51 protein-coding genes and 3 pseudogenes (2 of these 54 only partly in view) are annotated in these 56361 nt (G+C 65.3%); 19 read left to right on the top strand and 35 right to left on the bottom strand.

Going from position 1 to position 56361, the window contains the following annotated elements; genetic code table 11:
* From ACYVGE_RS03970 to ACYVGE_RS03955, 4 genes are all read right to left on the bottom strand, one after another.
* Positions 1-94 carry the 5' end (the start) of a YfeK family protein gene (locus ACYVGE_RS03970; RefSeq protein ID WP_460727213.1) on the bottom strand. It extends 299 nt beyond the left edge of the window, so only the first 94 of its 393 coding nucleotides appear in the window; its start codon is at positions 92-94; its stop codon lies off the left edge, out of view.
* A gap of 44 nt (positions 95-138) precedes the next feature.
* Complete coding sequence (locus ACYVGE_RS03965) at positions 139-1224, bottom strand: class III poly(R)-hydroxyalkanoic acid synthase subunit PhaC (RefSeq protein ID WP_460727211.1); 1086 nt, start codon at positions 1222-1224, stop codon at positions 139-141.
* Positions 1221-2264 carry a class III poly(R)-hydroxyalkanoic acid synthase subunit PhaE gene (phaE, locus tag ACYVGE_RS03960; protein WP_460727209.1) on the bottom strand — a complete coding sequence of 348 codons (1044 nt, stop codon included), beginning with the start codon at positions 2262-2264 and terminating at the stop codon, positions 1221-1223. Before phaE ends, ACYVGE_RS03965 begins: the two co-directional genes overlap by 4 nt.
* 265 nt (positions 2265-2529) lie before the next feature.
* Positions 2530-3162 carry a CDP-alcohol phosphatidyltransferase family protein gene (locus ACYVGE_RS03955; protein WP_460727207.1) on the bottom strand — a complete coding sequence of 211 codons (633 nt, stop codon included), beginning with the start codon at positions 3160-3162 and terminating at the stop codon, positions 2530-2532.
* Positions 3163-3280: 118 nt separating this feature from the next.
* Between ACYVGE_RS03955 and dinB the strand changes: the two genes are divergently transcribed.
* On the top strand, positions 3281-4390 hold the full coding sequence (gene dinB, locus ACYVGE_RS03950; protein WP_460727310.1) for a DNA polymerase IV: 1110 nt from the start codon (positions 3281-3283) through the stop codon (positions 4388-4390).
* Between the two features lie 74 nt (positions 4391-4464).
* Here dinB and ACYVGE_RS03945 read toward each other — a convergent pair whose 3' ends face one another.
* The 7 genes from ACYVGE_RS03945 to ACYVGE_RS03915 form a co-directional block, all read right to left on the bottom strand.
* Complete coding sequence (locus tag ACYVGE_RS03945) at positions 4465-6561, bottom strand: M13 family metallopeptidase (protein ID WP_460727205.1); 2097 nt, start codon at positions 6559-6561, stop codon at positions 4465-4467.
* Between the two features lie 150 nt (positions 6562-6711).
* Positions 6712-7848, bottom strand: a complete 1137-nt coding sequence (locus ACYVGE_RS03940; RefSeq protein WP_460727203.1) for a glycerophosphodiester phosphodiesterase family protein — start codon at positions 7846-7848, stop codon at positions 6712-6714.
* Positions 7849-7927: 79 nt separating this feature from the next.
* Entirely contained in the window at positions 7928-9076 is a 1149-nt protein-coding gene (gene cfa, locus ACYVGE_RS03935) for a cyclopropane fatty acyl phospholipid synthase (protein WP_460727201.1), read from the bottom strand.
* Between the two features lie 30 nt (positions 9077-9106).
* Positions 9107-9949 carry a DUF3298 and DUF4163 domain-containing protein gene (locus ACYVGE_RS03930; protein ID WP_460727199.1) on the bottom strand — a complete coding sequence of 281 codons (843 nt, stop codon included), beginning with the start codon at positions 9947-9949 and terminating at the stop codon, positions 9107-9109.
* A 99-nt stretch (positions 9950-10048) separates the two neighbouring features.
* Positions 10049-10762: a pseudouridine synthase gene (locus tag ACYVGE_RS03925; RefSeq protein ID WP_460727198.1), complete on the bottom strand. Its 714-nt coding sequence runs from the start codon at positions 10760-10762 to the stop codon at positions 10049-10051.
* Between the two features lie 86 nt (positions 10763-10848).
* The gene (locus ACYVGE_RS03920; protein ID WP_460727196.1) at positions 10849-11127 is read right to left on the bottom strand and encodes a GNAT family N-acetyltransferase; all 279 of its coding nucleotides are present in this window, start codon (positions 11125-11127) and stop codon (positions 10849-10851) included.
* A gap of 45 nt (positions 11128-11172) precedes the next feature.
* On the bottom strand, positions 11173-11958 hold the full coding sequence (locus ACYVGE_RS03915; RefSeq protein ID WP_460727194.1) for a hypothetical protein: 786 nt from the start codon (positions 11956-11958) through the stop codon (positions 11173-11175).
* 195 nt (positions 11959-12153) lie between these two features.
* Between ACYVGE_RS03915 and ACYVGE_RS03910 the strand changes: the two genes are divergently transcribed.
* Positions 12154-12345, top strand: coding sequence for a hypothetical protein (locus ACYVGE_RS03910; protein ID WP_460727192.1), 192 nt, complete (start codon positions 12154-12156; stop codon positions 12343-12345).
* A 22-nt stretch (positions 12346-12367) separates the two neighbouring features.
* On the opposite strand, the gene ACYVGE_RS03905 is transcribed toward ACYVGE_RS03910, so the two are convergent.
* From ACYVGE_RS03905 to ACYVGE_RS03895, 3 genes are all read right to left on the bottom strand, one after another.
* Complete coding sequence (locus tag ACYVGE_RS03905) at positions 12368-12970, bottom strand: rhomboid family intramembrane serine protease (protein ID WP_460727190.1); 603 nt, start codon at positions 12968-12970, stop codon at positions 12368-12370.
* A 53-nt stretch (positions 12971-13023) separates the two neighbouring features.
* Positions 13024-14586: a POT-type proton-dependent oligopeptide transporter gene (locus ACYVGE_RS03900; RefSeq protein ID WP_460727188.1), complete on the bottom strand. Its 1563-nt coding sequence runs from the start codon at positions 14584-14586 to the stop codon at positions 13024-13026.
* A 143-nt stretch (positions 14587-14729) separates the two neighbouring features.
* Positions 14730-15362 (bottom strand): glutathione S-transferase family protein, encoded by a 633-nt coding sequence (locus ACYVGE_RS03895; protein ID WP_460727187.1) that lies wholly within the window; start codon positions 15360-15362, stop codon positions 14730-14732.
* Between the two features lie 185 nt (positions 15363-15547).
* Here ACYVGE_RS03895 and ACYVGE_RS03890 point away from each other — a divergent pair, with 185 nt between their 5' ends.
* Positions 15548-17323 (top strand): M14 family metallopeptidase, encoded by a 1776-nt coding sequence (locus tag ACYVGE_RS03890; protein ID WP_460727185.1) that lies wholly within the window; start codon positions 15548-15550, stop codon positions 17321-17323.
* A 116-nt stretch (positions 17324-17439) separates the two neighbouring features.
* On the top strand, positions 17440-17826 hold the full coding sequence (locus tag ACYVGE_RS03885; protein ID WP_460727183.1) for an MliC family protein: 387 nt from the start codon (positions 17440-17442) through the stop codon (positions 17824-17826).
* 5 nt (positions 17827-17831) lie between these two features.
* Here the strand turns inward: ACYVGE_RS03885 and ACYVGE_RS03880 are convergent, their stop codons facing one another.
* On the bottom strand, positions 17832-18557 hold the full coding sequence (locus tag ACYVGE_RS03880) for an FFLEELY motif protein (RefSeq protein WP_460727182.1): 726 nt from the start codon (positions 18555-18557) through the stop codon (positions 17832-17834).
* Between the two features lie 121 nt (positions 18558-18678).
* Here ACYVGE_RS03880 and ACYVGE_RS03875 point away from each other — a divergent pair, with 121 nt between their 5' ends.
* The 3 genes from ACYVGE_RS03875 to ACYVGE_RS03865 all read left to right on the top strand — a co-directional run bounded on the left by ACYVGE_RS03875 (position 18679) and on the right by ACYVGE_RS03865 (position 21730).
* Positions 18679-19926 (top strand): patatin-like phospholipase family protein, encoded by a 1248-nt coding sequence (locus tag ACYVGE_RS03875; protein ID WP_460727180.1) that lies wholly within the window; start codon positions 18679-18681, stop codon positions 19924-19926.
* 112 nt (positions 19927-20038) lie between these two features.
* Complete coding sequence (locus ACYVGE_RS03870; protein ID WP_460727178.1) at positions 20039-20560, top strand: phasin family protein; 522 nt, start codon at positions 20039-20041, stop codon at positions 20558-20560.
* Positions 20561-20758: 198 nt separating this feature from the next.
* The gene (locus ACYVGE_RS03865; RefSeq protein WP_460727176.1) at positions 20759-21730 is read left to right on the top strand and encodes a restriction endonuclease; all 972 of its coding nucleotides are present in this window, start codon (positions 20759-20761) and stop codon (positions 21728-21730) included.
* A gap of 141 nt (positions 21731-21871) precedes the next feature.
* On the opposite strand, the gene ACYVGE_RS03860 is transcribed toward ACYVGE_RS03865, so the two are convergent.
* Complete coding sequence (locus ACYVGE_RS03860) at positions 21872-23863, bottom strand: SDR family oxidoreductase (protein WP_460727174.1); 1992 nt, start codon at positions 23861-23863, stop codon at positions 21872-21874.
* A 416-nt stretch (positions 23864-24279) separates the two neighbouring features.
* Here ACYVGE_RS03860 and ACYVGE_RS03855 point away from each other — a divergent pair, with 416 nt between their 5' ends.
* The 3 genes from ACYVGE_RS03855 to ACYVGE_RS03845 all read left to right on the top strand — a co-directional run bounded on the left by ACYVGE_RS03855 (position 24280) and on the right by ACYVGE_RS03845 (position 26100).
* Entirely contained in the window at positions 24280-24537 is a 258-nt protein-coding gene (locus ACYVGE_RS03855) for an acyl-CoA-binding protein (protein ID WP_310052106.1), read from the top strand.
* A 13-nt stretch (positions 24538-24550) separates the two neighbouring features.
* Positions 24551-25177, top strand: coding sequence for a TetR/AcrR family transcriptional regulator (locus ACYVGE_RS03850; protein ID WP_310052103.1), 627 nt, complete (start codon positions 24551-24553; stop codon positions 25175-25177).
* Positions 25178-25254: 77 nt separating this feature from the next.
* On the top strand, positions 25255-26100 hold the full coding sequence (locus ACYVGE_RS03845) for a hypothetical protein (protein WP_460727171.1): 846 nt from the start codon (positions 25255-25257) through the stop codon (positions 26098-26100).
* 149 nt (positions 26101-26249) lie between these two features.
* Here ACYVGE_RS03845 and ACYVGE_RS03840 read toward each other — a convergent pair whose 3' ends face one another.
* A complete protein-coding gene (locus ACYVGE_RS03840; RefSeq protein ID WP_460727169.1) occupies positions 26250-27899 on the bottom strand; it encodes an ABC transporter ATP-binding protein in 1650 nt (549 codons plus the stop codon).
* A gap of 150 nt (positions 27900-28049) precedes the next feature.
* Between ACYVGE_RS03840 and ACYVGE_RS03835 the strand changes: the two genes are divergently transcribed.
* Both ACYVGE_RS03835 and ACYVGE_RS03830 read left to right on the top strand, forming a co-directional pair.
* Positions 28050-28280, top strand: a complete 231-nt coding sequence (locus ACYVGE_RS03835; protein WP_460727167.1) for a PqqD family protein — start codon at positions 28050-28052, stop codon at positions 28278-28280.
* Positions 28255-28710, top strand: a complete 456-nt coding sequence (locus tag ACYVGE_RS03830) for a lasso peptide biosynthesis B2 protein (RefSeq protein WP_460727165.1) — start codon at positions 28255-28257, stop codon at positions 28708-28710. Before ACYVGE_RS03835 ends, ACYVGE_RS03830 begins: the two co-directional genes overlap by 26 nt.
* Before the next feature lie 32 nt (positions 28711-28742).
* Here the strand turns inward: ACYVGE_RS03830 and ACYVGE_RS03825 are convergent, their stop codons facing one another.
* The gene (locus ACYVGE_RS03825; RefSeq protein WP_460727163.1) at positions 28743-29843 is read right to left on the bottom strand and encodes a nucleotidyltransferase family protein; all 1101 of its coding nucleotides are present in this window, start codon (positions 29841-29843) and stop codon (positions 28743-28745) included.
* Between the two features lie 37 nt (positions 29844-29880).
* On the opposite strand from ACYVGE_RS03825, the gene ACYVGE_RS03820 reads away from it, so the two are divergent.
* From ACYVGE_RS03820 to ACYVGE_RS03805, 4 genes are all read left to right on the top strand, one after another.
* Positions 29881-31776, top strand: coding sequence for an asparagine synthase-related protein (locus ACYVGE_RS03820; RefSeq protein ID WP_460727161.1), 1896 nt, complete (start codon positions 29881-29883; stop codon positions 31774-31776).
* A gap of 113 nt (positions 31777-31889) precedes the next feature.
* Positions 31890-32054, top strand: coding sequence for a lasso RiPP family leader peptide-containing protein (locus tag ACYVGE_RS03815; RefSeq protein ID WP_460727159.1), 165 nt, complete (start codon positions 31890-31892; stop codon positions 32052-32054).
* A 269-nt stretch (positions 32055-32323) separates the two neighbouring features.
* The gene (locus ACYVGE_RS03810) at positions 32324-32479 is read left to right on the top strand and encodes a lasso RiPP family leader peptide-containing protein (RefSeq protein ID WP_460727157.1); all 156 of its coding nucleotides are present in this window, start codon (positions 32324-32326) and stop codon (positions 32477-32479) included.
* Positions 32480-32512: 33 nt separating this feature from the next.
* Positions 32513-33469, top strand: coding sequence for a hypothetical protein (locus ACYVGE_RS03805; RefSeq protein WP_460727155.1), 957 nt, complete (start codon positions 32513-32515; stop codon positions 33467-33469).
* Positions 33470-33520: 51 nt separating this feature from the next.
* Here ACYVGE_RS03805 and ACYVGE_RS03800 read toward each other — a convergent pair whose 3' ends face one another.
* Together ACYVGE_RS03800 and ACYVGE_RS03795 are read right to left on the bottom strand one after the other, a co-directional pair.
* Positions 33521-34933, bottom strand: coding sequence for a mannose-1-phosphate guanylyltransferase/mannose-6-phosphate isomerase (locus tag ACYVGE_RS03800; protein WP_460727153.1), 1413 nt, complete (start codon positions 34931-34933; stop codon positions 33521-33523).
* 468 nt (positions 34934-35401) lie between these two features.
* Positions 35402-35731, bottom strand: a pseudogene (locus ACYVGE_RS03795) (endonuclease domain-containing protein); the annotation flags it as partial.
* Positions 35732-36116: 385 nt separating this feature from the next.
* Between ACYVGE_RS03795 and fcl the strand changes: the two are divergent.
* From fcl to ACYVGE_RS03780, 3 genes are all read left to right on the top strand, one after another.
* Positions 36117-37061, top strand: a complete 945-nt coding sequence (fcl, locus tag ACYVGE_RS03790) for a GDP-L-fucose synthase (protein ID WP_460727151.1) — start codon at positions 36117-36119, stop codon at positions 37059-37061.
* Positions 37062-37071: 10 nt separating this feature from the next.
* Positions 37072-37764, top strand: a complete 693-nt coding sequence (locus tag ACYVGE_RS03785) for a phosphatase PAP2 family protein (protein WP_460727149.1) — start codon at positions 37072-37074, stop codon at positions 37762-37764.
* Between the two features lie 243 nt (positions 37765-38007).
* Positions 38008-38829, top strand: a complete 822-nt coding sequence (locus ACYVGE_RS03780) for a GDSL-type esterase/lipase family protein (RefSeq protein ID WP_460727147.1) — start codon at positions 38008-38010, stop codon at positions 38827-38829.
* A gap of 524 nt (positions 38830-39353) precedes the next feature.
* Here the strand turns inward: ACYVGE_RS03780 and galE are convergent.
* The 15 genes and pseudogenes from galE to ACYVGE_RS03705 form a co-directional block, all read right to left on the bottom strand.
* Positions 39354-40358, bottom strand: coding sequence for a UDP-glucose 4-epimerase GalE (gene galE / locus ACYVGE_RS03775; RefSeq protein WP_460727145.1), 1005 nt, complete (start codon positions 40356-40358; stop codon positions 39354-39356).
* A gap of 134 nt (positions 40359-40492) precedes the next feature.
* The gene (locus tag ACYVGE_RS03770) at positions 40493-40771 is read right to left on the bottom strand and encodes an LbetaH domain-containing protein (protein ID WP_460727308.1); all 279 of its coding nucleotides are present in this window, start codon (positions 40769-40771) and stop codon (positions 40493-40495) included.
* A 277-nt stretch (positions 40772-41048) separates the two neighbouring features.
* Positions 41049-41843, bottom strand: a complete 795-nt coding sequence (locus tag ACYVGE_RS03765) for a glycosyltransferase (protein ID WP_460727143.1) — start codon at positions 41841-41843, stop codon at positions 41049-41051.
* Positions 41844-42310: 467 nt separating this feature from the next.
* Positions 42311-42916: a glycosyltransferase gene (locus ACYVGE_RS03760; RefSeq protein WP_460727141.1), complete on the bottom strand. Its 606-nt coding sequence runs from the start codon at positions 42914-42916 to the stop codon at positions 42311-42313.
* Between the two features lie 647 nt (positions 42917-43563).
* Complete coding sequence (locus tag ACYVGE_RS03755) at positions 43564-44889, bottom strand: lipopolysaccharide biosynthesis protein (RefSeq protein WP_460727138.1); 1326 nt, start codon at positions 44887-44889, stop codon at positions 43564-43566.
* Complete coding sequence (locus ACYVGE_RS03750) at positions 44886-45875, bottom strand: glycosyltransferase family 2 protein (protein ID WP_460727136.1); 990 nt, start codon at positions 45873-45875, stop codon at positions 44886-44888. The genes ACYVGE_RS03755 and ACYVGE_RS03750 overlap by 4 nt, the downstream gene beginning before the upstream one ends.
* Positions 45872-47143, bottom strand: coding sequence for an O-antigen ligase family protein (locus tag ACYVGE_RS03745; protein ID WP_460727134.1), 1272 nt, complete (start codon positions 47141-47143; stop codon positions 45872-45874). The genes ACYVGE_RS03750 and ACYVGE_RS03745 overlap by 4 nt, the downstream gene beginning before the upstream one ends.
* Positions 47144-47165: 22 nt before the next feature.
* A complete protein-coding gene (gene gmd / locus ACYVGE_RS03740; protein ID WP_460727132.1) occupies positions 47166-48263 on the bottom strand; it encodes a GDP-mannose 4,6-dehydratase in 1098 nt (365 codons plus the stop codon).
* Positions 48264-48311: 48 nt separating this feature from the next.
* Positions 48312-49700 carry a WcaI family glycosyltransferase gene (locus ACYVGE_RS03735; RefSeq protein WP_460727130.1) on the bottom strand — a complete coding sequence of 463 codons (1389 nt, stop codon included), beginning with the start codon at positions 49698-49700 and terminating at the stop codon, positions 48312-48314.
* 4 nt (positions 49701-49704) lie between these two features.
* Positions 49705-51090, bottom strand: coding sequence for an undecaprenyl-phosphate glucose phosphotransferase (locus ACYVGE_RS03730; protein ID WP_460727128.1), 1386 nt, complete (start codon positions 51088-51090; stop codon positions 49705-49707).
* Between the two features lie 64 nt (positions 51091-51154).
* Positions 51155-52501, bottom strand: coding sequence for an O-antigen ligase family protein (locus tag ACYVGE_RS03725; RefSeq protein ID WP_460727126.1), 1347 nt, complete (start codon positions 52499-52501; stop codon positions 51155-51157).
* A gap of 305 nt (positions 52502-52806) precedes the next feature.
* Positions 52807-53220 carry a hypothetical protein gene (locus tag ACYVGE_RS03720; protein ID WP_460727124.1) on the bottom strand — a complete coding sequence of 138 codons (414 nt, stop codon included), beginning with the start codon at positions 53218-53220 and terminating at the stop codon, positions 52807-52809.
* 68 nt (positions 53221-53288) lie between these two features.
* Complete coding sequence (locus ACYVGE_RS03715; RefSeq protein WP_460727122.1) at positions 53289-54482, bottom strand: hypothetical protein; 1194 nt, start codon at positions 54480-54482, stop codon at positions 53289-53291.
* A 29-nt stretch (positions 54483-54511) separates the two neighbouring features.
* A pseudogene (locus tag ACYVGE_RS03710) lies at positions 54512-55141 on the bottom strand (CpsD/CapB family tyrosine-protein kinase); the annotation flags it as partial.
* 141 nt (positions 55142-55282) lie between these two features.
* A pseudogene (locus tag ACYVGE_RS03705) lies at positions 55283-56361 on the bottom strand (GumC family protein); its annotated part runs 268 nt beyond the window's last position; the annotation flags it as partial.

The raw sequence follows: 56361 nt of genomic DNA, 5'->3' as shown, positions 1-56361 counted from the left end.
GCGCCGCGGTGGGCGGCGGTGCGGAAAAAGCCGGCAGCGACAGCAGCAAGCCGGCAAGCAAGGCGAACGAACGGTTTGTGCGGGGACGATTCATGCGCCAAGCCTGTGAGCCGCGAGCTGAACCCACTATCAAGACGCCTACCGCGACCGCTGCGCGAGCCAGTCGTGGATCGCCGACGGCACTTCGCGCTGGGCACGGCTCGAGACGTAGATGCCGATGTGCCCACCCTTGAAGGAGAGTTCGCTGTAGTCGTCGCTGCCAACGAGGCCTTTCAACGCGCGGGAGGCACCAGGCGGCACCAGGTGGTCCTGCTCGGCAAAGATGTTGAGCACCGGCATGTCGACGTAGTGCAGGTCCACGGCGCGGCCGCCGATCTCGATGCCGCCATTGACGAAGCCATTGCGCTGGTAGAACTGGGTGACGAACTGGCGGAACGCCTCGCCCGCCTGGTCGGGTGAATCGAAGATCCACTTTTCCATGCGCAGGAAATCTTCCATCGCCTGCTTGTTGTCGAGGATGTCGACCATGCCGACGTACTTCTGCACGAACAGGCGCCATGGCTTGAGCGTGAGGTAGGTCCAGTTCATCAGGTCGGCCGGGACATTGCCGAGCGTGTCGACGAAGGCATCGACGTCGAGGCAACGCACCCAGTTCGACAGCATGTTGTCGTCGCCGTGGAAGTCCACCGGCGTGACCATGGTGATGAGGTTGCGCACTTTTTTCGGATTCAGCGCGGCGTAGCACAACGAAAACGCACCGCCCTGGCAGATGCCCAGCAGGTTGATCGAATCCATGCGGTATTCGCGGCGCAGGTGGTCCACCGCACCGCCGAGGAAGCGCTGGATGTAGTCCTCGAGTTCCAGGTAGCGGTCCGAACGGTCCGGGTAGCCCCAATCGATCACATACACATCCTCGCCACGCTCGAGCAGGCCGCGCACGATGGATTTGTCGCTCTGCAGGTCGACCATGTAGGGACGATTCACCAGCGCGTAGCTGATCAGCAGCGGCACACTGGCGGTCGGCGCGCGGTCGCCCTTGAAGCGGTACAGCACGACCTTGCCGTCGCGCCACACTTCCTCGCGCGCAGTGGCGCCGTAATTCACTTCGTCGACGTCATGCAGCGTGTCCAGGCCGGCACGCAGCTTGGCCTGCATCTGCATCGCTTCCTGCGCCAGGGTTTCGGGCGTGAAGCCGAAGGGGCCGTGGAGATCGAAGCCGTTCATGCGCGTGTTCCCTTCGTCTTCGACGGGGTCTTGTTGGACGGGGTCTTGTTCGGCGAGCTCTTGCTCGACGGGCTCTGGGCGGGCTTGGCCTTCGTTGCCTTGGCCTCGCCGGCCTCGGCCGTTCCGGGTGAAGCAGCAGCCGGGACGGCAGCACGGTCCTGCATCGCGTCCCGCAGCCGGCGCAGTTCGCGTTCGAGCTGCACGATCTTGCGGTGGGCGGCATCCATCTCGGTGCGGGACGGTATGCCGACCTGCTCGCAGTACTGCTCGACCTCACGCTGCAGGGCGGCCCGGACCTTCATCTGCGCATTGACGTAATCGCCGTAGGTCTCGCGGAAACGTGGCGACAGCGCGATCTCCGCGTAGGCGTCCTCGGCGGCGTCGATCCACAGGTCGAACAATGCACGCGCGGAGGCGAGTTGGCGGCCCGGCTCGCTGCGTTCGGCGAGCTTGTCCTCGAAACGGCGGAACGCCAGCTGGGTGGCTTCGGCCATCAGCGCGTTATAGGCGCTGCTCTTTTCCTGGTAGTCGACCTGGGCCTGCGCCAGCGCCTGCCAGCGCTCCTGGTGTTCGCGGGCGAAGCCGAACGCCGGCATTCCCAGCCAGCTGCGGCCGTCGCGCTGCATCGATTGCAGCATCGGCCCCATCTGCTCCATCCACTGCTCGACGCCATGCTGCCCCGGTCCGGACATGCCCTTGAACATGTCGGCGAAGGCATTGGCGCCGTTCGCGCCGAGCATGCGCTGCCAGGCTGTGGCGATATCCGCTGGCTGCGCATTGCGTCCGGCGAACTGCGCGGCCAGCTGCTGCATCTGGCCCATCCACTGCTGCGCCTGGGAATTGAAACGGTTGATCGCGTCGTCCGCGCCGCTGGCCGGGTTCGCCGCGGCGCCCTTCGCCAACTGCGACCACCAGCCCAGGGCGTCATTCCAGTTCGGCATCGTGGGTTGGGCCGGCGCGGCATTCGTCCGCATCGCATCACCCCAGGCGCCCCAGTACTGGCGCGCGAGCCGTTCAAACTCATCGAATCCGCTGGCCATCCGCATTCCTCCGTCAAGGCGACGGATGATAACGCCCTGGTTGTTACCGGGATTGATCAAAGCGGCGCGCGATCCTGTCCTTTTCCCCGCCTGCGGGGAGAAGGTGGCGCGCAGCGCCGGATGAGGGGGCCAGCGCAGCGAGCTGCATTTGGCCCGGCATGACATAGCAGGAGCACGAGCAACAGCAACTCGCTGGCGCTCGCTCCCCCTCAGCTGCCCCTTCGGGGCATCTTCTCCCCGCAGGCGGGGAGAAAGGAGAAGTTCCCTAGGGCTTGGGGATGTGCAGGGTCTTGCTGATCATCAGCGAGCCGGACAGCGCGAACATCAGCACCAGCGGATGGAACTGCCACGGGCCCAGCTGCAGCATGCCCAGCCATACGTTTTCGCCGATCGCCCCCTGCCACGCGGCGGCCGCGAGCACGACGACCAGCACCAGGCTGGTGGGAATGGGGGTTCCCTCGAAGTACTTCACCTTGTCGCCGCCGCCCGACAACGATTCCGCCGTGACGTTGTAGCGCGCCAGGCGGCTCACGCCGCAGCCGACGAAATAGCTCAGCACCGCCCAGTCCCAGCCGCCCTGCAGGCCGCAGGCGTAGGCCAGCGCGGCCGGGGCGACGCCGAAGGAGATCACATCCGCGAGCGAGTCCAACTCGCGCCCCAGCGTCGAGGAAGACTGCCGCCAGCGCGCCACGCGTCCGTCGACCGCGTCGAAGATGAAGGCCGCTGGAATCAACGCCATGCCGACCAGCAGGTCGCTCACCACGCCGTCCTGCAGGAACCGCATCGCCGCGAAGATCGCGCCCGTGCCGCAGAAGGCATTGGCCAGCGTGAACCAGTCCGCCAGGTGGAAGCCGCGGATCATGGAGAAGTGGCGCCGGTTGGGGGATGGCTTGTTCATGCCCGCGATGCTGCCAAGCGCAGGGGCCCACGGCAAGCTCGGCTGTCGTGCGGCCAGGAAAACCGGGCGCAGCCGCTACACTTTCCGGGTGCCTTCCCCGCCTGCCACCACGCCGCCCCTGACCGCCGCACCACGGAAAATCGTCCACGTGGACATGGACGCGTTCTATGCATCCGTCGAGCAGCGCGACGATCCCGACCTGCGGGGCAAGCCCGTGGTCGTGGCCTGGCGCGGGGCACGCTCGGTGGTATGCGCGGCCAGCTACGAGGCGCGAAAGTTCGGCGTGCGCTCGGCGATGCCAGCGGTGCGGGCCGAGCGGTTGTGTCCGCAAGCCGTCTTCGTGCCGCCGGATTTCACCCGCTACAAGGCGGTGTCGCGACAGGTGCGCGAGATCTTCGCGCGCCACACCGACCTGATCGAACCGCTGTCGCTGGACGAGGCCTATCTCGACGTCACCGTCACCAAGACCGGCTTGCCGACCGCGACGGAGACGGCCGAAGCGATCCGCGCCGCGATCCGCGAGGAGACGCAACTGACCGCGTCCGCCGGCGTGGCCCCGAACAAGTTCCTCGCCAAGATCGCCAGCGATTGGCGCAAGCCCGATGGCCTGTTCGTGGTCCGGCCGCACCAGGTGCTCGCCTTCCTCGAACCCCTGCCGGTCGGCCGCCTGCCCGGCGTGGGCAAGGTGATGGAGGGCAAGCTCGCACAATTCGGCATCACCACGGTCGGCGACCTGCGGGCGTTGCGCCTGGAGGAACTGGAACAGCGTTTTGGCCGTTGGGGCCAGCGCCTGCACGAGCTCTCGCTGGGCATCGACGACCATCCGGTCCAGAGCGAACGCCCGACGATGCAGATCTCGGCCGAGGACACCTTCGAGACCGATCTGCTGCTGGAAGAACTGGAGCCGCACATCCGGCGGTTGGCGGAAAAGGCGTGGGCCGGCTATGAACGTGAGCGCGAGTCGGAGGACGGGCGCCTGGCGCGCACCGTGGTCTTGAAGTTGAAGACCGCCGACTTCCGCACGCTGACGCGCAGCCTGACGCCGCTGGCGCGTCCCGAGTCGTTGCGGCAGGTCGCCGACATCGCCTGCGAGTTGCGCGCGCGCGTGGAGTTGCCGAGCCGCACGCGTTATCGCCTGGTGGGCGTGGGGCTGTCGGGGTTCGTCGATCCCGACAGCGCTGCCGCGCAGGACGACCTGTTTTCAGCGACGGACGAACCGCAGCCCTGAAAGCGCCGCCCGTGAAAGCGCCGCTTTGAAGCGGGCCGGGGCAGACGCCAATGGCGCCTGCCCTGCCCGTTCGATCACCAGATCACGACCCGCTTGTCGCCGCTGCGCACCATCGGATCGCCGTCCTTGCACTGGAACGCCGCGGCGTACTGCGGCATGTTCGAGGGCGGCGCGATGGCACGGAAATTCGCCGGTGCGTGCTCATTGGCGGCCACCAGCACCTTCAGCGACTCGGGCGTCATCGTGCTGCGCCAGCTCAGCGCGTAGCTGGCGAAGAAGCGCTGGTCGCGGCTCATGCCCTCGACCATCGGGTCGGGCGTGTTGCCCGCCGCCTTCTTCATCGCGTCGTAGGCCACCTCGATGCCGCCGAGGTCGGCGATGTTCTCGCCCAGGGTCAGGCGGCCGTTGACCTTCATGCCCGGCAACGCCTCATAACCGTTGAACTGCTGCACCAGCTTCTCGCTGCGCGCGGCGAAGCCCTTGGCGTCGGCCGGCGTCCACCAGTTCTCGAAGTTGCCGCTCGGCCCGAAGCGGCTGCCCTGGTCGTCGTAACCGTGCATCAGTTCGTGGCCGATGGTCGCGCCGGTGTTGCCGTAATTCAGCGCGTCATCCGATTTCGGATCGAACAGCGGCGGCTGCAGGATCGCTGCCGGGAACACCACTTCGTTGAGCTGCGGGTTGTAGTACGCATTCACCGTCTGCGGGCTCATGCCCCACTCGGTGCGGTCGACCGGCTTGCCGATCTTGCCGAGGTTCCACCGGTAGTTGAATTCGTTCGCGGCCAGCACGTTGCCGATGTAGCTGTCGCGGCTGGTCTGCAGGCCCGCCCAGTCGCGCCACTTGTCGGGATAGCCGATCTTGGGCGTGAAGGTCTCCCACTTCGCGACCGCCTTCTGCCGCGTCGCGTCGCCCATCCACTCGAGTTTCTCCAGGCGCGTCTTCAGCACTTCGCGCATGTTCTGGACCATCTCCAGCACCTTCGCCTTGGATTCGGCCGGGAAGGCCGCCTTGACGTACAGCTGGCCCATCGCCTCGCCGGTCTCGCGGTTGATGGTGCCGAGTACCCGCTTCCAGCGATCCTTGATCTCCTTCTGGCCGTTGAGCGCCTTGTTGTGGAATTCGAAGTACTGCTGCGCGTAAGCGTCGCTGAGGTACGGCGCGGCATCGTCGACGGTGTGGAAGCGCAGGTAGCTCTTCCACGTCGCCGCCGGCACGTCGCCGAGCATGCGCGCGAATTCCTGCTGGAACTCGGGCATGGCGAGCGAGAACATCTTCGGCGCTTCGAGTCCCTGCGCGGCAAAAAACTTGCTCCACGGGAAAGCCGGGGTGAGCTTGTCGGCATCGGCCGCCGACACCGGGTGGTAGTAGAGCTCGGTGTCGCGCGAGAGCTGCTCGTTCGACTTCGACACCTTGGCCAGGCGCGTCTCGAACGCCAGCACATCCTTCGCCTGCGTGGCTGCATCGGCGGCCGGGATGCCGGACATTTCCAGCAGCTTGGCGATGTGCGCCTGGTAGGCGTCACGCGCCTCCTTCTTGTCGGCGTCGAAGTAGTAGCCCCGGTCCGGCAGGCCGAGGCCATCCTGGGTGACGTAGGCGATGTTGGTGTTGGAATCCTTGAAATCGGGGCTGGGCCCGAAATCGAAGACGAAGCCCTCCCCCTTGGCGAACGACTGGCGCAGGAACTCGGCGACCGAGGCGCCGTCGCTCAGCGCGTCGATCGCTTCCAGGCGCGACTGCAGCGGCTTGATGCCCTGCGCGTTGAGCTTGGCGGTATCCATGCCGGTGGCCCAGATGTCGCCAACGATCTTTTCCACGCCCGTGCCCTTGTCGGACGCCGCATGCTCCGCGAGCTGGTGCTGTACCGCGAGCGAGCGTTCACTGATCGCTTCGTACAGACCCCAATCGGTGCGGTCGGCCGGGATGGGATTGGCCGCCTTCCACTTGCCGTTGACGTAGGCGTCGAGGTCGGTGCAGGCACCTTTGCCTGGATCCAGGTCGCTCGCCATGAACCCGGCCACCTGCGGCAGCTTGCTTTCGTCCAGCTTGAATCCGGGTGCGGTCGTGGATGCCTGGGCCTGCGGCGCCGCTTGCTTGTCGGCATTGCAACCAGCGAGTGCAAGTACGCCGAGGATGCAGCCGGCGGCCAGTGGTTTGATCGAGGGAACGGACATGGAAGTCTCCGTGGAAGGTCTGGTGCCGCCTGGTCTGCAAGGCCCGTCACAGCCGGCGGTGCGCGCCGACCCTAGCAGCAGCGCAGCGGCGGATGCATGTGACGTTTGGACTAGACGCCGGAACGGCCGCGCACGCGCGGCTTCGCTGGGTCATGAGACCTTGGTGGCGCCGAGGAAGAGGTCGCGAGCCGCCACGCCGAGATCGGGCTGGTCGATGAAGAAGCCCTGCACGCCCAGGCCAAGCAGGTACAGGGCCTCGGCGACGACCGGCGGCTCGAGGCGCGGCGTCCGGGCCGGGGGAGCTTCCTCGGCGCGCAGCGTGTAGGGATGCACGACCAGTCCCGCCTTCAGCGCGTGGGCCAGCATTGCGGGTACCGGATCGGAGTCGACGTGCGGGGCGTGCGACAGCAGGTCCCGCTTCGATGGCCCGAGGCCACTGGCGTAGTTCGCCTTCATCCAGAGCAGGGCGGCCTCGGTGGCCAGCGCCTCATATCGCGTCATGGCATCGATGCCGCCGACCGCAGCCGACAGTCCCCCATAGATCGCGGCGAGATCGGCACGTTGCGCGACGTTCCAGTGGAAGTCGTAGGGCCCGCTCGAATGGATGTCGCCGAACAACTGCACCAGCGGAAAGTCCAACCCCGCCGCCGGCATGATCGACTGCTTCAACTCGATCAGGTTGGCGACCTCGAAACTCTGGATGTAGACGCGGCGCGGATCGGTGAAGCCCTCGGCAACCAGCATCTCCACCAGCTTGCGTCCCAGCGGAATCCCGATCGGGCTGCCATCGAGATGGCGACCCTCGCTGGCGAAGTAGGTCGGGTGCTTGGTTTCCGGATACACGCCGACCACGCGGCCGTCGCGGCTCTCCGACTTCGCCAGGCGTATGACTTCGGTGAAGGTCGGGATCTCGAACATGCCGTCGAAGCGTGCGTTCGCGGGTCGCAGATAGGGAATGCGTTCCTTCGCGCGCAGGACCTTGAGTTCGGCCAGGGTGAAATCCTCCGTGAACCAGCCGGTCTTCGTAGTTCCATCCACGGTCTTGGTGACGCGGCGATCGGCGAATTCGGGGCGGCTGGCGACGTCGGTGGTGGCGGAAATATCGTTCTCGTGACGGGCCACCAGCACACCGTCCCGGGTCGCGACGAGATCGGGCTCGATGAAGTCGGCGCCCTGGCGGATCGCGAGCCGGTACGACTCCAGTGTGTGCTCCGGCCTGTAACCGCAGGCGCCGCGGTGGCCGATGACGATCAGGCCCTGGTGGTTCGCGCGCTCGGTCGGGCTCACGGCATTGGGGTCCTTCTCGGCTGCCGGCGGAATGAACTGACGCCGATGATGAACCTGTTTCAGCCGCGGGCGCAGCTTGCTAGCGCGGTGCGTCGTAACCACCGCGCACGCCGTGCGGCGACAACACCAGTTGCCACAACTGGATCCGCCGGGCGCGGAAGCTCGCCATCGAACCGGCAAGGTAGAAACGCCACATCCGGCGGAATCTCTCGTCATACGCCGGGAGGCTTTCCCAGGCGGCTTCGACATTGTCGCGCCAGGCCTGCAGGGTGCGGTCGTAGTCGGGACCGAAGCCGTGCCAGTCCTCGATCACGAACAGGTCCTCGACGGCCTGCGCGATCTGTGCCGCCGAAGGCAGCATGGAGTTCGGGAAGATATACCTCGCGATCCATGGATCGGTGCGGTACTGCGAGACGTTGTTGCCGATGCTGTGCAGCAGGAACAGACCGTCGCCCGCGAGGCAGGCGCGCGCGACATCGAAATAGCGGCGGTAATTCTTCACGCCGACATGCTCGAACATGCCGATGGAGAAGATCCGGTCGAATTTTTCGCCGAGTTCTCGATAGTCCTGCACGCGGATCTCGATCGGAAGCCCCGCGCATAGCCGGCGTGCGAATTCGGCCTGCTCGCGCGACACCGTGACCCCCACGCCGCTCACGCCGTACCGCTGCGCGGCGAACTTCAATGCCTCTCCCCAACCGCAGCCGATGTCCAGCACGTGCATGCCCGGCTGCATGCCCAGCTTGCGGCACACCAGGTCGAGCTTGGCTTCCTGCGCCTCGTCCAGCGACCGCGCCTGTCGCCAGTAGCCGCAGCTGTACACCAGGCGCGCGCCCAGCATCGCCGCGTAGAGGTCGTTGCCCAGGTCGTAGTGGCGCTCGCCGATCAGGAAGCTGCGACTGCGCGACTGCAGGTTCTGCAGCTGCGCGCGGATGGCGTCGAGCACATCGGCTATCCCGCGCACGCGCTCGTCGATGCGCGCATCCAGCAGGTGGTACAGCAGGCCGTCCAGGGAGCGCGCATCCCACCAGCCATCCATGTACGACTCGCCCAGCCCCAGCGACCCCTGTGCCAGCAACCGCGTGGGCAGCCGCGGGTCGTGCATCTGCAGGTCCCAGTCGCGGTCGCCATCGATGCGGACGTCGGCAGGCGCGAGCAGGCGTTCCAGCCGCCGCCGGAAGGGTTGCGGCCGCGTCGCCGCGAGATGGGTAGGCTGCGTCGCAGACATGGTGGTCAGCTCACAGAGGGGCGCACGGGATCAGCCTCCTTCGAACAGGCTCCTGTACGCGGGCGCGATATGGGGAAGCAGGGATGCCGCCGGCACCTCCACCGTCTGCGTCCCGTCGGAATAGGGGCCGACCTGGTAAGGCGCAAACACGAAGCGCAGCCCACGGATGCGGCCATTGGCACCGACCAGCGGTTCGAACTGGCTGAAGTGCTCCGGGTCGGGTGACGTGCCGTCGTCGATCATCTTGTTGGCGCCTTTGAGCACTTCCACGCGCTCGGCAGGCGGGAGCTCGTCGGCATCGACACGTTGCGACAACGCGGTGTGCAGTTGCTCGCGAACGAGACCCGAAATGGCTTCCAGGCCACCGGCATCGGTGACGAGATCGCCGATCCGCAGTTGCTTGCCCTGCTGCGGCAGCCATACCCAGCGCGCGATCAGCGGCGCTCCATGGGCGCCGCCGGTGTAGCTGCTGCCGTCGACGCCCACGGCCACCAGCGTCGGCGAGGCATAGAGTTCGGAGAACGGCAGCACCAGTTCGTACGGTGCCGAGCTGCCGGCCTTTTCGCGCCCTTTCGCCGCTTCCAGCAGCTCCGCACGCGCGGCCTCCGCGTAGCGCTTGAGCTCCGTGGCCAGCGCGGGATACCGGCTCGCCACCGCTGGATAGCTGATGCCGATGACATAGTCGGGGGTGTTCTCGGTGACGTCCCTGAGGTCGGCGGCGACGGTCGCAGCCGTTGTCGCAGGCGCTGTCGTAGCCGCCGGAGCCTTCGCGGGCATGGCCGGCTGTTCCGCGGATTCGCGCTTGCAGCCAGGAACCGACGCTGTCGCAAGCAACGCCAGGAACAACGAAGCGCGCAGTGGGGGTCGGCGCATGGGCAAGTCCTTGTATTCCCGGCGACAGTATCGCGCAGGAACGTGATTTCCGTATTCACATTTGAACGCGAATCGCCGCTCGAAGCGGCACTCCGCAGGTCACCAGTCGGTGCGTTGCGGCAGCAGGCCCCGCAGCTCGGCATCGGTGAGATTGCGCCATTGGCCGATCTTGAGATGGCCCAGCTTGACGTTGCCGATGCGCACCCGCACCAGCTGCTTCACCCGATAGCCGAAATGCGCCGCCATCAGGCGGATCTGCCGGTTGAGCCCCTGCACCAGGGTGATGCGGAACCCCACCTTGCCCAGCCTGCCGGTCCGGCAAGGCAGCGTGGTCTGCCCGTGCAGGGGCACGCCACGGCTCATGCCGCGCAGGAATTCGTCGGTGACGCCGTGGTTTACCGCGACCAGGTATTCCTTCTCCAGCTTGTTCTCGGCGCGCAGGATCTCGTTGACGATGTCGCCGTTGCTGGTGAGCAGGATCAGCCCTTCGGAATCCTTGTCGAGGCGACCGATGGGGAAGATGCGTTTTTCGTGGCCAACGAAGTCGACGATGTTGTCCTTGACCGTCGACTCCGTGGTGCAGGTGATGCCGACCGGCTTGTTCAAGGCGATATAGACGTGTTTGCGCTGGCCCTTGCCCGCGGTGCGGACCTGCAGCTTCTGGCCGTCGACGAGGACGGTATCGCCCTCGCCCACTTCGGCGCCCACGCGTGCGCGCAGGCCGTTGATGGTGACCCGGCCTTCGGCGACGAGGCGGTCGGCCTCGCGGCGCGAGCAGTAGCCGGTGTCGCTGATGTGCTTGTTGAGGCGCATGAAGTGACGCGGGGTCCTGGGGGTCCTGGAGCGGCCGGGAATGATACGCCCCTTCGCCCTCCGCCTTGCCGCGGGCGAGCCTGCGGCTACGCCAGCAGGTCGCCGTACTGCTTGTGCTTCTGCACCCACAACGCAGCGTAGGAACACGCCGGCCGCACCCGGAGGCCGGCACCCCGCGCGAATTCAAAGGCCGCGCGCACCAGCTCGGAGGCGATGCCGCGGCCCTCGACCAGTCGCGGCACGCCGGTGTGGTTGATCACGAGGATGTCGCCGTCGTAGTGGTAGGTCACCTCGGCTTCCTGGCCATCGACGACGGTGGTGAAACGGTGGGCGACCGGGTCGTGGTGGACTTCATAGCGCTGCATGACGTTCAGGCGGGGACTCCGGGACGGAATGACGGGAGAGCGAGTCTAGTGCTTCGCATCCTGGCGTCCCTGGCGATGGCGATCCCGTTCACTGATGCTGCCCTGGGTGGCGTCCATCCGGCTCTCTGCCCGATGCAGGTCCTCGGCGTGGGCATGGGCCGCGGCTTCCTGTTCCGCATTCCGGATCGGTGCGGCATGGGGCGCAGGATGGCCATGGTCGGGGTCGAGCTGCCGCCAGGGCGGCGTCTCGCGGTCCCGGGCATGCTTGGCTTCCAGCAACTCACGGGTGTTCGCCAGGGCTTGTTCGGGCGTGATGTGGTGCGGCGGCTTGCGGGCGCGCGAGGTCGCCTTGCGCGGCGGCGCAGCGCGGCCTGCGGTGGCCTGGGTCGGTGGCGCGCCGGTGGCGGCAACCGGGCGAACGGGCATGGAACTGCTTCGTGCCGGCCGCAGCGGCGCCTTTTTCGCGACCTTGGTTGCAGCCTTCTTCACCACTTTCGCTGATGTCGCCGCCTTCGCGGCTTTTGCCACCTTGCGTGCCGGGGCTTTGCCCGGCTTCGCCACAACGGCCTTGCCTGCCGGCTTCGCGGCGGATTTGCGCGCGGCCGCGGTCTTGCGCGCCACCTTCTTGGCGGCTGTCCGCTTGGCGACCTTGCGGACGGCCTTCTTTGCGACGGACTTCTTCGCGACGGCCTTCTTCACCGCCTTTTTGGCCGCCGTTTTCGCCACTTTCCTGGCGGGCGCCCTGCGTGCCGCGGCCTTGCGGGGTGCGGCCTTCTTCGCCGCCTTCTTCGCCGTCTTGCGGGCCGTCCCGGTGGTCTTGCGCGTTGCCATGCTGCCTCCGTGGTCAGCGCGAGTGCGCGCCTCTGCGGCTGCGACGGATAGCATGCGCGGCATTCACGCGGGGTGAGCGGAGGTGCTGACCGCCCGCGTCACCCGAATACGTTGATGTGCTTGCAGCGGGCGCCGGATGCCCCCTAGCCAAGTACCGGCAGCTGTCTTCACTCCGCAACCCGCGAAGAACCAGCCATGGCTAATCCGCACACCTATGAGCAGTCCAGCGACGAAGTCCTGATGAGCCGCTACTTCGAGCTGTCCGACCATCCGGACGAAAACGCGGACGAACTGGCCGCGATAGATGCTGTCATCCAGGCAAGGTTGTTTGCCGCCTACGGCGCATCCGAGCCGGGCTCGTCGCCCAGGGTGCGCTACGCCGCTTGAACTGCGCGCGGCTCCGCCGCTCCTACAGGAACCGCGGATTCATCATCTGCACCAGGAATGACTGCAGCACGCTCGGCTCCATCAGCAGCATGAACATCACGCCGTACGCCGCGCCCGACAAGTGCGCGCTGTGGTTGACGTTGCCGCCGCCCTGGCGGTCCTTCCAGAACGAATAGGCGACATAGCCGATCGCGTACAGGAACCCGGGCACCGGCAACGGCACCATGATCCACATCCACGGATCGAGCAGGATCGAGGCGAACAGCACCGCCGACACGCCACCCGAAGCACCGAGGCTGCTGTAGCGGGGATCGTGCCGGTGCTGCATGTAGGTCGGCAGGATCGCCACGACTATCGCCGACAGGTAGAACAGCACGAAGCCGATGGGGCCGATGAAATGGGTCATCTCGTGTTCGACCACGCGGCCGAAGAAGTACAGCGTGATCATGTTGAACAGCAGGTGCGACCAGTCCGCGTGGATGAAGCCATGCGTGAGCAGGCGGTCGAACTGCTTGTTCTTGTCGATCGCCGGCGGCCACAGAATGAGGCGCTGCAGGACGGCGGGCCGTTCGAAGGCCAGCCACGACACCGCTGCGGTCACCGCGATCAGGATGATGGTCAGCATTGCTCAGAAGATCCTCGTTCCAGTTTCAGTCGCGCGCATGAAATCAGCGCACCTCAGGCCCGGTAGTGGTCCTGCATCGGATAACGTCGCGCATACAACGCGAACGCCAGCGCCGCCAGCATCGCGAACCCGGCAAAGAAAAACATCAGGAAAGCGGTTTCGCTCAGGCCCGTCTGCGCGATGTTCGAGGTCACGCCCTCGTTGCGTACCGCGGCGTTGCTCAGCAACACCCACAGGTTGCCGACGGTCACCGAAAGCATCCAGAAGCTCATGATCGTTCCCTTCATCGACGTCGGCGCCTGGCTGTAGGCGAATTCCAGTCCCGTCGCGGAGACCAGTACCTCGCCCATCGTCAGCAGCGCGTAGGGCAGCACCTGCCACACGATCGACACGGGATCGCCACCGTCGATGGCCAACTGCAGGCAGCCGGCGACGATCCATGCAACGGCCGAGAACGCGATGCCCGTGCCCATGCGGCGCAGTGCCGTCGGCTCGATGCCCATCCGGCGCAGCAGCGGATACAGCACGAGGTTGTTGAAGGGAATGATCAACATCACCAGCGCCGGGTTCAGCGCCTGCATCTGCGCGGCCTGGAACCACTCCGGCTTGGTCATGAGTTCGCCCTGGATCACCCAGGTGGACGCCTTCTGGTCGAACAGCGACCAGAACGGGGTGACCAGTGCGAATACGATCAGGATGCGCAGCACCGCGCGCACGCCATCGACCGCCTCATCGGGATGCGCGCCGCGTGCGCGCTCGAGCTGCATCGACGCGCCAAGGCCGCCGAAGGCCATCACCAGCACCAGGGCGAGGCAGAACGCCGGTACGAATTCCAGCGAACCGGCCAGCCACATTCCGAACGCGCCCAGCGCGAGCACCGCGCCCAGCACCGCCATCGCCAGCCCCATGCGCCCCTGCCCGGCCTTCCGCGCCGTCAGCGCCGTGCGCACGACGTTGAGGAAGGAATGCGGGTTCGGCGGCGAGGCCGGCACGTGGGTGTACTTGTTGCGTCCGGCCCAGAAGATCACCACGGCCAGGAACATCAGCGCGCCGGGAATGCCGAACGCCACCGCCGGACCGAAGCCGCGCAGGAAGATCGGCATCAGCAGGGAGGCGAAGAAGCTGCCGAAATTGATCGTCCAGTAGAACGCGTCGTAGACGACCTTGGCCTTGCTCTTGTTGCTCTGGTCGAACTGGTCGCCGACGAAGGCCGAAACCAGTGGCTTGATGCCACCCGACCCCAGCGCGATCAGCAGCATGCCGGTGTAGAAGCCGGTGGGGTTGTCGACGAACAGGGACAGGCAGACGAAGCCCAGCACGTACACCAGCGACAGCCACAGGATGGTGTTGTACTTGCCGAAGAAGCGGTCGGAGATCCAGCCGCCCAGCAGCGGGAAGAAGTACACGCCGATCACGAAGGTGTGGAACACGTCCTTCGCCATGTGTTCGCGCTCGCCCTGCGAGGCGATGTACATCAGCAGCGTCGAAACAAGGAACGGGGTGAGGATGTTGCGCATCCCGTAGAAGCCGAAGCGCTCGCAGGCCTCGTTGCCGATGATGTAGGGGATCTGCCGGGGTAGCTTCCCGGCGCTGGCGGTTTCGATGGCTGCAGTCATGTGATCGCGCGGGTCCAAGCCGGCCCCAGGGGCCGGCAGTTTCGAAGGTCAGGAAAACGGCGTGGCAAGCCCGCCGGCCCGCGGCAGGTTAACACCGCCGTGGTGGCCGGCATCCGGCGAACGCCACCGCCTGTTTCAGGCGTTCAGGCCCATTCGGTCAGGCCTTCTCGTTCATACAACGTCGCGAACGAGGGCCGCGTCTTCATCCGCTGCGCGAGTGCGGCCAGGTGCGGCCACGTCGTTGCGGGCTGCGGCATGTTGCGCGACCAGCGCATCAGCATCGTGAGATAGAAATCGGCGGGGCTGACCCGGTCGCCAAGCAGGTACGGACCGTGCGCACCCAGGTGCGCATCGAGCCGGTCCCATGCGGCCTCGATGCGGGGGCGGACGTATTCGCGTGCGGCGTCCTCGTTCTCGGCGCCTGCCACCTCATGCGGATACCACCATATCCGGAACAGCGGTTGCACTGCATTGGCAAGATGGAACATCCATTGCAGGTACTGCGCGCGCAACGGACTGTCCACTTCGGGCACCAGCCCGGGCTGCCCATGACGCTCGGCGAGCATCATCACCAGCGCGGCGCATTCGAAGCGCGGCGTGCCGTTGTCGATCAGCGTCGGGACCACGCCGTTGGGGTTGAGCGCAAGGTACTCGGGCGACTTCTGCTGTCCCGACTTGGTGTCGACCAGGCGCAATTCGTGCGGCACGCCAAGTTCGATCAGGAGCCAATGGACCAACATGCTGGCGGCACCGGGGGCGTAGTAGAGCGAATACATGCGACAACTCCGAAGGACTGTGCGCTGATGATCGCATGCAGCGGCCGTGGCGGCTGCTGACAGCATGGCGGCAACAGCAAACGCCGGGCGCCGCCCTTCCCCATGCCGCACCCCGCTAAGATCGCGCCGCTGCCGCCTCCACCAAATCCGCGCACCTCCTCCCAATCTCGACTGCGAACCTGACCATGCTCCGCACCCTCGTGCTCGCCGCCGGCCTCGCCGCCGCCATGAATGCCCATGCCCAAGCCGCGCCCGCGCCCCCCGGACTCACCACCGTCTCGGAACGCAGCGGCTTCATCAAGACCGGGCGTTATGAAGAAGTGCTCGCGCTGTGCGCGGCCTTCCAGCAGCGCTATCCCGAAGCGGTGCGCTGCTTCGACTTCGGCACCACGCCGGAAGGCCGGCCGATGAAGGCGCTCGCGGTCAGCACCACCGGCAAGCTGGACGCATCGGCGGCACGCGATGCCGGCCTGCCCGTGCTGCTGGTGCAAGGCGGCATCCACGCCGGCGAGATCGACGGCAAGGACGCGGGTTTCCTGCTGCTGCGCGAGCTGCTGGCCGGCAACGTCAAGGACAGTCCCCTGGACCGGCTCGTGCTGCTGTTCGTGCCCGTGTTCAACGTCGACGGCCACGAACGCTTCGCCGCCTGGAACCGTCCGAACCAGCGCGGCCCCGAGGAAATGGGGTGGCGTACCACGGCGCAGAACTACAACCTCAACCGCGACTACATGAAGGCCGACGCGCCCGAGATGCAGGCGATGCTGCGGCTGGTGAACGAGTGGGACCCGCTGGCGATGATGGACCTGCACGTCACCGATGGCGCGAAGTTCCAGCACGACGTCTCGATCAATGTCGAGCCCACCGAAGGCGCCGACGAGCCCCTGCGCAAAGTCGGCAAGGCGTGGCGCGACGGTGTGCTCGCGCAACTCAAAAAGCAGGGCTCGATGCCCCTGCCGTTCTATCCCTCGTTCGTGGAGAGCGACAACCCCGCGTCGGGCTTCGAGCACGGAGTCGCCCAACCCCGCTTCTCGCAAAGCTACTTCTCCCAGCGCAACCGGCTCGGAATGCTGGTCGAAACGCATTCGTGGAAGGATTACCCGACCCGTGTGCGCGTCACCCGCAACACGGTGCTTGCCGCCGCCGGGCTGGTCGCGGCGCACGGCAAGGACTGGCTGCAGCAGGAACGCGCGGCGGATGAGCGCGCCGCGAAGCTCGGCGGCCAACCGGTCGCACTGGACTACAAGGCCACCGCCAAGGCACGCACGATCGCCTTCCAGGGGTACGCCTACACGCGCACCCCGTCGGAGGTTTCCGGCGCGCTGATGACGCGCTACGACGAGACCAGGCCACAGGCCTGGAACATTCCGCTGCGCGACGAGATCGTGCCCGACCACGTCGTGGACGCGCCGCGCGCGGGCTACCTCGTTCCGGCCGCGCACGCGGCCTGGGTGGGCGCGAAACTGCAGCAACACGGCATCGAATTCCGCCGCCTCGAGGCGCCGGTGCCCGGTGCGGCCGTCGAGGCCTTCCATGCGGACAAGGCGAAATTCGCCGCGCAATCCTTCGAAGGCCACCAGAGGCTCGATGCGACGGGCGCGTGGACTCCGGAACAGCGCGACCTGGCCGCTGGTGCGTTGTTCGTACCGATCGCGCAAGCCAAGGCGCGACTGCTGATGGCACTGCTCGAACCCCAGGCACCGGACGCGCTGCTGGCCTGGGGCGAGTTCAATACCGCCTTCGAGCGCAAGGAATACATGGAGGATTACGTTGCCGAGGAAGTCGCGCGCGAGATGCTGGCGAAGGATCCGGCGCTGAAGGCGCGCTTCGAACAGCGCCTGAGGGACGAGCCCGATTTCGCCAAGGACCCCGCGGCGCGGCTGGAGTTCTTCGCCCGCCTGCATCCGTCCTGGGACCGGTCCTACAACGTCTATCCGGTGCTGCGCCTGAACAGCTCACCATGAACAAACGCGTCATCGCTGCAATGTGACTGTGCTCACGCACCGCGGGCACGATCGCTATCGACGTGGGTGTAGCCTGCGCCGGTCGCCTCCTGCACTCATTCCATTCGAGCTACACCATGGCCGCCTTCCGCCCGCAACTGTTGTTCGCCGCTTCCGTGCTCGCCGTTTCGCTGAGTGCGTGCAAGCCGGCGAGCGAAAAGGCCGCGACGCCCGCGGAAGCCGATACGACCGCGGCCATGCCGGCATCGACGCACAAGACGGCATCGGTCGTGACTCGCTGGCATTGCGAAGGCATCAGCGTCGCCACCCACTTCGATGACGACTCGCTGGAATCCATCACGCTCGAAACCCCGGAACGCACCCTGACGCTCAAGTCGATGGCCAACGAGGACGGCGCGCGTTTCGCCGATGCCGCAGGCAACGAATTCTGGAGCCGCCCCGGCAAGGTGAGCCTGGCGCTCGTCGGCCAGTCCCCGCTGGAGTGCCGCAAGGACCGCGGCTAGCGTCCTTACGCCATGCGTCCCCGGAAGGGATCCGGGACGCCAGCGAACAGACGGCGCGCTACGTCGCGTTCGTCCGCTTCGATCTCGTCGATGAAGCCGCGCGCATCGCCCAACCCTGCGAAAGCCTCGAAGCCACGTTCGAGGAAGCCCTGCAATTCCGCCACCCCCGCCGCGCGTGCCGGACCGCGCGAGAGCTTGAGCAGCAGGGCCACCCCGGGCATCCGCAGGGCGCCGGCCAAGCCGATGCCCACGCGGGAAATCAGGTCGATCTGGTGCGTGCGCAGGCGCGGCAGTCCGGCGTCGCGATAGACCTGCGCGTACAACGCGGCATCCAGCGTGCGTCGCCGTCCCCCGGAATCTTCCAGCGCGCGGGCGAGCCGCAGGTCGAAGGCGTGCGTGAGCAGGCCCAGTTCGATCGCGTCGGACAGGGTCCCCAGCAGCGCGCCCGGCAGCAGTCTCTGCATCATCGGCAGGACCCTGGCGATATCGGCGTCGCGCCGGCTGAAGTCGCGGTCGTTGTAGACGTCATTGAGGAAGAACTGCGCCGCGGGACGCCGGCGCGGGTCGCGCAGGAACCGGTCGAAGCTCACCTCCAGGCGCTCGGCCTGCCAGCGCCGGACTTCGGGCACCCAGCGCAGGCCATTGCGCGGCTCGCGGAGCGGATCGTGCAGGGCCTGGTGGCGGGCCAGCAGGCAACCCAGACGCTTGGGGAGATCGTTCGTGCGTGACATCCAGCCGGATGATCCGGGGCGGACGCGCGGGTGGCAACCGCCCGGCGCAAACCCGGCGCCCATCGCGGTTCGGGTCGGGAGGGTCGGCTACACTCGGCCGACCTGGTCCATACCCGCGCGAATGCTGTCCTTCCACACTGCCCGTCAACGGTCGCGCAAGGCTTCCGACAAGACCCCGCCCCGCATCGGCCTGGCCGTCGCCGGCGGCGGTCCGATTGGCGGCATGTACGAGCTCGGTGCGTTGCGCGCACTGGATGAAGCCATCGAAGGCCTCGACCTGTCCCGCCTGGATTGCTACGTCGGCGTCAGCAGCGGCGCGTTCCTCGCCGCGGCCCTGGCCAACCGGATCGGCACCGAGGAGATGTGCCGCATCTTCCTCACCGGCGACAGCGACGACGTGGAGTTCCGGTCGGAAGCCTTCATGCGTCCGGCCTTCCTCGAATACATGCGCCGCGCCTCCAGCCTGCCGCGCCTTGCCGCCGACTGGTGGCGCGAGCTGCTGTTCTCGCCGGGCCAGCTGCGCTGGCCGGACTTCGTCACCCGCTTCGGCGGGCTGGTACCCACTGGCCTGTTCGACAATGCCGAGGTCGAGCGCTTCCTGCGCGATGTCTTCACCCGCCGCGGCCGCACCAACGACTTCCGCCAGCTCGAGTCGCGCCTGTTCGTCATCGCTGTCGACCTCGACAGCGGCGAGGCCGTGCGTTTCGGCGATGACCTGTGGAACGACGTGCCGATCTCGCAGGCCATCCAGGCCAGTGCCGCGCTGCCGGGCCTGTACCCGCCAGTGGAAGTGCGCGGCCGCCACTTCGTCGATGGCGCCCTGCGCCGCACCATGCATGCCTCGGTGGTGCTGGAACGCGGCATCGACCTGATGCTCGGCGTGAACCCGCTGGTGGCATTCAATTCCGGCGCCGATGCGGGACTGCCGACGGCCCATGCCGGTCGCCTCGCCGCCGGCGGCCTGCCCGCCGTGCTGTCGCAGACCTTCCGTACCCTGCTGCAGTCGCGCATGCAGATCGGCCTGGTCAAGCACCGGCAGCAGTTCCCGGACATCGACCAGCTGATCTTCGAACCCAACGCCCAGGACGGGGAGCTGTTCTTCAGCAACGCCTTCAGCTTCGCCAATCGCCAGCGCATCGCAGAGATCGCCTACCGCAACGTGATGGCCGACCTGCGCAATCGCGCCGATACGCTGGCGCCGTTGCTCGCCGCCCATGGGCTGAGCGTGCGCGCGGACATCGCCGCCGACACGCAGCGGTCCATCCTCGACGGGCTCGACCGGCGCCCGCGCAAGACCGAAACGACGGCACGCCTGCACCGCGCCCTGGACGACATCGACGCGATCGTCGCCTCGCGGCGGACGCACTGATCGGCGCAAGCACCTGATGGTTGTCCGGGCCATGCAGGCGGACGCTTTCTTGGTGTGAAAACTCTAGACAACGCCGCGATCTTGGCGCCATCACCCACCCTCAGGGATCGTCATGGCGAAGTTCAAGAAGACCGCAAAGAAGACCGCCCGCGCCACCAAGGCAACCAAGGCGACCAGCAAGCAGGCCGATCAGCTGTCGAAGACCCTGAGCGAATCCGCCCAGCAGGTGTGGCTTGCCGGCGTCGGCGCTTTCAGCCGCGCACAGACGGAAGGGACCAAGCTGTTCGAGGCCCTGATCAAGGAAGGCCTGAAGCTGGAGAACAACGCGCTCAAGTTCGCCGGCGGCCAGGCCGATGCGGTGCGCGGCGCCGTCGAGAGCAAGGTGGGCCAGGCGCGCGAACGCGCGACCGATACCTGGGACCGCCTCGAGAAAGTCTTCGAAGACCGCGTGCAGCGCGCGCTGACCAAGCTCGGCGTGCCGGGCCGCGATGACCTGGCCGACCTCACCCGCAAGGTCGACACCCTCACCGCCGAACTGCGCAAGCAGGGCGGTAAGCCCGCCGCGAAGAAGGCGGCCAAGGTCGCCAAGAAGAAGCCGGCCGTCCGCAAGACCCGCACCACGCCAGCGGCGTAACGCACCGACTCAACCGCACCGATCAAACCGATCAGGACGCCTTCGGGCATCCCGCCGTCCTCCTGCCCGCCAGTCCCGCCACGCAGCTCCCCTCCCCCTGCGATTTGGACTGGCGGGCTTTTTTTGTCGACGCCCTTCACGTTCTCGCCCGCGGCACCCTGACGTATAGTTCCGGCCTCGGCACTACGGAAGGACACCATGACGGTTTCAGCGCTGTTGCTCGCACTCGCCGTGACCGCAGTAATCGGTGGCGTCGCCACCGCCTGGTTGTGGCTGGTGCAACAGCCCCGCACGGAACGCGAGGAAGGCCTGAGGCTGCTGTCGGCCATGCGCTGGCGTGAATTTTCCCGCCTCGTTGTCGCGGCCCTGCGCAGTCGCGGTTTCGAGCCGGAGACCATCGAGGACGCCGCCGAACGTGGCCAGGACTCCGTCATCCACCTCAGGCGCGACGGCAAGGAATGGCTCCTCGCCTGCAAGCAGGGCCTGAACTACCGCATTACCCCGGCCAACGTCAGCGACATGACCGACGCAGTGCGCTTCCATGGCGCTGCCGGTGGCGTGGTGGCCACCCCCGGCGTGACCGAACCGGCCGCGCGCAAGGTTGCTGCCCGCGTCGACCTCTTCGATGGCGACACGCTCTGGCCAATGATGCAGGCGCAATTGGCACCGGGCGTACGGGACGAACTCGCCGGCAAGGCCCGGCAGGCAGCCACGCGCCACGTTGCGATCGCCTGGGCAGGCGCCCTGGCCCTGGGACTGGCGAGTGCCGTGGTGATGCCGAAAGGCGACACCGCAGACGACGCTCCCGCGGTCGCCGCCACTACCAGTACCGTCGCCCCTACCGCCGCCCCGGGCCCGGCTGCCAATGCCGCACCTGCAACAGCGGCGACGCCCACTCCTACGCCGGTCCACGCCGCCGCCCCCATCAGCGAGGGCGAGCAGCGCGACGAGGTGATCCGCATGGTCTCGACCCTGCCCGGCGTCGAGCGCGCCATGTGGAGCACGCGTTCGACCCTGCTGGTCTATCTCATCGACGAAAACGCCAATCCGGTCCGTGGCATCTGCGATGTCATGCAGAAATACGAGACCCTGCGCACCTCGCGCCTGCATCTCCAGCCGCCAGCGGGTGCCGCGCGGCCGTCGCGGTTCCTGCAGTGCACGACGTACTGACGTTGTAGCGACCGATGCAGACAAGAACGCGGCGCATGCGCCGCGTTTTTCATTCGTCGCCTTGGGATCGCTGCCCTACGGCATCCATGCCGCGCCGGAAAGCCTGCACGAGCCCCCGACAGGCGGCTCGTGACCGCGGGTTCACCAGTGCACGCCCCGCATCAGCGCCGCGAAGGCGATCTGTTCGTTGCTCGGCTGCGATTCACCGCGCAGCGCGGCCTTGTCGCCCTTGGCGGCGGCCGAGTCCGGGAACAGCTCGAACGCCGTGCTCATCACCACTTCGTAGGCCTTCGGCGCCACTGCGTTGACCACCGAGGCGAAGATACCCAGGCGCGTGGCAATCCGGCTGGGGCGTTCAATAATGCCCTTGACCACCAGGTCGGCCGCTTCTTCCGGGGATAGTGTCGGCACGCTCTCGTACATCTTGGTCGGCGCGATCATCGGCGTCTTCACCAACGGCATGTTGATCGTGGTGAAGGAGATGCCCTTGCCCGACAACTCGCCCTGCGCGCAGCGGCTCCACGCGTCCAGCGCCGCCTTCGACGCGACATACGCCGAGAAGCGCGGCGAATTGGCCAGCACGCCGATCGAGGAGATGTTGATGATGTGGCCGCGACGGCGATGGGTCATGCCGGGCATGAAGCCCATGATCAGGCGCAGGCTGCCGAAATAGTTCAGCTGCATGGTGCGCTCGAAATCGTGGAAGCGGTCGTAGCTGAGCTCGATCGAACGGCGGATCGAACGGCCGGCGTTGTTGATCAGCACGTCGACGTGGCCGTGCGCCTCCAGCACCTGCTTCACCAGCCGGTCGCAATCGGCCATGTCGGACAGGTCGGCGGTGTAGGCGAAGACCTTGCCGCCTGCCTTCTTCATCTCGTCGCGCGCCTTGAACAGCTCTGCCTCGCCGCGCGCGATGATCACCGTGATCGCGCCCGCCTCGGCCACGCGCTGCGCCGTGGACAGGCCGATGCCGGAGGAGCCACCCGTGATCACCACGACCTTGCCCTTGACCTTGCCCTTCAGCGAACGGTCGACGAACAGGTCCGGATCCAGGTTGCGTTCCCAGTGATCCCACAGGCGCCAGGCGTAGTCGTCCAGCCTCGGCACGGCGATGCCACTGCCGCGCAATGCGCGCTCGGCCTCGCGGTTGTCGAAGCGGGTCGGATAGGTGATGAACTTCAACACCTCCTTCGGGATCTTGAAGTCGCGCAGCAGCATGCCGATGAAGCGTTTCACCGGCGGCAGGTTGCCCACCGCGGAACGGATGCCACTGGGCACGAAGGCGAACATGCGCGCGTCGATGCGCATGGTCATTTCCGGCGCGTGGCCGGCGCGGCAGAAGGTGTTGAGCACCTCGCCGACGCGCATCGGCTCCGGATCGGTCAGGTGGAAGCAGTGGCCGTCCAGCTTGGGCTTGTGCGCGATGTGATCCATCGCATCGACCACGTAGTCGACCGGCACGATGTTGATGCGGCCACCCTCGATGCCGAGCGTCGGCATCCACTGCGGCAGCATCTCGCGCAGCTTCTTGATCAGGGGGAAGAAGTAGTACGGGCCGTCGATCTTGTCGATCTGGCCGGTCTGGGAATGGCCGACGACCATGCCCGGGCGGTAGATGCGCCACTTGATGCGCTTTTCGTTGCGCACCAGGCCTTCGGATTCGTGCTTGGTGGCCAGGTACGGATCGTCCAGGCCCTCGGCTTCGTCGAACATGTCCTCGCGGAACACGCCCTGGTACAAGCCTGCCGCCGCGATCGAACTGGTGTGGTGGAAACAGCCCGCGCCGATGGCCGCGGCCAGGTCCAGCGCGTTGCGCGTCCCGTCGATGTTCGCCGCGCGCTGGGATGCCGCATCGGCGGTCAGGTCATAGATCGCCGCCAGGTGGAAGAAGTGCTTGACCTTCCCCGTCAGCGCCCTGGCCTGCGCCGCACTGACCCCGCACTTCGCCGCGGTCATGTCGCCGTTGACGACGACAACGCGTTTCATGTCCCAGCCCGCCTGCTTGGCGATGGCATCGAACTTCTTCTGCGAGTCCTTGCGCACCAGCACGTGCACGGTGCCTTTGCGCTCCAGCAGCTTGCTGACCAGATAGCGCCCGATGAAACCGGTGGCACCGGTAACGAAGTAGCTCATGCCCTGCTCTCCCGAGAACGCCGGCACAACGGGGGTTGCCGACCTTGGGCTACGTTGCCAGAGCCTGCGACAGCCGACAATGCCCATGGGACTGCTGGTGCGCACGCGATGGCTCGCGCCATGCCTGGGGGCGTGTGGGGCAAGGAAGAGTGAAGGAGCGTATGTCGATACGCGACCGAGCGATGACGCTGCCCCGCGCGTCCCCAGGCTTGGCCCTCCGGGTTGCTTCTCCATGGCCGCCGCCATGCGGCGTCGCGCGACTTGACCTTGCAGGCAGCAAGGCGCTGCGTCGCGCAACACCACCTGACGGCCATGGAGAAGCAACGCGAGCCATTGCGTGCGCACCAGCAGCCCCAGTATTGACCGTGCAATAGGCCCATGCTGTGATGCCGCCTCACCAGCACGGAGCCGCCGCCATGGCCGATCTGAAGTCCCAATTCGAACAGGCCGCGAAGGACGTCCACGCGCTGTCCGAGCGTCCCGACAACGACACGCTGCTGCGCCTGTACGCATTGTTCAAGCAGGGCTCCGAGGGCGACGTGTCCGGCGCGAAGCCGGGATTCTTCGATTTCGTCGGCACCGCCAAGTACGAGGCGTGGGCGAAGCTCAAGGGCACCAGCCAGGACGACGCCATGAAGAAGTACGTCGACCTGGTCAAGAAACTGCGCGCCTGAGGCGCTGCGACCGATGGCCAGGCAGACCCGCCAACGCATCCTCGATGCCAGCCTGGCCATGTTCAACGCGCAGGGCGAACCCAACGTCACCACGAACCACATCGCCGATGAGCTGGAGATCAGCCCCGGCAACCTGTACTACCACTTCCGCAACAAGGACGACATCATCGAGCAGCTGTTCGCGCGCTTCGAGGAGCGCATGGACGCCGCGCTGGCCGCCCCCGAGGGCCGCCTGCCGGGGCTCGAGGACATCTGGCTGCAGCTGCACCTGGTGTTCGAGTCGATCTGGGACTACCGCTTCCTCTACCGCGACCTGGTCGAGATCCTCAGCCGCAACCGTCGCCTGCGCCTGCGTTTCGCGCGCATCCTCAGGCGCGCCGACGAGCAGGCGCATTCGGTCATGCGCGGGCTTTCGCAGGCCGGCGTGATGCGCGCTTCCGGCGACGAACTGGCCGCGACCGCAACCAACGTGCTGGTGATCGCGACGTTCTGGCTCAACTACGCCTCGGCGCGCGGCGACAAGGACGAACACGAAGCGATCCGCGCCGGCATCGTGCAGGTGATGATGCTGCTGGCGCCGTTCCTGCGCGACGCCGAACGCCTGCACCTCAACCACCTGACCCGCGCCTACATCGACTGATGCAGGAAGGGTCTTGACCATCCGCTGACCACCACTGCGGCGGGCCAGGACCCGCCCTACAGGCTGAAGGAGTTCGCATGGCCGCCAAATGGACTGCATTTCCGCACGACGCCAAGGGTTTTGCCTACGCCGGCGACGCATTGAAGAAAGCATGGCCCCAGCTCCATGCCGGTGACTGCGAGCCCTTCCCGGACGCGAAGCACGCCGCCATCCTGCTCAAGGCGGCCGGAAAGGCCGCGCCCAAGCTCGACGCCGGCGCGCTGTCGGAAGCCCTGCAGGAAGCGTGGCGTGCTTTTCACCACGGCGACTTCAAGGCCGCTTTCGACGCGGGCGAGAAGCTCGGCCCCATCGGCGCCTCGGTCGCGGTGAAGGCGATCGGCATCCACGCCACCTACCTCGTCGGCAGCGATGCCGAAAAACTCAAGCGCTTCGAACAGGCGGCCCAACTCGCCGAAGCGGCGGCCAAGGCATTGCCGGCCGAAGCCAACAGCCATTACCGCCTCGCCTTCGCCCTGGGCCGCTACAGCCAGGGTCTGTCGATCGTGCAGGCGCTCAAGGAAGGCATCGCGAGCAAGGTCCGCACCGCGCTGGACACCACCCTGGAACTCGCACCCAAGCATGCCGAAGCGCACACCGCGATGGCGGTGTATCACGCCGAGATCGTCAACAAGATCGGCGCGCTGATCGGTGGCATGACCTATGGCGCCAAGCCCGCCGAGGCCGAGAAGCACATCAAGACCGCGCTGAAGCTGACCCCCAATTCCCCCATCGCCCACATCGAGCACGGCAACGTGCTGATGCTGTTGTACGGCGACAAGAAGGAAGACGACGCAGCCGCGGCCTATGAGAAGGCCGCGAAGGTCAAGCCGGTCGATGCGATGGAAGCACTGGATGCCGCGTACGCGCGGGAGCAGATCGAGTAGGGCGCGCCCCCATCCCAACCTTCCCCCGCAAGCGGGGGAAGGGGCAGAGTAGCCCCTATCCCAACCTTCCCCCGCAAGCGGGGGAAGGAGCAGCTCCTCGCTCCGCTCCCTCCCCCGCTTGCGGGGGAGGGTTGGGGTGGGGGCAGCAGCTAGCGCACCGCCACCAGCACCCCATCCTGCAAGCGCAGCACGCGATCGGCCAGCGCCAGGCTGGCCGGGCGGTGCGTGATCAGCATTACCGTGCGCTGGCGCAGCAACTCGTGGCACTCGGCGATGAATTCCTGCTCGCCTTCCGGATCGAACATCGCCGTCGCTTCATCGAGGATGAGCACGGCCGGGTCCTTGAGCAGCGCGCGCGCCAGCGCGATGCGCTGGCGCTGGCCACCCGACAGGCGCACGCCCTGGTCGCCGACGACGGTGTCGTAGCCCTGCGGCAGGCCCACGATGAAGTCATGCGCGCGCGCGGCCTGCGCGGCGCGCTCGATGTCGGCACGACCGGCGTCGGCATTGCCATAACCGATGTTGTCGGCCACCGAGGCGTTGAACAGCAGCACGTTCTGCGCGACCAGCCCGACGTGGTCGCGCAGGCTGCGCAGGCTCAGTTCGCGCAGGTCCACGCCATCGAGGGTGATCCGGCCGGACTGCGGATCGGCCAGGCGCAGCAGCAGGTGCGCCAGCGTGGTCTTGCCTGCGCCGTTCGGACCGGTGAGCGCTACCGTTTCGCCCGCGCGCACATGCAGGTCGAGGTCGCGCAGGACCGGTTCGCGTCCCGGGTGCGCGAAGCCAACGCCTTCGAAAACCACCTCACCGCGCACCTGCGCCAGCGACTGGCGGCCGTCATCGGGCTCGCGCGCCTGCGCGAACAGTTCGACCAGGCGTCGCGTGGCACCACGCGCGCTCTGCAGTTGTCCGTACACATTGGCCAACTGGCCCAACGGCTGGGTCAACAGCAATCCATACAGCAGCAAGGTGACGAGGTCGGCGGCGTACAGGGCGCCACCGGCCAGGCGACGGCTCGCGAACCAAAGCAACACCAGCACCGCCGCCGCCACGACCACCCGGACCACCGGTGCGATCAGGTTCTCCAGTCGATTCTGGCGCAGCTCCAGCGCATGCAGCCGCTGCGCCTGCTCGGCAAAACGTTGCGACTCCGCGCCCTCCCCGGAGAATGCCTTGACGATCGGCAGCATCACCAGGTTCTGCTCGGCCAGGGCCGAGCGCTGCGCGTAGGCCTCGACCTCCGCCTCAGCCAGCGGCCGCAGACGCCGGCCGACGAGCTTCAGGCCAATGAACAGCAGGGGTACCAGCAACGCAATCGCGATGCCGATGCCCGGATCGATCCGCACCATCATCACGAACGCACCCGCGCACGTCAGCAGCAATGGCGCCAGCGAGATCAGCGTGCCAGTCAGGAAGTTCCCAAGCCGTGCGACATCCTGCGTCAGCAGCGCCAGAACCGCGCCACGCTGGCGGCCGGCATGCCAGTGCAGTGGCAGCGACTGCAGATGGTCGAACACCCGCATCGAGGCGTCGGCGATCAGGTGCGAGGCCACCGCCTGCGAACGCACCGCCACGATATAGCCCAGCACCGCCTGCACCACGACCACTACGAACCAGCCTGCCAGCAGCATTCCCACCGGCTGCGCCTCCAGCACCGCCGCGGAGAACCGACCCGCCAGCCAGGGCGTGGCGAGCGCCGCGCCGCTTTGCAGGCACATCAGCAGCAGCACGCCCAGCAACGCGCCCGAGTACGGTCGCGCCAAACCCAGAAGGAAGGCATAGTCCTCGCGCTGCTTCACTTCATCCCCCTCCCCTGCGTCGCCGGCTTTACTCGCGCGCGCGCGCGGCCGTACGCTGCTCCCGTTGCTTCCGAATCCACGAACCGCCGCCAAGTGCCCAATCCAGTCCCAACGCTAGCATGCCGCGCGCGGCCGTCGCCGCAGATGCGCATGCAACAGACCGGCGACGAAGCCGTGATCCTCGACCTCGCCAGCGAGCAGTACTTCGGCCTGAATGCCGTGGGCACTCGAATGATGCAGCTGCTGCAGCGCGACCCCGACGTGCAGGCGGCCTACCGCACGCTGCTGGACGAATACGACGTGGCGCCCGCGCAACTGGAGCACGACCTGCTCGCCCTGCTCACCCAACTTGCCGATGCCGGACTCGTCAGCATCGAATGACGGCCGCTGGTCGCGCTGGTGGCGCCTGTCGTGGACGGATCGCACGCGGCTGCTCGGGCTGGTGGTGCTGGTGCCGCTCGTCGACATCGCCCTGCGCACGTTGGGCCTGCGCCGCACGCAATCGCTGCTCGGCGTGACCCATGCCCCTGCTGCGCCGGCGCCATGCACGGATGATGTGATGGCGGATGCCCAGCGCATCGCCGAACTCGCCAACATTGCCGGGCGCCATGGCGCCTGGCAGAACACCTGCCTGCGCCAGGCGCTGGCCGTGCAATGGTGGCTGTGCCGGCGCGGCCTGCCCGCGCAACTGCGCATCGGCGCGCGGCGCGCCGGCGACCAGCTGGATGCGCACGCGTGGGTGGAACTGGAAGGCGTCCCACTCGCACAGTCGCGGGAACTGCCGCCGGTGTTGTACATGCAGGGGAACTGACCCCGTGCGCGCCACGCCAACTCCAGTCGGCATCACTCCAGCCGCTGTCCCAGGCGCCGTACCCGCTCCAGCAACAGCGCTCCGCGTCCGGCATCGGCTTCGCCGTAGATTTCGCGCAGGTACCCGGTCGGCGGGAACAGCCTCTGCCACAGCCAGCGCAGGCGGGCCGCGTGCGTGGGCAAGGCCTTGAAGTTCATCCACTGCATGTAACGCCAGTCGGCCAGCCGGCGCACGTCGATTCGTTCCCCGCTGCCTGCCTGCGCAAGCGCGGCGATCACCGCGGCGGGCGCCCCGTCTCCAAAGCTGTCCTGCGCCTTCTGCAGACCTTCCAGGCAGATGCCCCCCACGCCATGCCGGCGGCATAGCAGGAGCACCCGCTCCCACTCCGCAGCCGACATGCATCGCGCCATGAGGTGCAGGTCGTACAGCCACTTCAGGCGATCGCCGGGGCCGAAATGCAGGTTCTTGCAGCGGTGGATGCAGGCGTGGATGAACGCATGCGGTGGCGACAGTCCACGCGCGGTGGGTGCGAGGCCTGGCAGGGGAATCGAATCCGCAAGCAGTTCTTCGAAAGGAAATACCCCCGCGAAAAGCGGCGCGTTGAACAGGCTCCAATGCAGGTCGAATTCCAGCGGTTGCGATCCCGCCACCCGCGTGCGCATGGTGACCTCGTGCGCAGGCTCGCCGAAGTGGAATCCTCCGCTGAATCCATGCTGGCGCAGCACCCGTGCCGCGCGTTCGGTCTGCGCCGGCGAGGCGAACAGGAGATCCACGTCGGCACGCGTGCGCAGGTAGGGCTCGGCATACAGCCACCACGCCACCGCGGTCCCCTTCAGCAGGAGTGCCGGCAGTCCATCGGCTTCGAGCAACGCCAGTGCCCGCCGGCATTCGGTATCGCGCAGCAGGCCCTGTATTGCCTCGGCACGACTGGCCTGCTGGAAGGCATCGCGCACCGGATCTCCCGCGGGCATCCGCCGCAAACGATCGGCGACCAGTGCAACGACGCCTTCGAGCTGCGCCGCGTCCAGCAAGAGCCCTATGTCTCCGCCCCAAGGCGACGACGCGACCGCATCGTCGCGCAGCGCGTCGGCCAGCCACTGTCGCGGCGTCATTACCTGGGATCGCAAATCCATCACACTGATGCTACCAGCGACACGGGCACGTCTCTCCATGCAAGGCATCTGTGGCTTCCTCCACCTCGATGGACAACCGGCCGCCGCCGCCCCACTGGCCGCGATGCGGTCGACGCTGGTGCGCACGACGTGGTCGGTGCACGAACAGTGGCAGGACGGTCCGGCGGCATTCGCCGGCGCCCACTGGGCCTCCAGCGAACAGCCGCACGCTCCGCCGCTGCTGCAGCGTGATCCGGACCCCGGCTGCGTCGTCGTCGCCGACAGCCGCCTGCAGGACACCGCCACGCTCGCACGCAAGCTCGGCCTGTCCGCGCACAGCGGCACTGGCACGGACGCCGGGTTGATCCTGCACGCATGGCTGCGCTGGGGAGACCGCTGCGTCGAACACCTGGAAGGCGATTTCGCCTTTGCCATCCATGACCCGCGCAAGGGCGGCCTGTTCTGCGCCCGCGATGCAATGGGCGTTCGCCCGCTTTATCTCCATCACGCGCCGGGTCGATTCGTCGCCTTCGCCAGCAGCGCCGACGCGATCCTGGCGCACCCGGATGTGCCGAAGACGTTCAACGAAGGCCGCATCGCCGATTTCCTGGTGACGCAGCTCGAAGGCATCGACAAGACCTCGACCTTCTACCGTGAGATCGCGCGCCTGCCGCCCGCCCACAGCCTGTGGATCGACGCGCAGGGCAGTCGCCGGCAACGCTACTGGACATTGCAGCCACTGCGACCTGCGAACCCGCCGAAGACGGATGGCGAGTGGGCCGAAGCCTTCACTGCAATCCTGGAACGCGCGGTTGCGCGCCACCTGGAAGGTCCGGCGCGCATCGGCTGCATGCTCAGTGGCGGACTGGATTCCTCGTCGCTTGCGGTGGTGGCCGCCGCGCAACTGGCTGCCCGCGGCAGCGGCCCGCTGCCCACGTTTTCCGCCATCAACAGCGCCATGCCCGACTGCCCGGAAACCCGGGCGGTCGAGGCGATGCTGGCCCTGCCCGGCTTTCAGCCGTCGGTCGCCGATCTCGCTGGTATCGCGCCCATCGCGGACACCCTGCGCGAACGCATGCTTGATTCGGAGGAGCCGTTCGACGGCACCATGACCCTGATCCATGCGCAGTACCTGCTGGCCGCGCGCATGGGCGTGGAAGCCGTCATGGACGGAATCGATGGCGACAGCCTGTTCCTGGCCGGCGACAGCCTGGCCCGTCACATGCGCCGCGGGCGATGGCGGCAGGCACTCCGCAACGCACGCGCGGATCGGCGCATGTACCCGGATGGCCCATCGACGCTGCAGCAACTGGGACGGGCGATGGTGCGCGGCCTCGTGCCGCAGCCTGCGCTGCAGGCGGTACGCGACCGGCGGAAAGGGGACGAGGTCGGGCGGAACATCGCGACTTCGCTGATCGCCCGCGACTTCGCCGACCGCATCGCCCTGGGCGAACGCCTGGGCACGCTGCGCTCGCAACGGCCGTCAGTTCCACCAAGGGATGCCGGTGCGGAGTCCGTGGCCGCCCTGCAACATCCCTATGTGACGACCGCACTGGAGCGCTACCACCGCGTCGCCGCCGTCCACGGAATCCAGCCACGGCATCCCTTCACGGATCGCCAGCTGATCGAATTCGCCGTGACCCTGCCCGATCGCCAACGCCAGTCCGATGGCTGGAGCAAGGCCATCCTGCGCCGGGCAATGCAGGGCCGTCTGCCGGAGGCGGTCCGCATGCGCCGGGACAAGACCAGCCTGGGCTGGCGGTTCAATGATGCCGCCCTGTCCGGGGGCGGCCGGTACCCGCTCCACGAGCAGCTGCAGGCGCATCGCGGAGTCCTGGCTCCCTACGTCGACCTGGCCAAGCTCGATGCGGCCCTGGCCGCATCCACCCCGGAAGCCTTCGAGGCCGTAGGCGAGGCCCTGACGCTGGGGGCCTGGCTGAGTCGTTCAGGATAAACACGACGTTTGTCAAATTTATTTGTGTGAATCCCATCACATTCAGCTAGAGTGGGCCGGCCCGCAATTCAGACGCGGGTCACATTTCACTTTGCCGATGTAGGGGGGATGTCATGCAGGCCAAGCAGGATTCCGTGTCGAACGACACCAAGCCGCGCCAGCAATACAGCGCGCCGCAACTCACCCAATACGGCCGCGTCCGCGATCTGACGGCGGGTGGCTCCGGCCCCAAGGGCGAAAAGACGGTGCCCGGCCACCAGTACACACGCCACGCGTGATGGGTTCCCGGTTGGGCCGGTCCGCATGCGGGCCGGCCCGAACTTTTTGTGCTGTTTGTCGAAAGCCCTGGCTGCGGGGCAGCGTTCACGGCGCTACCGCTTGCACGATCCGGCGTGTTTGCCGTTCCCGGCTGCTCGCGAATTCCCTATTCATCAATGTGACTGCGGTCATCGCCATAGTGTGATTTCCATCGCACTCGGTTACGATCGCGTGACGACCAGCCGCCACAGGCCGGCGCGACGAATTCCAGAAGCCACAGGGGGCTCACATGCAGGACCAGCAGGACCAGAAGAACCACCATCCGGCACAGCGGGCCTACAGTGCACCGCAGCTGATCGGTTACGGTCGCGTCCGCGATCTCACCGCGGGTGGTTCGGGCACGAAGGGCGAATTCAAGAAGAACCAGCTGACCCGCCATCCTTGATCCCTGGCGCGCGTTGGACAGGCCTGCGCCGATATGCCGACCTTCCACAGTTACGCGTCCCAAGGCATCGCATCCGAGATCCCGCTGCCGGAACTCCCGCCAGCGGATCTCCCCCCGGATTCAAGTCTCCACGTTGCGCTCAGCGACAACGCCATCATCCCGGCGGCGACTGATCCCGACTGGCAACACGATTTCGTAGATCCGCACGGCGACCTGGCATTCCGGTGCCTGCGCTTCGATCGCGACTTCTACTTCGACTTCCCCGGCATCGGCCAGGCCCGGATCACGCCAGACGACCGCATCCTGATCTGGCAGCACGACGCGGCCAGCATCGAATCCATCCGCCACGTACTGCTCGACCAGGTGCTGCCGCGCCTGCTCGCGCAACGCGGTCATCTTGTCCTGCACGGCAGCGCCGTGCGCACGCCGCAAGACCATGTGCTGGTGATCCTCGGCGACAGCGGGATGGGCAAATCCACGTTGGCATCGGCCTTTGCCTGCAGCGGTGCCGATGTCCTCAGCGACGACGGCGTGCTGCTCGACTTCACTCCGCCACGTATCCGCGCCGTGCCCGGCTATCCGGGCCTGCGCCTGTGGCCCGATTCGCTGGGCGCACTGTTCGCCGAACGCGCCAATCAATCCACGCCGATGTCGCACTACAACGACAAGCGCCGCCTGGCCCAGCCCGTTCCGGCCCGCAACGGCACGGCAGCCGCAATCGACGCCATCCTGCTGCTGCAGCCCGCACGCGACGATCGCGCCATCGTCATCGAATCGCTTGCGCCGCAGGCGGCCTGCATGGCGCTGACACGAAACAGCTTTCAGCTCGATCTGGGCGATCACGACAACGTCGAACGCCTGTTCGCGCAGGCGGCGCAGGCCGCTTGCGAGACGCCGGTATTGACCCTGAGCTATCCGCGCGACTACGCGCTGCTACCGGACGTGATCGAACGGATCACGGCGACGGTCGCGGCCCTGCGCCTGCGTTGATGTATCCGGTGAAGCGTGCGCAGTCGCGAAGCGGCTGTGCACGCGGATCCATCACCCGCGTCCGTACACGTCCTCGAAGCGGACGATGTCGTCCTCGCCCAGATAACTGCCCGACTGCACCTCGATCAGTTCCAGCGGCATCACGCCCGGATTCTCGAGGCGGTGCTTCACGCCCAGCGGGATGTAGGTGCTCTGGTTTTCCGAGAGGATGATCGTCTCGTCGCCACGGGTGATGCGGCCGGTGCCACTGACGACGATCCAGTGCTCGGCGCGGTGATGGTGCATCTGCAGGCTCAGCGCCGCGCCGGGCTTCACCGTGATGCGCTTGACCTGGAAACGCTCGCCCATGTCGATCGAGTCGTAGCTACCCCACGGGCGGTAGACCTTGCGGTGCCAGGTCGGCTCGGGGCGTTGGCGCTTCTTCAACTCAGCCACTATCCCCTTGACGTCCTGCACATGGTCCTTGTGCGCGACCAGCACGGCGTCGTCGGTGTCGACCACGACCACGTTCTCCAGCCCCAGCAACGCGAGCAGGCGACCGTCGCCCCACGCCAGCGTGTTGCGGCAGTTCTGCGCGAGGACATCGCCGTGGTGGGCGTTGCCGTTGCCGTCCTGGTCGGCGACTTCCCACAGCGCCGACCAGCTGCCGACGTCGTTCCAGCCGACCGAGATCGGCAGCACCGCCGCATGCGCGGTCTTCTCCATCACCGCGTAGTCGATGGAGTCCGACGGGCACGCCGCGAAGGCGGCCTTGTCGAGGCGGATGAAGTCGGCGTCACGCTTGGCCTTCTGCAGCGCCTCGCGGCACGCAGCGAGCATCTCGGGACGGTGCTGTTCGAGTTCGGCGAGATACACCGACGCCTTGAACAGGAACATGCCGCTGTTCCAGAAATAATCGCCGCTGGCCACGTACTGCGTCGCGGTAGCCGCATCGGGTTTCTCGACGAACTGCGCCACGGCGCGCACACCCGCGCCTGCCGCGGCGTGGCCACCTTCGGCCTGGATGTAGCCGTAGCCGGTTTCCGGCCCCGTCGGCACGATGCCGAAGGTGATCAGCTTGCCGCCCTGCGCCGACGGCATTGCTGCCTGCACCGCGGCGCGGAAGCCGTCGGCATCGACGATCACGTGGTCCGAGGGCAGCACCAGCAGCAGCGGATCATCGCCGCCGGCCATGGCTTCCAGCGCGGCGATCGCGATCGCCGGCGCGGTGTTGCGGCCCACCGGCTCGAGCAGGATTCCCGCCGGCACGCAGTCCGCCTCGCGCAGCTGCTCGGCGACCATGAAGCGGTGTTCCTCGTTGGCCACCACCAGCGGCGCCGACGTCGCCAGTGGCGCGATGCGGTCCCACGTCGACTGCAGCAGCGAGTGCTTGCCCAGCAGGTTGAGGAACTGCTTGGGAAAGGCTTCGCGCGAGAGCGGCCACAGGCGGGTACCGGAACCGCCGGACAGGATTACGGGGATCATGCAAAGGCTCGGAAGTGGCTGGGAGACGCCGACGGCATGAAACCGTCGGCAGTGCGCGCGCATTTTCGCGGATTGCGGGGGGATTGGCGATGTTGGGCCTGTGTGGGTTCCGGAGCGCCCCCATCCCAACCTTCCCCCGCACGCGGGGGAAGGGGCCAAGCCCGCAAGTATCGGCTTCTCTTCCTCCCGCAAGCATCAGCTCCGCTTCCTCCCGCAAGCCTCAGCTCCACTTCCTCCCGCAAGCTTCAGCTCCGCTCCCTCCGCAAGCTTCAGCTCCGCTCCCTCCGCAAGCATCAGCTCCGCTCCCTCCCGCAAGCATCAGCTCCGCTCCCTCCCCCGCTTGCGGGGGGTGGGGGGCAAGGCCGCAACCGTCAACTCCGCTCCCTCGCGAGGCCTCAGCTCTAGCTCTTGCAAGCTCCGCTCCCTCCCCCGCTTGCGGGGGAGAGTTGGGGTGGGGGCCAAGGCCGCCAGCGCCGCTTCAATCACCTGGAACACCCCCGCGAGATTCCCCAGCACATCGTGATTCCAGAACCTCAGCACACGAAACCCCTGGCTTCGCAGGTATGCGTTGCGCCGCGGATCGGTCCGCGAATCGCAATGCTGGCCACCATCGACTTCAACAACCAGCAACCTCTCGAGACAAACAAAGTCGGCCACGTACGGCCCGATCGGGCACTGGCGGCGGAATTTGCACCCGGATACCTGACGCAGACGAATCACGCGCCAGAGCCGATGCTCGGCGTCGGTCATGGCGTGGCGCAGCTTTCGGGCCACGTCCCGTTTTTGCCCCTCTCGCATCCATGCGATCCCCATTGCAGTGATGGGGCAATCGTCGCTGGCGCGGGCCGGGTGGACGATAGGAAAAAGGCGTGGTGGATGGTCGGATTCCGTTGCGCCAGTGGACGCCGTGCCCCCCATCCCAACCTTCCCCCGCGAGCGGGGGAAGGAGCAAAGCCAAGCATCCGCTCCGCTCCCTCCCCCGCTTGCGGCACCCGCTCCTCTCCCTCCCAACTTGCAGCACCCGCTCCTCTCCCTCCCAACTTGCAGCACCCGCTCCTCTCCCTCCCCCTCTGCAGCATCCGCTCCTCTCCCTCCCCCGCTTGCGGGGGAGGGCCGGGGTGGGGGAAGGCCGGCCCGGAGCCCCGCTCCGCTAAAATGCCCAGATTCCCCTTGCAGCCTCCCCATGCATTCCGATTCCCGAATTTTCGTCGCCGGCCACCGCGGCCTGGTCGGCGGCGCCATCGTCCGCAACCTGCAGACCAAGGGCTACGACAACCTGCTGCTGGCCGGGCGCGACCAGCTCGACCTGCGCAACCGCGATTCGGTCGAGGCGTTCTTCACCGAACACAAGCCCGAAGTCGTGTTTCTCGCCGCGGCCAAGGTCGGCGGCATCCACGCCAACAACACCTACCCGGCGCAGTTCCTGTTCGAGAACCTGCAGATCCAGGACAACGTCATCGACGCCGCCTACCGCCACGGCGCGAAGAAGCTGACCTTCCTCGGCTCTTCCTGCATCTATCCGAAGCTGGCGCCGCAGCCGATCAAGGAGGAGTACCTCCTCACTGGCGCGCTGGAACCCACCAACGAGTGGTACGCCATCGCCAAGATCGCCGGCATCAAACTGTGCCAGGCCTACCGCCGCCAGTACGGCTTCAACGCCATCAGCCTGATGCCGACCAACCTGTACGGCCCCGGCGACAACTTCGACCTCAACAACTCGCACGTGCTGCCCGCGCTGATCCGCAAGTTCCACGAAGCCAAACTGCGTGGCGACAAGGACGTGGTGATGTGGGGCACCGGCACCCCGCGCCGCGAATTCCTGCACGTCGATGACCTCGCCGATGCCGTCGTGCATTTGACGAAGACCTACGAAGGCGAGGACATCGTCAACATCGGCGTCGGCGACGACATCAGTATCCGCGAACTGGCGGAGATGGTGAAGGAGATCACCGGCTTCGAAGGCGCGATCGTCAACGACACGACCAAGCCCGACGGCACGCCGCGCAAGCTGCTCGACGTCAGCCGCCTGCACGGCCTCGGCTGGCAGGCGCGCATCGGCCTGCGCGAAGGCATCGAGGAAACCTATCGCTGGTTCCTCGCGCACCAGAACGAACTGCGCGCGGCCTGAGCACGCGCGCTTGATCGCGGCCCCCGCACCCGGCTATTGGCACCTGCTGTCCCTGCCCGGGGCATCCGGGCTGGTGCTGCCGTTGCTGATCTGCGCGGCATGGCGGTTGGCGCAGGATTCTGCCGACGGCGCGCGCGCGTCGCGGCATTGGTTGCTGGCCTCGGCTTGCGCGGTGGCAATAGTCATCACCAGCAAGGTCGCCTTCTACGGCTGGGGCACCGGCATCCGCGCCTGGAACCTGACCTGCCCCAGCGGCCACACCGTCCTGGCGCTGCTGCTGTGGCCGGCCCTCCTCGGCCTGCTGGTGCCGCCGCACCAACGCGCGTGGCGTGCGCTCGCGATCACCGCCGGCGTGCTGCTGGGCGTGGGCTGCGCCCTGTCGCGGCTGATGATCCACGCGCATCCGCTGTCGGAAGTACTGGCCGGCCTCGCCCTGGGCGGCCTCGCCGCCGTGCTCGCCGTACGCGCCGTGCGCGGCCAGCACCTCGCCCTGCGGCGTGCCGGCTTCACCGCCGTGGCGGTGCTCCTGCTTGGTGTGTGCATGGCGGTGATACCCATCGGCCTGCCGGCCGAACACTGGTTCGCCGTGCTGGGCGCGCGCCTCGCTGGGCGCGAGCAGCCGGTGCAACGCAAGGCGTGGTTGGAAGGCCGCGAACCGCTGCCCCCACCCCAACCCTCCCCCGCGAGCGGGGGAGGGAGTTAGGCCCTTCCCCCTTCCCCCGCACAGCGGGGGAAGATGCCCGAAGGGCAGATGGGGACGCAGTGTTTCCCCTTCCCCCGCACAGCGGGGGAAGATGCCCAAAGGGCAGATGGGGGCGAGTGTTTCCCCTTCCCCCGCACAGCGGGGGAAGATGCCCGTAGGGCAGATGGGGGCGCTTTTGACGTTGAATGCCATTGAGACGGACCCAGCGCTGGCGCCAAAGCCGCGCACCGCATTGGAGGCACTGTGAAGATCGTCGGCCAGAACAACCTGGCGCTCACGCAATTCGACAAGGCCGTGGTCAAGTACCCGGCTGCCAGGCGCGCGCTGTGCTTCGGCGATTCCTGGTTCCAGTACGTCCCCCATCCCACCGACCTCAACAAGCAGATCGCGAAACTGTTCAAGCAGACGCTGTTCCTGCGCGAAGGCGTGGCCGGACGCGACAGCGCCATGTGGAAGGCCGCGCTGCCACGCATCCAGCGCGAGATCGGCACCTACCAGTTCGACGCCATCCTGCTATCCACCGGCGGCAACGACATCGTGGGCGAGGAACTGAAGGAATTCGTCAAGGAAGCTTCGTTTCCGCAATCGCCCGGCGATTTTCCCTGGGGCGAGATTCCAGGCCCCGTCTTCGACCACATCCTCCTCGACACCTTCGGGCATGCGCTGCGCTATGCGATCAAGGACATCAAGTCGGTGATCCAGTGTCGCGACCTCTACTCGCGCAACTCCATCATCTACGTCCATACCTACGACTACATCTGGCCCAGCGGCATCGGCTACAAGCTGGGCCCGATCAAGATGAAGCCCTGGGTCAAGCCGTACCTGGACGGCGTTGGGCTGACCAATCCAGGCGAACAACGCGTCGTCACCAACTGGCTCGTGGACCAGTTCGCCCGTGAGCTTCGTGCACTCGTCTCCCAGACCGCCAACATGACCCTGATCGACTCACGCGGCGCGCTGAAGACCCGACAGCAATGGGAAAACGAGATCCATCCCACCGCGGCGGGATTCGAATCCATCGCCAAAAAGTACTGGAAGCCAGCGCTGTCGACCGTACTCAAGTAATGCGCCCCCTTCCCCCGCCCTCCCCCCTTCCCCCGCACAGCGGGGGAAGATGCCCGAAGGGCAGATGGGGGCAGCCGCCGACCAGAACCAACCGAATGCGCCAGAAAAAACACCCCCAACACCAAAACCGTGACGCCCATCCACGAAGCCAAGACAATTACCCCGTAAGAATCGGGCCAAGGCCTACAGGGGGGCCGAGCACCGACCGTCGCGCCACCGGCGCCTACGAAACGAGGGATCGCCCATGTTGACCTTCATGATTGGACTGTCGTTAGGCGCCTGTCTCGGCGCCGCCGCACTCGGCGTCTGCAGCGCCAGCTACGAACACACAGATTGAGTCCTGACGGCGCTGCGCCGCTCCCCTGCTCTCTCCGACATTGCGCCGCCTAGTGCGGCGCTTTCTTTTGTGCGAGGCCGCGCTGGACCTGAGCCGAAGTCGTGGCTAGTAGCGCGGTATTGGTACACGCGCATACGGCTTCGGAATTAGCGGAATTTGTTGTTGGAGACTACCGGTTCACGCCGAATCAGCCCCGATAACCACGCGGATTGGCTGACTGCCAGCGCCACTTGTCTTCGCACATTTGGTCGAGGTCGTACTTAGCAGTCCACCGCAGTATTTCCCGCGCGAGCGACGGATCCGCATAGCACTCGGCCACATCGCCGGGTCGACGCGCAACGACCTGATGGGGAATCGAACGCCCCGACGCACGCTCGAACGCCTGCACTACTTCCAGCACGCTGTATCCCTTTCCAGTGCCCACGTTCACGGCAAGGCACCTGGGCGCAGGTGGGAGCTCGACCGCTTTCACATGGGCCTCGGCAAGATCCATCACGTGGATGTAATCGCGCACACCCGTGCCATCGCGGGTTGGGTAATCACCACCAAACACGCTCAAGCGCTCTCGCAATCCCACGGCGACCTGAGCCACGTATGGCATGAGGTTGTTGGGAATGCCGGCAGGGTCTTCGCCGATCCGACCGCTGGGATGGGCACCCACAGGATTGAAGTAGCGCAGCAGCACGGCATTGAAGGGAGCAAGCGCGCACAGGTCGCCGATCAGCTGCTCCGCCACGAGCTTCGTACGCCCATACGGATTATTCGCGCGCAATTGCGCGGCTTCTCCAACTGGAACCTCGTCCGGGTCGCCGTAGACCGTCGCCGATGAACTGAAGACAAGTTGATTGACGGACGCGGCTTCCATTGCCTGCAGAAGGCAGATCGTTCCGGATATGTTGTTTTCGAAGTATTCCAGCGGCCGCTCGCAACTTTCGCCGACCGCCTTCAGCGCTGCGAAATGGATGACCGCATCGACTCCATTGACAAGCGTACTTTCCAGCCTGGATCGGTCGCGGATATCGCCTTCGACGACATCAAACTTCTTACCGGACAACTCCATGACGCGATCCAAAGCGACCGGCGAACTGTTGGAAAAATTGTCGTAGGCCACAACCTCGTGACCGGCCTGAAGCAGCGCAACGCACGTATGGCTGCCGATGTAGCCGCTTCCGCCACAGACCAATATCTTCATGAATCTTCCACTTTTTGCCAATTTCCCCGGGCGGATTGCCGAGCGCTTCGCCGATGTCCCGTCAGGACTGGCGTCGGCCATTCTTGTTTGACGCAACGAAACTAAAGGCAAGCCACCAAGCCCGGCGCATCCATTTACTCATTTCGGAGTGCCCGTGTTTTGAGTCTCGACGCTGGATTTCCGACATAAACGCCATAAGGCTCAGCATTCTTAAATAAGACTGCTCGGGCACCGATAACTGCACCTTCTCCCACCATCACACCCGGCCCAATGAAAGCATCTGCCGCCACCCAGGCCCGAGCCCCGATGTGGATCGATTTGGTCACCAGCTGAAAGTGCGGATCACTTATGTCGTGCGTACCGCCGCACAAATGGGCACCTTGGGATATCACTGCCTTTTCGCCAATGACCATCTTGCCCATGCAATAGAGCTTGGCGCCGGGCCCGATAGCCGCGTTGGCATGGACAGTCAGGTTAGGCGGATACCAGATCCTCGCTTGACCATATACGCGTGCAGTCACATGTACGTCCGCTCCAAAGCGTCGCAGTAGCCACGCGCGCCAACGATGCAGGGGCGGTGGGGTCCAAGCCGCGAGTAAAAGCCAACTTACTCCCCAGATTGCGCGAAAAGCGCGATGAGCCAACGAAAAACTTGGTCCGCCCTCTAGTGGTTTAGAGCGCCTTGCATGCTTAAGAGACACTCTCCCTCCTTTCTGGCCCTAGACCGACTGATGCCGCAAGGTATCGCTCGTTCCAGCTATTCACTATTCGAGAACTGGAGTAATTGAGCAGCGCAAATTCACGACCTGCCTGCCCTATGGCATGTATGCGCATAGGCTGACCCAGAAGTTCGATAGCCTCGCGAGCCAAATCCTGAGGAGTATCTCCCATAACCGCGTGACTACCATGAACAACATCAATTCCCTCAAAAGCAGAAGGAGTACCCAAGACAACAGCACCCGACGCAAGTGCTGCGACACAGCGGTTCTTCAAACCTGTACCTGTGAGGTCGGGCAATACGACAATTTCTGCTGCATACAAAGCCGAAACTACATCGGGCACCCACTCAACAAACGACAGTTCGCCTCCCCACCGATCCGCCATGTGCTTGAGAACACCAAATGGGCGACACCTTCCAAGAACCGTAATCTTTGCCGGCTTCGAAGGCCGGTCATAGCGGTCGAAATATTCCGACAGAAAGCCAACAACTCCGTCATGTATATGCGGAACGCGGATATCACCAAAAATTACTATGCCATCTCTAACCAAATTAACTGATGGCGTTAATGCAAACTCGTCATCTAGTGCAACAGGTATGCTGAAGGCAGAGCCAATTTTTTGTTTTGATCGCAAATACTGCGCATCCACGTGTGACACCACATGGATGTTTGGAAAGCTCCGCAAGAAAACCCGCTCACTCAGCAGGGCGATTCGGTAAGAAACAAATCGTGCCGCCTTTTGAAGCAGCAGCTGACTTCGGTCCATCAGCCGCTTTTGACGCAATGACCAGGCATCAACACAACTGAATACTAGTTGGCAGGATCCTATCCTTGACAACAAGGGGGCCAATTGGACGCCCTCGACATGAACTACATCGAAAGACGGAGCCGCTCTTGCCCCCTCAGAGATCAAGAACAAGTCGGCTAGCCGCAATTGCCTCAGAAGCCCTCTGATTCGCAATGCACCAGCCACATCCAAGGCAAACCGAAGCAGGATATTACGGGCTAAGCAGAAGGTGTAACTACCCCTCTGAGTAGCCACCCCTAAGACCTTGACTCCAGGAACATTCCGGCAGAATTCATCGACCGCGAAGCTTCCTTCCCCCTTGTGGCCAACCAATACGGCGCATTCCACCCCCCCCTTACTACTTAGTGCCTCGATAAGCCTTAGCGTTTGTTCGTGCGCACCCTCAAGTGGCGGATAAGTGCAATTCGCGAGAATGAACAAAACTCTCATGAGCGAAGAAACCCGAGAAGCCGCTCGGCCATAAGCTCAGTCGAGTATGCGTTCGCACATTCCAGCGCAATTGCCGATCTCCTGCCCAACCACTCGGTCTTACTCTCAAAACATTCAGAAAGCACTCGCGCAAAATCGTCAGCATTATCTGTTTCAAAGAAAGCACAATTGAAACCAGCAATGGCGGCTTCGATCTCCGGCGAGTGAGGCTCAGTCTGCGAAATTATCATTGGAACGCCAAAGGCAAAGCTCTGGGTAATCGACAGACCGACGTAACCCGGTGATGCAGAAACCAATGCGTGCTCATAAAGCTTCCTCAGCTCCTCGCGATCCGTGACGTGTCCAAAAAACTTGACCCGATCCGCAAATTCGGACCCTGAAGCGAGGCGCTTCATCTTCGCCATATCGGGACCATCTCCGACAATATGTAACTCGCTGACGGCTGGAAGCCGCGGCGCGCACTGAAGGAACGCCTCCAATAAAAGTAATGGCTTCTTTTCGGCAACCAATCGACCCACATAAAGCACGTTACAAGTATCGTCCGAAGTGAACGAAGGCGAGCCCATTTCGTCCCTGCTATACAGCGCATTTGGTGCCGCCACGACCCTCAGCCTTGGATCGTACCGACGAAGCTCGTTCGCTTGCGTCTCGGTATAGACGATAACGGTCCCAGCAAGTTTTCTAATCAAACCCCTAATGCGGTTAGATGCTGCTGAGGCTCCTGCACGCGGCCAGGCATGCCCCCAAACTGCGGTAGGCCTTCGAAGGAGCCGTCGAATGCACAAGACAACCCACACATTCAAGTTCCTAGGATTGAGATCAATAATCAGTCGGTCGGAGGCAACACATGTCAACAGGGAGCCGTACTGAGCCAACAGTCTGCGCTTGAATAAGTAGATATTCCGGACAAAGTACAAACCGGGCTGCGGCGCATTCAAGGTCTTGATGGAGCCTTCAAAAGGCTCCGTCCCAGCGCAGATCGCGAAATGCGCCCCCCCGCGCTTCAACAGCTGCAAGACCACCCCTCGCCTGTAATCGCCAAGCGATCCAACACATATAAGATTCAAAGGCAGTTTGCTCACAGCTACCATTAACTCCGAGCGCTTCTAACGCAACTCTGCTCGCGACATGCAACTTGCCTTGGTAGGCGCGTAGTCACCTTATCAACGCCCATCGACGCGAACGCGGTTGCCGTCCGCGCCATGCAAATGCGTCCTAGCACTGGGATCAATGGTCCTGTTCTCTTGCTTTACCAAAGCCAATTTGGATTCCCCCATGCAATCGAGGCCATCACCAGAACAACGATAACCATAGGAACCATCTTCAGTAAGAACACGCCGAAACCCTTCTTCAACACGTGCGTGTAGAGCAGGTAGTAGGCCTGTACGAAGTTGATATAGAAGGCCGCCACCAAGTACCAGCACAGCGCTGTCAGCGCTTGACTCACGCCAAGCACAATGGCCGGCACCATCACTAACGCGGACAAAAGGCCGCTCTTGAACAATAGATCAGCTCGACTGAGCGCCTGAAAGAAGCTTCCGCTAGTGGAAAGCACCACTTGGGCTGGAACTGCTATGGCGAGAATCCTCACAATGGGAACGGCGTCCAGCCATTGGGGGCCTAGCACGAACACCACTATCCATTTGGATAGCAAGAACATCGCAAATGCCACTGCGGCACCCACCAAGCTAAGCTTCTGTGCAAAGTCGTCATGTACAGCACGGACAGTGTCGACATCATCTGCGTGCTTCGCAATCACCGGCTGGATCGCTGGCGTCATAGCAAATGTCAACAACATAAGCGGGTAACGCATGACCTGGTAGGCCTCGTTATAGACGCCTAGCGAGGAGGGCCCCATATAACGACCAACCAGCATATTGTCCAAGTTTCGCGAGAAATAATTGACTACGTTGAAGCCAAGTTGGTATGTCGAGAACGAGGCCAAAGGCCGAATTGCGGTCAGCTTGCCGCCCAGTGATGGTCTTCCAAATTCGGTCTTCCCCGAGAAGGCAAGCAGCCCCAGGAAGTTCAGTGCCGCTTGGACAAGAGACTTTGACGCGAGCGCCAAAAGAGGGTTCCACGTCTGCGCCAAAATAATGGCGCAAACAGTCGAAGCGATCTCCGCCATTACCCCCACGATTGCCATCTGACTAAAACGCTGGTCCCGCAGCATTAGGGCGGTGGGCATAATGCTGGCCGAATAGAACACCAGCGAGGCGGACACGAAAGGGATGACCATTCGCAGGGAGGGCTGTTTGTAGAACGATGCGATTGGGGCGCCAATCGCGAGCAAGCCGAACCCGAACAAGAGGCCAAGCAATAGAGTCAGGCTGAACAATCCGTCCCTATCAGTCTTGGACAGCTGCCTTAGGTTGATCACGGCGGGCGCCAGCCCAAAGTCCGCCAACGCTTGAAAGAAAACCGAAAAAACAGCTGTGCTCGCTATCAGTCCAAACTGATCTGGAGTGAAAATTCGCGCAAGAACCATCAGCGAGATGATCTTCGCTGCGTACACCGAATAGCGGCTAAGCATGCTGAAGGTAATTGCGCGGTACATCGTTGCGGCAATCGTCATCGCACATCCCTTGCAGGCTTGCGGCTCGAGATCATTGAGCGCCAAGCATTCAGGTCGGGCAGTACGATAAAGGGCAAGTACCTGACCTTCCAATAACGAAGGGGAACACTAAAGAGACTCCGCAATGCTCTGACACGAGCGTCGATGGACACCGCTGATGTAGCTTTTTGCAACGCCGACAGGGCCTCCTTAAGCGCAAACTGCACTAACCACGAAGATGCCTTACGCCCTTGCCCCCCTTGCCCGACTTCGACCCGCCTTAGGTGCTCCGCCACTTGAAAGAAACCCTCGGCGTGGGCGTGCGTTTTCTTCATCGTGGTGATGGAGTTCAATCGAACCCTTCGATTGAACAATGCATCTGATATGCCAACCACGCGCGCCGATCCGTTCTCTAGGAGAAGTCGCGCTGTAAAGAGATTGTCCTCGTGCAAAATACCCGGCAAGAACCGAATGGTCTCGACCAAGCGCTTGTCAAACATATAGAGGCAAGCCGACGGCATGTAGTTTCCAACCTGCAACGAACGCAGCAGGAAGCTCTCGGCAGGCATCACCTTATCGACCAAGCGCGAGTCGCGCCCAGCCGCTTGGAGGGATAATTTTTTACCCGACCCATCTACAAACGGGCTTGAAGAAAACAAGACAATGTCGGCGCAATTGCGCTCCAGCACGTCTACACACCTCGAAACGGCATCCAATTCAAGATGATCATCCCCATCGAGAAATAAAACATATTGGCCTCGAGCTGCCTCCAAGCCTAGATTTCTTGCCGAGGACAACCCTTGATTTGGCGTTTCTATATAGATCAGGTTCCTATGCAACCTTGCATAGCGTCGGAGTAGCTCGCAACTCCCATCGGTTGACCCATCGTTCACTACGACAATTTCGATTCTGGCGTAGTCCTGGCACAGCGCTGACTCGAGGCATTCGGAAATGTAGGCCTCGAGGTTGTAGACGGGGACGACAATCGATACGAGAGGACTATTCACTGGTGTGACTCGCGCTGTGCTCTTCCAACCTTCCCCGGCTCGCTCGCAATGAAGGCATACAGAAGCGGGGGAAGGAAGTAAAAGATATAGTTTCCTTGGAGCGCGCCGTCGACCGCAGAAAATCCGATGATTGCTAATAGACTCAAGGCACTAGAAATAGTCACGACATAGCCTGGCTGCCCTCTAGCCACGGATCCGATAGCCGCTGCAGCTTTGCTCGCAAGAACAAGAATAGTGGTCAACGCAAGCAGGCCTGCAAACAATCCCGAGTTCCGAAGCCAGGTCAACAGCACATTGTGCGAATAGCTCAATCGCTCCTCAAACGCGCCCGTAAGGTCGACGCCTGCACCGACCCCGACACCCGTTAAGGGGTTATCGCGAAACGCATCGAGGGAAGCACGCCAGGCAACGAACCGGCTGTGGTTTGACATGTCATAAGACCTGCCTCGTCCACTGTCATCGCCCAGCCCTGCGATCGTTACGTAGAGCGGTGCAAATATCAGGACAGCCGTGACTACGACGACCGCAGACCGCCGGAGTCTAGATGCAAATCCTTTATCGCGAAGCCGATACGCCAAAACTGCAAGAACGAAGGGGAAGGTAATCACGCAAGCCATACCCGTGCGTGACCCAGTGGCAAAACAAGCAATGCTCGCCAGCACCCCTACAGTGACTGCCGTCCAGAACTTCCAGCCAGCGACGCAAGACCGAGCCTGTGAAGATGCAACCCCCAAGCAAAGTGCATACACACATGTTGCAAAGAACGCGAGATTATTGGGGTGAGTCGTTAGTCCCGAAAACCTCGTTCGATCGAGATCACCCGCGATTGTCCGCAAGTTCATCAGGGCATCGCCGACACGGAGCAACGGAAGCGAGCCCAGCACGAGGAAGAGGAGCGCCGCAAACGTGACAATGAATAGGCGCGAGCGCCCATCCGCGGATGCTCCCATTACCAGCAGCGCAACAGGAGCGAACGAAAATAGTCTCGTGAAGGCGATCAGTGATTGCACCTGATCCTTCGAGCTGATGACTGATGGAAGAATCACACCCACCATCACGAGCGTGTAGAAGAACAGCCCTCGAGATACCTTCCTACCATTTATCAAGGCGATGATCGCCATTGCATAGGAGGCAAATATGCAAACCCATCTAGTGATTTCGGCCACGCGCTGGACGCGATCTCCTACGAGATGGCTATAGTCGATGGACCATGCCAGGATCGTCGTAACTACAACAACAGAGAATATTGCGCTGAAACTCGTTTTCATCTTGGCGAACTATTCACGGTTCTCAGAAGCCACTCTTCTGTAGGAATGCGACTTTGCCCGCAGCATCCAGATCGCTCCGGACCATTTCACTGATCATCTGTGCCAAGCTGATCTGTGGTATCCAACCAAGGTCAGCCTTGGACAGTGTTGGATCGCCCAGCAACGTCTCCACCTCAGCCGGCCTGAAATACCGCGGATCCACCCGCACGATCACGTCGCCCACCTTCACCGCCGGCGCCTTGTCGCCATCGACGGCCTGCACCACGGCGCGTTCGTCCACGCCCTGCCCTTCGAATGCCAGGGTGATTCCGAGCTCCTTCGCCGCCATGTCGATGAACTGGCGCACGCTGTACTGCACGCCAGTGGCGATGACGTAGTCCTTGGCCTGCTCCTGCTGCAGCATCATCCACTGCATGCGCACGTAGTCCTTGGCGTGGCCCCAGTCGCGCAGGGCGTCGAGGTTGCCCATGTACAGGCACGGCTCCAGGCCGACGGCGATATTGGCCAGCCCGCGGGTGATCTTGCGGGTGACGAAGGTTTCGCCGCGGCGCGGGCTCTCGTGGTTGAAGAGGATGCCGTTGCAGGCGTACATGCCGTAGGACTCGCGGTAGTTCACCGTGATCCAGTAGGCGTAGAGCTTGGCCACGCCGTAGGGGCTGCGTGGGTAGAACGGCGTGGTTTCCTTCTGCGGGCTTTCCTGCACCAGGCCATATAGCTCGGAGGTGCTGGCCTGGTAGTAGCGGCACTTGTCGCCGAGCTTGAGGAAGCGCATCGCTTCGAGCAGGCGCAGGGCGCCCAGGCCGTCGACGTCGGCGGTGTATTCGGGCATTTCGAAGCTGACCGCGACGTGGCTCTGCGCGCCGAGGTTGTAGATCTCATCCGGCTGCACCTCGGCGACGATGCGCGTGAGGTTGCTGGTGTCGGTGAGGTCGCCGTAATGCAGGTGGAACTTGCGGCCGGTTTCGTGCGGATCCTGGTACAGGTGGTCCACGCGCTCGGTATTGAAGGACGAGGCACGGCGCTTGATGCCATGCACTTCATAGCCCTTCTCCAGCAGGAGTTCGGCAAGGTAGGAGCCGTCCTGGCCGGTGATGCCGGTGATGAGTGCGCGTTTGGTCATGGGGGACTGTCTTCTCTCAATTGTTCGAATGTGTGGGGGCTGCGCCCCTCACCCTGCTTCGCTGTGCGAAGCGGTCCCTGTTCCCGCTTCGCGTGGAGAGGGATGCGTGGTTATGGCTGCTGCGCCGTCGACGAGCTGGGCGAGTTTGGCGTCGAATGCGCCGAGGATTGCGTCGCGCGAAAGCGTGGCGAGTGCCTGCTGGCGTGCGGCTGCGCCGAGGTCGTTGCGGCGTTGTGCGTCGCCGGCCAGGGCACGCAGTGCATCAACGAAGGCGTCGACGTCCGCTGGTGGCGTGACGATGCCGGACTTCGTCAGTGCGTTGGCAACGCCGGTGCCCGGCAGTGCCGTGGCGAGCACGGCACGACCGCTGGCGAGCATGCCGGTGAGCTTGGACGGCATGACCAGGTCGGCCACGTCGGCGCGCTGCGGCAGCAGGTGGATGTCGGCGAGGCCGAGCCAATCGCACAGGCGCTCGGTCGGTTGCAGGCCGAGGAAGTGGACGTTGGGGAGGCCGGCGCAGGCGGATTCGAGCGCTGCGCGTGCAGGGCCTTCGCCGCCGAAGACGAAGTGCAAGGCGGGAGCGCCCCCATCTGCCCTTCGGGCATCTTCCCCCGCAAGCGGGGGAAGGGAACAACCCATGGTTTCTAGGGCAGCTTCATCCGAATGTGTCGGAAGGGAAAGGCGCCGCGCCGCTTCACCAAGTAACTCAAGGCCCTGCTTCAGGCCCATGTTGCCGGAGTACAGCGCGACCACGGCGTCGTCGGGGATGCCCAGCTCGGCACGATAGCTGCTCGGTGCGTCGAGCGGGCGGATGCCGTCGATGTCGGCCCAGTTCGGGAACGACACCTGGCGCTCGCTCGCAACGCCTTTGTGCGAAAGGCGTTCCAGCATCTTTGGCGAGATGGTGGAGACGCGATCGAAGCGGCGCAGCAGCCAGCGTTCTGCGGCGAGGGCGAAACGCTTGAGCGGGCCGACGTCGACGATGCCCATGTCCATCGCGGCGTCGATTTCGAAATCCTGGATGTGCAGCCAGCTGCGTGCGCCAGTGCACTTGGCCAGCAGCCACGCGCCGGGCGCGCTGGCGAGCGTGGGCGCGATGGTCACCACCGCCTGCGGGCGCCAGGCAATGGCGTGGATGAAGGCAAGGAACGAGGTCAACGCGAAGCTGGCCAGGTGCAGCATGCGGGTCGCCCCGCGTGGCTGCGTGGGAACCCAGATCGGGCAGCGGATCACGTCGACGCCGTTGCGCTGCTCGCGCGCAAATCCGAAGCGGCGGTATTCGGGCCAGACCTTCCACGCCGGGTAGTACGGCGGCGCGGTGACGACGCGCACGTCGTGTCCACGCGCAGCGAGCCACTCGCACAGTTCGCTGGTGTATTTGCCAGTGCCGATGTTTTCCGGGGCGTAATTGATGCCCGTGACCAGGATGCGACTCATCGGATCAGTACGCGTTCCTGCCGATCAATCCCTTGAACACGGTCAGGGCCACGATGCGCAGGTCGAACACCAACGACCAGTTCTGCAGGTAGTACAGGTCGTACTCGACGCGCGCGGCCATCTTGGCGACGGTGTCGGTTTCGCCGCGCAGGCCGTTGACCTGGGCCCAACCGGTGATGCCGGGCTTCACGCGGTGGCGCTGCATGTAGTTGTCCACCACCTGGCGGTAGTGGTCGTTGTGCGCGACGGCGTGCGGGCGCGGGCCGACGATCGACATGCTGCCCCGCAGGACGTTGAAGAACTGCGGGAGTTCGTCGGCGCTGGTGCGGCGCAGGATGCGGCCCAGCGGGGTGATGCGCGCGTCGTCGCGGGTGGCCTGGGTGACTTGCCCGCCTGCCTCGGCGTGCACGTGCATGGTGCGGAACTTCCACACCTTGATGATCTTGCCGTCCAGGCCGTGGCGCTTCTGGCGGAACAGCACCGGGCCGGGCGAGCTGAGCTTGACCGCGATGGCGATCGCCGCGAGCAGCGGCGCGATCATGATCAGGATCAGCAGGGCCAGCACGCGGTCCTCGATCGCCTTGAGCAGGCGCGCGTTGCCGTCGAGCGGGCTGGCGCGCAGGTTGATCACCGGCAGGCCGGCGACCTGGTCCACCGACTGGTTGAGCAGCTGGATGCCGAACAGGTCCGGGACGAGCTTGATGTCGGCAGTGCAGTGGTCGAGCGCTGCGAGGATCTGGTTGATCTGGTCCTGCGCGCTCATCGGCAGCGCGATCCAGACCTGATTGATGCGGTGGTCCTCGACGTAGCGAGCGAGCGCTTCGATCGAACCCAGGTGCGGGCTGCCCTTGATCTGGCCCTGGTCCAGCGGCGTGCTGAACCAGCCGCGCACGTCGATACCGGCCCAGCGGTTGTGGTCGAAGGTGTGGACGATGCGGCTGGCATCGCTACCGGCGCCGACGACAACGGCGGTGCGCAGGTCGAGGCCACGTGTGCGCACCCACGCTGCAGCGCCGCGCAGGGCCAGTCGCATGGCCACCGAGCCGCTCGTCGCGGCGAGGAACCACACGCCCCACCACAGTCGCGAATTGGCGCCGGTCACCTTGAATACCAGGTTGTAGGCGAGCCCCATGGCGAATACGCCGCACCACAGCGCCGCGACGTGGAAGGCTTCCAACGACAGGCTGAGACCGCGCCAGCTGCGGTAGACCGAGGAGCTGCCAAACACCAGCAGGGTCAGCAGCGCGCCACGCGCGACCACCTGCTGGTATTCCAGCGACAGTTCGAAGTGGCCGAAACGGTAGCCGTATGCGAGCGATGCGGCGGCGAAGAGGACGAACAGGTCCCCGAGGCGCATGGCCAGGGCGATGAGCGCGGCAAAGCGGTGCATGCCAGCTCCCACTGCCGGCGCGCGCGCTATCGAGGTAACTACCATTCGTCCGACTCCCCCTACGTCATTCGACCTGTTGCGGCTTCTTGGCCATGAGCACTGCTACCAAGGTCGCAAACACGATGGCCACCGACAGGGTGCGCAACGGGTAATCGACGAACGAATGGATCAGCGGCACGAAAACGGCAATCGCCGCGGCCGGCATTATCGTCGAACTCCGACCCCTGTCGTCGGTTCTCTTCCTGAATTGCATGCAGGCGGCGTGCCAAACGAGCCAAAGGAGCGCGGCGAGCAGCACGAGGCCCGGAATTCCGGCTTCCAGCGCGACTTCGAGCAGGTCGTTGTGTGCGTGAAGGGCGTGGACCTCCTGTATCGCGAGGACCGGCTCGAACGGGGCGTAGACATCCCGGAAGGTGCCGGCGCCGCTGCCCCACGGCAGCCAGGCTTTCGCCGCCTCGGTGCCGTATCGGAGGTACTGCCAGCGCAGGTCGGCCAGGGGATCCTGGGCCAGGCGCTGGGTGATGCCGTCCCACGCGTACACGGCGACGCCGAGTGCCGCCACGGCAACGGTGGCGATGGGCAGCAGGTGCCACTTTGCGCGAAGCGGCCTGGATTCGCTGGAGCGCCGCGCCTCGATCCGGCGCGCAATGACCATAAAGGCGATCACCGTGACCATGGCGGTCAGCACGATGCCCATCCGGGAGAAACTCAACGCGGCCGAGAGGAACAGCACGACGGCCGTGCCGGACCAGACGATCGCCTGCAGCACGCGGCGTTCGCGCTGCGCGGCGAAGGCGAACGCGATGGCCATGGGAACCAGCATCGCCATCAGGTCGGCGAAGTGGTTGCGGTTGGCGAAGGTGCCGATGGCGCCGATGGGATGGTGGTAGGCGTAGAACCGCAGCCGCGAATGCTCGCCGGCGGCCGCCTGGGCGAAACCCAGCAGGGCCATGGCCACCGCAAGGACCAGCGCGAGTTGGAGCAGGCGGATGCGTGCTTCGTCGGGCAAGGTGACCACGAGCAGCCAGGCAGCCCCGAAGGTGGCCAGTGCCAGCACGGCACGCACGGAGCCCCAGACGTCGAGTGTCATGGGGAGCCAGGCGGGATAGAGCCCGGCCTGGTGGAGATCGGCCAGGACCGCGGCGCGCGGAGCCGATGCGGCGAACAGGGACGCGGGCACGGGCAGGAGTTGCAGGGCGACGACCGCGATCGTGGCCAGCAGCCACCAGACGAACAGCCGTTGCAGGCGACCGGCTTCGGCGTGGCGCCAGCGCACGATGCCGAGCGCGAGCGCGGGCAATGCTGCGAGGTGAACGATCAGGTCGCCGGCACCGCGCGAGCCACCGCCGAACAGCAGCGCGGCGATCAGCAGGGCAGCGGCGGCCAGTTCGGCGGGAAAGTCTGCCCCCATCCCAACCTTCCCCCGCACGCGGGGGAAGGGGCCAGGAGCAAACTCCCTTACCCCGCCCTGCGGGGCAAGCTGAGGGCCGAACTCCCTTCCCCCGCCCTGCGGGGGAAGATGCCCGAAGGGCGGATGGGGGCTGGCGGCGCCCTGAAGCGGAAGGACGTCGGCGGTGCGGCTTTGTCCCTCCGTCCCGGCCCCTCTCCTCGCGGAGGGAGTTCCGTGCTGCTCACCATGGCCCCGCATTTCATACCCCCTGAAAGAAAACGGGCCGCACTGGGCGGCCCGTTGATGCTTGCCTGTCCGTCGCTGGATCAGGGGCTGGAGGGCTTGTCGTCCCCGCCACCGCCGCCACCGCCGCCGGCAGCGCCGAGCAGGAGGGCGGCACCGCCGGCCATCATGTAGTACTTGGTGTCGGACGAAGCGGCCACCGCCGGGCTGTGGCAGACCGGGTCCTTGGCGCTGATCGTGTAGGGCGCGGTCGAGTCGACCGTCACCGAGCAACCGTTGCTGTAGGTGATCCTGGCCTTACCGCTCGAGACAACGACGACGTCACCGGCCTTGGCACCAAAGCTGCTGCCCGAGGCAACCGTCTGGTCGCCCACTTTGGCGGCGCCCGTAACCTCGACCTGCACGCTGCCGAGGGCGCGCACCAGGGTCGTGGGCTGCTGCGCAGCTGCACTGCCGATAGCAAGAGTTGCGACCAGACCTGCGATCAAATGCTTCATGTTGCTATCCCCCCAAAAGAGTGCGCTATGCCGCACTTTGCGGTAGCAAGAGTAATGCCAGCCTACGGTCACCGCAAGGGTTGCGAGGCCGGCTGCGGGCCTTGGTTCCCCAAGGGATTCAAGCGGATGGCGTCGAGTCGCAAAGTACCGGACACCATCCGCTCCTGCAGCGACCGGGCGGCAAGGCGGAGTCGCAGGATCTGCCCGGAACATGCGGCCGGCACGTCGAACTCGCCCTGGCTGCGCTGCCAGTCTGGCGTGCGCGTCGCGGAGGGCAGTTCGAGGGACAGCTGCGGGGCCGGGGCGCCCTGGCAGGCTACTTCGAGCAGGAAGGGACGCGCCGCACTGGTGTTGTTTTCCACGCCGGCCGCCAACCGGTAGCGGCCCGGGCGCAAGGCCAGCGACTGTTCGACGCCGAGGTCCGCGACGGCGCGGCCATCGAAGTCGAGCACCAGCGAGCGCGCGCCCTCGAGGGGATCGATGTCGTCATAGGCAGTCGTCAGGCCCGGCTGGGTGGCGATTCGCCAACCGAAGCCACCCGCGACATCGGGCTGCTCGAAACCGCCGTCGAACAATCCGTTGGCGTCGCCGCCCCGCACGGAAACCGGCAGCGACTGCCACCAGGCCCGGCGCGCTTCGGCGTTCCGGCCCAGGCGGTTGAGCAGGGTCACGTAGGCGTCGACTTCGCCGGGCTGCAACGCGGTGCGTTTACCGAGGCGTTCCAGCAGCGCCGCGGCGGGGGCGGCCGGAACCTGTGGCGACTTCAGTACCGTGGCGAGTGCGGGACGCCAGTTGGGAGCCAACGCCAGGCGCGGCAGCAATGCGGCCTGGATCTCTTCGTGTTCGAGCAGGCCAGCCAGGCGTTGCAACATCTCCTCGCGCACGCCGGGCGCCACGCGCAACAGCGCGTCCAGGTGCAGGAGACCGTTCTCGACATCGCCGCGTGCGAAGGCGCGGTCGATGGCGGCAGCGCGGGCCAGGCGATCGCGCGGCGCACGGCGCACGGCGATGGCGAGGAAACTGTCGGCGCGGGCAGGATCGGCTTCGGCCTGGGCCAGCACGCGGAAGGCGCGACCGTCGATCGGATGCTGGCGCAGGATGTCGCGGGCGATGGCTGCCTTGCCGGCGGCAGCACCGCTGTCGATCGCGCCCATCAGGCGATCGGGACCCGCCGGCGCACCGATGTCCGCATCGACGTGCGACAGCGCGATCGCCATCCATGCGCCCATGCCGAGCAGCACGGCGACGATGACGATGCGCACGACCTTCATCCCCTGCCCGGCCTCTGCGCTTAGCGCTCGCCGCCGTAGCTGTACTGGGTGTAGCCGCCGTAACCGTAGTTGTCGCCCTTGCGCAGCTCGAAGCGCGTGAGCACCGAGCCGAGCACGTGGGCGCGCGCGACGAGGAGGCGCTGCATCGCGCCCTGCAGGTTGTCGGTGCGGGTCTGCTCGGCGGTCGCGACGAGCAGCGTGGCCTCGGCGCGGTGGCTGAGCAGCGGCGCATCGGCCAGGCCCAGCACCGGCGGGCCGTCCAGGATGACCATGTCGAAGTGCTGGCGCAGCGATTCCAGCAGCGCAGCCAGTGCGTCGCCGGCGAGCAGTTCCGGCGGATTCGGCGGCAGCGGTCCGGAAGTGATGACGCTCAGGTTCGCGTCCTTCGTCGCCTGCACCGCGCCTTCCATGCCGGCCGCGCCAGCCAGGACGTTGGACAGGCCCACTGAATTGGAGGCCCCCAGGAGCTTGTGCAGGGACGGATTGCGCAGGTCGGCGTCGATCAGGACCACGCGCTTGCCCAGCTGCGCGATGTTGCGCGCCAGCTCGGTCGCGGTGGTGGTCTTGCCTTCGCTCGCCCCCGCACTGGTCACCAGCAGGCTGTACGGCAGGCCATGCGAAGTCGCGAACTGCAGCGCCGTGCGCACCGAGCGATAGGCTTCCGCGAACGGCGAGCGCAGGTCGGTCGACGCCTGCGTCGGCGTGATGCCGCCGGTCAGGCGCGGCACGATGCCGAGCACCGGACGCTGAGTGAGCGACTCAAGCATCTTCGGCGAATGGATGGTGCGGTCGAGGTAGTGGCGCGCGAATGCGGCAAGCACGCCCAGCATCGAGCCGACCAGGAGGCCCAGCGCGAGGTTGCGGAACAGGCTGGGCTTGTACGGGCCTTCGGGCACTTCTGCGCGATCGACCACGAAGATGTTGTTGGCGCCCACGCCACCGGCCACGCCGATTTCCTTGTAGCGCTGCAGCAGGCCGTCGTAGAGCTGGCGGTTGGTCTCGGCTTCGCGCTTGAGGATGTTGTACTGGATGCTGCGGCTCTGCAGGTCGAGCACGTCGCCCTTGAGTCCACCGATGCGCTCGGTGAGCATCGTTTCCTGGGCCACGGCCGCGTCGTAACTCGCCTTGACCGAGGCGCGGATGTTCGCCACCTCACCGCCGATCTGGCGGTCGATCTCGGCGATCTGCCCGCTCAGGCGCAGCATGTCCGGATAGTCCGGCTTGAAGGTGCGCAGCTTCTCCTGGTACTCGGCCTGCACCTTGGAGCGCTCTTCGCGCAGGCGCTGGATCAGGGAATTGGCGACGACCTGCGGCATGCCCGAACCGTCGCCCTGCGCGGCCTGCGTCCACTCGGCTTCGGCGCGGATGCGTTCATCCTGCGCGCGCGCGAGCGAAGCATTGAGCTCGGACAGGTTCTGTGCGGACAGCGACGGCTTGTCCTCGCCGACCGAGACGATCTGCTCCCGCGTGGCGAACTGGACGAGCGACTTTTCCGAATCCTCGAGCTTGGCCTTGAGCTGCGCCAGGCGCTCTTCGAGGTACTTGCCCGCGTAGGACGAGGCTTCGAACCGCCGCTCGAGGCTGGAGGCGATGTAGGCCTGGCCCCAGGCGTCGGCGATGCGCGCGGCGACCTTGGGATCGGGCGAGTCGATGTTGATGCGGACCAGGCGCGAGTTACGGATCGGCTCGACGTTGAGCTCGCCCAGCAGCATGTTGGCGAGCGCGCGCTGCTTTTCCTGCTGGCGCACCGCGGCACGGTCCTTATCGCCGATACCTTCGAGCATGGGCTTGAAGTACGGATGCGCGGTGAGATTGAGGTCCTGCACCACGCGCAGCGCAAGGCTGTTGCTGGCCAGCAGCTCGTACTGGG

The organism is Lysobacter rhizosphaerae, from assembly GCF_054779795.1.
The sequence above is the reverse complement of the archived record's forward strand: the minus strand, read 5'-3'. Positions and strand labels throughout refer to the sequence as shown.

Excerpts from the sequence above, each read along its gene's own strand:
- ACYVGE_RS03945 (WP_460727205.1), bottom strand. The coding sequence starts at position 6,561 with ATGTCCGTTCCCTCGATCAAACCACTGGCCGCCGGCTGCATCCTCGGC.
- ACYVGE_RS03955 (WP_460727207.1), bottom strand. The coding sequence starts at position 3,162 with ATGAACAAGCCATCCCCCAACCGGCGCCACTTCTCCATGATCCGCGGC.
- ACYVGE_RS03875 (WP_460727180.1), top strand. The coding sequence starts at position 18,679 with ATGCTGTCCTTCCACACTGCCCGTCAACGGTCGCGCAAGGCTTCCGAC.
- ACYVGE_RS03825 (WP_460727163.1), bottom strand. The coding sequence starts at position 29,843 with ATGGATTTGCGATCCCAGGTAATGACGCCGCGACAGTGGCTGGCCGAC.
- ACYVGE_RS03915 (WP_460727194.1), bottom strand. The coding sequence starts at position 11,958 with ATGGCAACGCGCAAGACCACCGGGACGGCCCGCAAGACGGCGAAGAAG.
- ACYVGE_RS03870 (WP_460727178.1), top strand. The coding sequence starts at position 20,039 with ATGGCGAAGTTCAAGAAGACCGCAAAGAAGACCGCCCGCGCCACCAAG.
- ACYVGE_RS03800 (WP_460727153.1), bottom strand. The coding sequence starts at position 34,933 with ATGATCCCCGTAATCCTGTCCGGCGGTTCCGGTACCCGCCTGTGGCCG.
- ACYVGE_RS03745 (WP_460727134.1), bottom strand. The coding sequence starts at position 47,143 with ATGAAAACGAGTTTCAGCGCAATATTCTCTGTTGTTGTAGTTACGACG.
- fcl (WP_460727151.1), top strand. The coding sequence starts at position 36,117 with ATGCATTCCGATTCCCGAATTTTCGTCGCCGGCCACCGCGGCCTGGTC.
- ACYVGE_RS03880 (WP_460727182.1), bottom strand. The coding sequence starts at position 18,557 with ATGTCACGCACGAACGATCTCCCCAAGCGTCTGGGTTGCCTGCTGGCC.
- cfa (WP_460727201.1), bottom strand. The coding sequence starts at position 9,076 with ATGTCTGCGACGCAGCCTACCCATCTCGCGGCGACGCGGCCGCAACCC.
- ACYVGE_RS03855 (WP_310052106.1), top strand. The coding sequence starts at position 24,280 with ATGGCCGATCTGAAGTCCCAATTCGAACAGGCCGCGAAGGACGTCCAC.
- ACYVGE_RS03725 (WP_460727126.1), bottom strand. The coding sequence starts at position 52,501 with ATGGGGGCAGACTTTCCCGCCGAACTGGCCGCCGCTGCCCTGCTGATC.
- ACYVGE_RS03930 (WP_460727199.1), bottom strand. The coding sequence starts at position 9,949 with ATGCGCCGACCCCCACTGCGCGCTTCGTTGTTCCTGGCGTTGCTTGCG.
- ACYVGE_RS03845 (WP_460727171.1), top strand. The coding sequence starts at position 25,255 with ATGGCCGCCAAATGGACTGCATTTCCGCACGACGCCAAGGGTTTTGCC.
- ACYVGE_RS03765 (WP_460727143.1), bottom strand. The coding sequence starts at position 41,843 with ATGGACCGAAGTCAGCTGCTGCTTCAAAAGGCGGCACGATTTGTTTCT.
- gmd (WP_460727132.1), bottom strand. The coding sequence starts at position 48,263 with ATGACCAAACGCGCACTCATCACCGGCATCACCGGCCAGGACGGCTCC.
- ACYVGE_RS03830 (WP_460727165.1), top strand. The coding sequence starts at position 28,255 with ATGCCGGACTCGTCAGCATCGAATGACGGCCGCTGGTCGCGCTGGTGG.
- ACYVGE_RS03925 (WP_460727198.1), bottom strand. The coding sequence starts at position 10,762 with ATGCGCCTCAACAAGCACATCAGCGACACCGGCTACTGCTCGCGCCGC.
- ACYVGE_RS03730 (WP_460727128.1), bottom strand. The coding sequence starts at position 51,090 with ATGCACCGCTTTGCCGCGCTCATCGCCCTGGCCATGCGCCTCGGGGAC.
- ACYVGE_RS03755 (WP_460727138.1), bottom strand. The coding sequence starts at position 44,889 with ATGACGATTGCCGCAACGATGTACCGCGCAATTACCTTCAGCATGCTT.
- ACYVGE_RS03835 (WP_460727167.1), top strand. The coding sequence starts at position 28,050 with ATGCAACAGACCGGCGACGAAGCCGTGATCCTCGACCTCGCCAGCGAG.
- ACYVGE_RS03805 (WP_460727155.1), top strand. The coding sequence starts at position 32,513 with ATGCCGACCTTCCACAGTTACGCGTCCCAAGGCATCGCATCCGAGATC.
- ACYVGE_RS03770 (WP_460727308.1), bottom strand. The coding sequence starts at position 40,771 with ATGGTCATTGGCGAAAAGGCAGTGATATCCCAAGGTGCCCATTTGTGC.
- ACYVGE_RS03900 (WP_460727188.1), bottom strand. The coding sequence starts at position 14,586 with ATGACTGCAGCCATCGAAACCGCCAGCGCCGGGAAGCTACCCCGGCAG.
- ACYVGE_RS03890 (WP_460727185.1), top strand. The coding sequence starts at position 15,548 with ATGCTCCGCACCCTCGTGCTCGCCGCCGGCCTCGCCGCCGCCATGAAT.
- ACYVGE_RS03850 (WP_310052103.1), top strand. The coding sequence starts at position 24,551 with ATGGCCAGGCAGACCCGCCAACGCATCCTCGATGCCAGCCTGGCCATG.
- phaE (WP_460727209.1), bottom strand. The coding sequence starts at position 2,264 with ATGGCCAGCGGATTCGATGAGTTTGAACGGCTCGCGCGCCAGTACTGG.
- ACYVGE_RS03910 (WP_460727192.1), top strand. The coding sequence starts at position 12,154 with ATGGCTAATCCGCACACCTATGAGCAGTCCAGCGACGAAGTCCTGATG.
- ACYVGE_RS03905 (WP_460727190.1), bottom strand. The coding sequence starts at position 12,970 with ATGCTGACCATCATCCTGATCGCGGTGACCGCAGCGGTGTCGTGGCTG.
- ACYVGE_RS03920 (WP_460727196.1), bottom strand. The coding sequence starts at position 11,127 with ATGCAGCGCTATGAAGTCCACCACGACCCGGTCGCCCACCGTTTCACC.
- ACYVGE_RS03860 (WP_460727174.1), bottom strand. The coding sequence starts at position 23,863 with ATGAGCTACTTCGTTACCGGTGCCACCGGTTTCATCGGGCGCTATCTG.
- ACYVGE_RS03720 (WP_460727124.1), bottom strand. The coding sequence starts at position 53,220 with ATGAAGCATTTGATCGCAGGTCTGGTCGCAACTCTTGCTATCGGCAGT.
- galE (WP_460727145.1), bottom strand. The coding sequence starts at position 40,358 with ATGAAGATATTGGTCTGTGGCGGAAGCGGCTACATCGGCAGCCATACG.
- ACYVGE_RS03815 (WP_460727159.1), top strand. The coding sequence starts at position 31,890 with ATGCAGGCCAAGCAGGATTCCGTGTCGAACGACACCAAGCCGCGCCAG.
- ACYVGE_RS03820 (WP_460727161.1), top strand. The coding sequence starts at position 29,881 with ATGCAAGGCATCTGTGGCTTCCTCCACCTCGATGGACAACCGGCCGCC.
- ACYVGE_RS03965 (WP_460727211.1), bottom strand. The coding sequence starts at position 1,224 with ATGAACGGCTTCGATCTCCACGGCCCCTTCGGCTTCACGCCCGAAACC.
- ACYVGE_RS03810 (WP_460727157.1), top strand. The coding sequence starts at position 32,324 with ATGCAGGACCAGCAGGACCAGAAGAACCACCATCCGGCACAGCGGGCC.
- ACYVGE_RS03865 (WP_460727176.1), top strand. The coding sequence starts at position 20,759 with ATGACGGTTTCAGCGCTGTTGCTCGCACTCGCCGTGACCGCAGTAATC.
- ACYVGE_RS03735 (WP_460727130.1), bottom strand. The coding sequence starts at position 49,700 with ATGAGTCGCATCCTGGTCACGGGCATCAATTACGCCCCGGAAAACATC.
- ACYVGE_RS03895 (WP_460727187.1), bottom strand. The coding sequence starts at position 15,362 with ATGTATTCGCTCTACTACGCCCCCGGTGCCGCCAGCATGTTGGTCCAT.
- ACYVGE_RS03885 (WP_460727183.1), top strand. The coding sequence starts at position 17,440 with ATGGCCGCCTTCCGCCCGCAACTGTTGTTCGCCGCTTCCGTGCTCGCC.